General features: G+C 33.7%; 59 protein-coding genes and 1 tRNA gene (2 of these 60 only partly in view). 24 read left to right on the forward strand and 36 right to left on the reverse strand.

Features of this window, described 5'->3' with window-relative positions; all coding sequences use genetic code 11:
- Window positions 1-358, forward strand: the end of a protein-coding gene (locus BT151_RS01845; RefSeq protein ID WP_072400046.1) for a type I restriction-modification system subunit M. Its footprint begins 1,106 nt before the window's first position; only the last 358 of its 1,464 coding nucleotides appear in the window; its start codon lies beyond the left edge, outside the window; the stop codon is at window positions 356-358.
- A gap of 98 nt (window positions 359-456) precedes the next feature.
- On the opposite strand, the gene BT151_RS01850 is transcribed toward BT151_RS01845, so the two are convergent.
- Together BT151_RS01850 and BT151_RS01855 are read right to left on the reverse strand one after the other, a co-directional pair.
- Entirely contained in the window at window positions 457-1,959 is a 1,503-nt protein-coding gene (locus tag BT151_RS01850) for a metallophosphoesterase family protein (RefSeq protein WP_072400048.1), read from the reverse strand.
- A 379-nt stretch (window positions 1,960-2,338) separates the two neighbouring features.
- Entirely contained in the window at window positions 2,339-3,109 is a 771-nt protein-coding gene (locus tag BT151_RS01855; protein ID WP_072400050.1) for an XRE family transcriptional regulator, read from the reverse strand.
- A gap of 52 nt (window positions 3,110-3,161) precedes the next feature.
- Between BT151_RS01855 and dinB the strand changes: the two genes are divergently transcribed.
- Window positions 3,162-4,376, forward strand: a complete 1,215-nt coding sequence (gene dinB, locus BT151_RS01860; protein WP_072400052.1) for a DNA polymerase IV — start codon at window positions 3,162-3,164, stop codon at window positions 4,374-4,376.
- Window positions 4,376-7,330, forward strand: coding sequence for a DNA polymerase III subunit alpha (locus BT151_RS01865; protein ID WP_072400054.1), 2,955 nt, complete (start codon window positions 4,376-4,378; stop codon window positions 7,328-7,330). Before dinB ends, BT151_RS01865 begins: the two co-directional genes overlap by 1 nt.
- 19 nt (window positions 7,331-7,349) lie before the next feature.
- On the opposite strand, the gene BT151_RS01870 is transcribed toward BT151_RS01865, so the two are convergent.
- Complete coding sequence (locus BT151_RS01870) at window positions 7,350-7,532, reverse strand: hypothetical protein (protein ID WP_072400056.1); 183 nt, start codon at window positions 7,530-7,532, stop codon at window positions 7,350-7,352.
- 56 nt (window positions 7,533-7,588) lie between these two features.
- On the opposite strand from BT151_RS01870, the gene BT151_RS01875 reads away from it, so the two are divergent.
- Entirely contained in the window at window positions 7,589-8,326 is a 738-nt protein-coding gene (locus tag BT151_RS01875; protein ID WP_072400058.1) for an SOS response-associated peptidase, read from the forward strand.
- An 87-nt stretch (window positions 8,327-8,413) separates the two neighbouring features.
- Here BT151_RS01875 and BT151_RS01880 read toward each other — a convergent pair whose 3' ends face one another.
- From BT151_RS01880 to BT151_RS01955, 15 genes are all read right to left on the reverse strand, one after another.
- Window positions 8,414-9,994: a type IV secretory system conjugative DNA transfer family protein gene (locus BT151_RS01880; RefSeq protein ID WP_143144238.1), complete on the reverse strand. Its 1,581-nt coding sequence runs from the start codon at window positions 9,992-9,994 to the stop codon at window positions 8,414-8,416.
- A gap of 10 nt (window positions 9,995-10,004) precedes the next feature.
- Window positions 10,005-11,024 (reverse strand): MobB family relaxase, encoded by a 1,020-nt coding sequence (gene mobB / locus BT151_RS01885; protein WP_072400060.1) that lies wholly within the window; start codon window positions 11,022-11,024, stop codon window positions 10,005-10,007.
- Window positions 11,015-11,605, reverse strand: a complete 591-nt coding sequence (locus tag BT151_RS01890) for a BfmA/BtgA family mobilization protein (RefSeq protein WP_072400062.1) — start codon at window positions 11,603-11,605, stop codon at window positions 11,015-11,017. Before BT151_RS01890 ends, mobB begins: the two co-directional genes overlap by 10 nt.
- 679 nt (window positions 11,606-12,284) lie before the next feature.
- Entirely contained in the window at window positions 12,285-12,665 is a 381-nt protein-coding gene (locus tag BT151_RS01900; RefSeq protein WP_072400066.1) for a DUF6876 family protein, read from the reverse strand.
- A 76-nt stretch (window positions 12,666-12,741) separates the two neighbouring features.
- Window positions 12,742-13,095: a single-stranded DNA-binding protein gene (locus tag BT151_RS01905; protein ID WP_072400068.1), complete on the reverse strand. Its 354-nt coding sequence runs from the start codon at window positions 13,093-13,095 to the stop codon at window positions 12,742-12,744.
- Window positions 13,096-13,764: 669 nt separating this feature from the next.
- Window positions 13,765-14,310, reverse strand: coding sequence for a hypothetical protein (locus tag BT151_RS01915; RefSeq protein WP_072400072.1), 546 nt, complete (start codon window positions 14,308-14,310; stop codon window positions 13,765-13,767).
- Between the two features lie 128 nt (window positions 14,311-14,438).
- Complete coding sequence (locus BT151_RS18765; protein ID WP_245794687.1) at window positions 14,439-15,122, reverse strand: hypothetical protein; 684 nt, start codon at window positions 15,120-15,122, stop codon at window positions 14,439-14,441.
- 72 nt (window positions 15,123-15,194) lie between these two features.
- Window positions 15,195-16,235 carry a ParB/RepB/Spo0J family partition protein gene (locus BT151_RS18770; protein WP_245794689.1) on the reverse strand — a complete coding sequence of 347 codons (1,041 nt, stop codon included), beginning with the start codon at window positions 16,233-16,235 and terminating at the stop codon, window positions 15,195-15,197.
- A 610-nt stretch (window positions 16,236-16,845) separates the two neighbouring features.
- Window positions 16,846-18,084 carry a site-specific integrase gene (locus BT151_RS01925; protein ID WP_072400074.1) on the reverse strand — a complete coding sequence of 413 codons (1,239 nt, stop codon included), beginning with the start codon at window positions 18,082-18,084 and terminating at the stop codon, window positions 16,846-16,848.
- A gap of 249 nt (window positions 18,085-18,333) precedes the next feature.
- A tRNA-Asp gene (locus BT151_RS01930) sits at window positions 18,334-18,407 on the reverse strand.
- Between the two features lie 77 nt (window positions 18,408-18,484).
- Entirely contained in the window at window positions 18,485-19,417 is a 933-nt protein-coding gene (locus tag BT151_RS01935) for a DUF58 domain-containing protein (RefSeq protein WP_072400076.1), read from the reverse strand.
- 9 nt (window positions 19,418-19,426) lie between these two features.
- Window positions 19,427-19,969 carry a ClpP family protease gene (locus tag BT151_RS01940; RefSeq protein ID WP_171946598.1) on the reverse strand — a complete coding sequence of 181 codons (543 nt, stop codon included), beginning with the start codon at window positions 19,967-19,969 and terminating at the stop codon, window positions 19,427-19,429.
- 80 nt (window positions 19,970-20,049) lie between these two features.
- The gene (gene trxA / locus BT151_RS01945) at window positions 20,050-20,367 is read right to left on the reverse strand and encodes a thioredoxin (protein WP_072400080.1); all 318 of its coding nucleotides are present in this window, start codon (window positions 20,365-20,367) and stop codon (window positions 20,050-20,052) included.
- A 236-nt stretch (window positions 20,368-20,603) separates the two neighbouring features.
- Window positions 20,604-24,992 carry a DNA polymerase III subunit alpha gene (gene dnaE / locus BT151_RS01950; protein ID WP_072400082.1) on the reverse strand — a complete coding sequence of 1,463 codons (4,389 nt, stop codon included), beginning with the start codon at window positions 24,990-24,992 and terminating at the stop codon, window positions 20,604-20,606.
- A gap of 160 nt (window positions 24,993-25,152) precedes the next feature.
- Window positions 25,153-25,602 carry a ferritin-like domain-containing protein gene (locus BT151_RS01955; RefSeq protein ID WP_072400083.1) on the reverse strand — a complete coding sequence of 150 codons (450 nt, stop codon included), beginning with the start codon at window positions 25,600-25,602 and terminating at the stop codon, window positions 25,153-25,155.
- A gap of 194 nt (window positions 25,603-25,796) precedes the next feature.
- Here BT151_RS01955 and BT151_RS01960 point away from each other — a divergent pair, with 194 nt between their 5' ends.
- From BT151_RS01960 to rimM, 3 genes are all read left to right on the forward strand, one after another.
- Window positions 25,797-26,864: a lactonase family protein gene (locus BT151_RS01960; RefSeq protein WP_072400084.1), complete on the forward strand. Its 1,068-nt coding sequence runs from the start codon at window positions 25,797-25,799 to the stop codon at window positions 26,862-26,864.
- A 109-nt stretch (window positions 26,865-26,973) separates the two neighbouring features.
- On the forward strand, window positions 26,974-27,477 hold the full coding sequence (locus BT151_RS01965) for a 30S ribosomal protein S16 (RefSeq protein ID WP_072400085.1): 504 nt from the start codon (window positions 26,974-26,976) through the stop codon (window positions 27,475-27,477).
- 64 nt (window positions 27,478-27,541) lie between these two features.
- Window positions 27,542-28,066 carry a ribosome maturation factor RimM gene (rimM, locus tag BT151_RS01970; RefSeq protein ID WP_072400086.1) on the forward strand — a complete coding sequence of 175 codons (525 nt, stop codon included), beginning with the start codon at window positions 27,542-27,544 and terminating at the stop codon, window positions 28,064-28,066.
- 38 nt (window positions 28,067-28,104) lie between these two features.
- Here the strand turns inward: rimM and BT151_RS01975 are convergent, their stop codons facing one another.
- Window positions 28,105-28,572 carry a DUF2383 domain-containing protein gene (locus tag BT151_RS01975; RefSeq protein ID WP_072400087.1) on the reverse strand — a complete coding sequence of 156 codons (468 nt, stop codon included), beginning with the start codon at window positions 28,570-28,572 and terminating at the stop codon, window positions 28,105-28,107.
- Between the two features lie 167 nt (window positions 28,573-28,739).
- Window positions 28,740-29,189, reverse strand: coding sequence for a DUF2383 domain-containing protein (locus tag BT151_RS01980; protein WP_072400088.1), 450 nt, complete (start codon window positions 29,187-29,189; stop codon window positions 28,740-28,742).
- Between the two features lie 118 nt (window positions 29,190-29,307).
- Between BT151_RS01980 and BT151_RS01985 the strand changes: the two genes are divergently transcribed.
- From BT151_RS01985 to BT151_RS02015, 7 genes are all read left to right on the forward strand, one after another.
- Window positions 29,308-30,024: a tRNA1(Val) (adenine(37)-N6)-methyltransferase gene (locus BT151_RS01985; protein WP_072400089.1), complete on the forward strand. Its 717-nt coding sequence runs from the start codon at window positions 29,308-29,310 to the stop codon at window positions 30,022-30,024.
- Between the two features lie 108 nt (window positions 30,025-30,132).
- The gene (locus BT151_RS01990; RefSeq protein ID WP_072400090.1) at window positions 30,133-31,311 is read left to right on the forward strand and encodes an acyl-CoA dehydrogenase family protein; all 1,179 of its coding nucleotides are present in this window, start codon (window positions 30,133-30,135) and stop codon (window positions 31,309-31,311) included.
- A 76-nt stretch (window positions 31,312-31,387) separates the two neighbouring features.
- A complete protein-coding gene (locus BT151_RS01995; protein WP_072400091.1) occupies window positions 31,388-32,173 on the forward strand; it encodes a DUF3050 domain-containing protein in 786 nt (261 codons plus the stop codon).
- Between the two features lie 143 nt (window positions 32,174-32,316).
- Window positions 32,317-33,090, forward strand: a complete 774-nt coding sequence (locus tag BT151_RS02000; protein WP_072400092.1) for an SGNH/GDSL hydrolase family protein — start codon at window positions 32,317-32,319, stop codon at window positions 33,088-33,090.
- A 66-nt stretch (window positions 33,091-33,156) separates the two neighbouring features.
- Window positions 33,157-33,525 carry a hypothetical protein gene (locus BT151_RS02005; protein WP_084647841.1) on the forward strand — a complete coding sequence of 123 codons (369 nt, stop codon included), beginning with the start codon at window positions 33,157-33,159 and terminating at the stop codon, window positions 33,523-33,525.
- Between the two features lie 79 nt (window positions 33,526-33,604).
- Window positions 33,605-34,621: a transporter gene (locus BT151_RS02010; protein WP_072400093.1), complete on the forward strand. Its 1,017-nt coding sequence runs from the start codon at window positions 33,605-33,607 to the stop codon at window positions 34,619-34,621.
- A gap of 64 nt (window positions 34,622-34,685) precedes the next feature.
- The gene (locus BT151_RS02015) at window positions 34,686-35,585 is read left to right on the forward strand and encodes a metallophosphoesterase family protein (protein WP_072400094.1); all 900 of its coding nucleotides are present in this window, start codon (window positions 34,686-34,688) and stop codon (window positions 35,583-35,585) included.
- A gap of 5 nt (window positions 35,586-35,590) precedes the next feature.
- On the opposite strand, the gene BT151_RS02020 is transcribed toward BT151_RS02015, so the two are convergent.
- The 9 genes from BT151_RS02020 to trmB all read right to left on the reverse strand — a co-directional run bounded on the left by BT151_RS02020 (window position 35,591) and on the right by trmB (window position 43,293).
- Complete coding sequence (locus BT151_RS02020) at window positions 35,591-36,982, reverse strand: di-heme oxidoreductase family protein (RefSeq protein WP_245794691.1); 1,392 nt, start codon at window positions 36,980-36,982, stop codon at window positions 35,591-35,593.
- Window positions 36,983-37,060: 78 nt separating this feature from the next.
- Window positions 37,061-38,134, reverse strand: coding sequence for an imelysin family protein (locus BT151_RS02025; RefSeq protein WP_072400096.1), 1,074 nt, complete (start codon window positions 38,132-38,134; stop codon window positions 37,061-37,063).
- A gap of 21 nt (window positions 38,135-38,155) precedes the next feature.
- Complete coding sequence (locus BT151_RS02030) at window positions 38,156-39,499, reverse strand: hypothetical protein (protein ID WP_072400097.1); 1,344 nt, start codon at window positions 39,497-39,499, stop codon at window positions 38,156-38,158.
- Between the two features lie 84 nt (window positions 39,500-39,583).
- On the reverse strand, window positions 39,584-39,913 hold the full coding sequence (locus BT151_RS02035; protein ID WP_072400098.1) for a 2Fe-2S iron-sulfur cluster-binding family protein: 330 nt from the start codon (window positions 39,911-39,913) through the stop codon (window positions 39,584-39,586).
- A gap of 209 nt (window positions 39,914-40,122) precedes the next feature.
- Complete coding sequence (locus BT151_RS02040; protein ID WP_072400099.1) at window positions 40,123-40,365, reverse strand: NifU family protein; 243 nt, start codon at window positions 40,363-40,365, stop codon at window positions 40,123-40,125.
- Window positions 40,366-40,368: 3 nt separating this feature from the next.
- Window positions 40,369-41,505, reverse strand: coding sequence for an Mrp/NBP35 family ATP-binding protein (locus BT151_RS02045; protein ID WP_072400100.1), 1,137 nt, complete (start codon window positions 41,503-41,505; stop codon window positions 40,369-40,371).
- A gap of 109 nt (window positions 41,506-41,614) precedes the next feature.
- A complete protein-coding gene (locus BT151_RS02050; protein ID WP_072400101.1) occupies window positions 41,615-41,944 on the reverse strand; it encodes an MGMT family protein in 330 nt (109 codons plus the stop codon).
- Window positions 41,945-41,986: 42 nt separating this feature from the next.
- Window positions 41,987-42,616, reverse strand: coding sequence for a LysE family transporter (locus tag BT151_RS02055; protein WP_072400102.1), 630 nt, complete (start codon window positions 42,614-42,616; stop codon window positions 41,987-41,989).
- Window positions 42,617-42,618: 2 nt separating this feature from the next.
- Entirely contained in the window at window positions 42,619-43,293 is a 675-nt protein-coding gene (trmB, locus tag BT151_RS02060; protein ID WP_072400103.1) for a tRNA (guanosine(46)-N7)-methyltransferase TrmB, read from the reverse strand.
- 186 nt (window positions 43,294-43,479) lie between these two features.
- Between trmB and BT151_RS02065 the strand changes: the two genes are divergently transcribed.
- Window positions 43,480-44,526, forward strand: coding sequence for a glycosyltransferase (locus BT151_RS02065; protein WP_072400104.1), 1,047 nt, complete (start codon window positions 43,480-43,482; stop codon window positions 44,524-44,526).
- Here BT151_RS02065 and BT151_RS02070 read toward each other — a convergent pair.
- Both BT151_RS02070 and BT151_RS02075 read right to left on the reverse strand, forming a co-directional pair.
- A complete protein-coding gene (locus BT151_RS02070; protein ID WP_072400105.1) occupies window positions 44,509-45,552 on the reverse strand; it encodes a sensor histidine kinase in 1,044 nt (347 codons plus the stop codon). The genes BT151_RS02065 and BT151_RS02070 overlap by 18 nt on opposite strands.
- Window positions 45,552-46,232: a response regulator transcription factor gene (locus BT151_RS02075; protein ID WP_072400106.1), complete on the reverse strand. Its 681-nt coding sequence runs from the start codon at window positions 46,230-46,232 to the stop codon at window positions 45,552-45,554. The genes BT151_RS02070 and BT151_RS02075 overlap by 1 nt, the downstream gene beginning before the upstream one ends.
- A gap of 194 nt (window positions 46,233-46,426) precedes the next feature.
- Here BT151_RS02075 and BT151_RS02080 point away from each other — a divergent pair, with 194 nt between their 5' ends.
- From BT151_RS02080 to BT151_RS02095, 4 genes are all read left to right on the forward strand, one after another.
- Window positions 46,427-46,771 carry a T9SS type A sorting domain-containing protein gene (locus tag BT151_RS02080; protein WP_072400107.1) on the forward strand — a complete coding sequence of 115 codons (345 nt, stop codon included), beginning with the start codon at window positions 46,427-46,429 and terminating at the stop codon, window positions 46,769-46,771.
- A 104-nt stretch (window positions 46,772-46,875) separates the two neighbouring features.
- On the forward strand, window positions 46,876-47,799 hold the full coding sequence (locus BT151_RS18385; RefSeq protein ID WP_084647842.1) for a T9SS type A sorting domain-containing protein: 924 nt from the start codon (window positions 46,876-46,878) through the stop codon (window positions 47,797-47,799).
- An 83-nt stretch (window positions 47,800-47,882) separates the two neighbouring features.
- Window positions 47,883-48,863 (forward strand): LuxE/PaaK family acyltransferase, encoded by a 981-nt coding sequence (locus BT151_RS02090; RefSeq protein ID WP_072400108.1) that lies wholly within the window; start codon window positions 47,883-47,885, stop codon window positions 48,861-48,863.
- A 57-nt stretch (window positions 48,864-48,920) separates the two neighbouring features.
- A complete protein-coding gene (locus BT151_RS02095) occupies window positions 48,921-49,223 on the forward strand; it encodes a YHS domain-containing (seleno)protein (protein WP_245794693.1) in 303 nt (100 codons plus the stop codon).
- Window positions 49,224-49,495: 272 nt separating this feature from the next.
- On the opposite strand, the gene tyrS is transcribed toward BT151_RS02095, so the two are convergent.
- The gene (gene tyrS, locus BT151_RS02100) at window positions 49,496-50,791 is read right to left on the reverse strand and encodes a tyrosine--tRNA ligase (RefSeq protein ID WP_072400109.1); all 1,296 of its coding nucleotides are present in this window, start codon (window positions 50,789-50,791) and stop codon (window positions 49,496-49,498) included.
- Window positions 50,792-50,878: 87 nt separating this feature from the next.
- Here tyrS and BT151_RS02105 point away from each other — a divergent pair, with 87 nt between their 5' ends.
- Window positions 50,879-51,880 carry an NAD-dependent epimerase/dehydratase family protein gene (locus BT151_RS02105; RefSeq protein WP_072400110.1) on the forward strand — a complete coding sequence of 334 codons (1,002 nt, stop codon included), beginning with the start codon at window positions 50,879-50,881 and terminating at the stop codon, window positions 51,878-51,880.
- Here the strand turns inward: BT151_RS02105 and BT151_RS02110 are convergent.
- Genes BT151_RS02110 through BT151_RS02120 form a run of 3 tightly spaced genes read right to left on the reverse strand, consistent with a single transcriptional unit; the run spans window position 51,849 to window position 54,480 of the window.
- A complete protein-coding gene (locus tag BT151_RS02110; protein ID WP_072400111.1) occupies window positions 51,849-52,409 on the reverse strand; it encodes a DUF4296 domain-containing protein in 561 nt (186 codons plus the stop codon). The two genes, BT151_RS02105 and BT151_RS02110, sit on opposite strands and share 32 nt — an antisense overlap.
- The gene (locus BT151_RS02115; RefSeq protein WP_072400112.1) at window positions 52,406-53,752 is read right to left on the reverse strand and encodes a dihydroorotase; all 1,347 of its coding nucleotides are present in this window, start codon (window positions 53,750-53,752) and stop codon (window positions 52,406-52,408) included. The genes BT151_RS02110 and BT151_RS02115 overlap by 4 nt, the downstream gene beginning before the upstream one ends.
- Window positions 53,753-53,757: 5 nt before the next feature.
- On the reverse strand, window positions 53,758-54,480 hold the full coding sequence (locus BT151_RS02120; RefSeq protein ID WP_072400113.1) for a polyprenol monophosphomannose synthase: 723 nt from the start codon (window positions 54,478-54,480) through the stop codon (window positions 53,758-53,760).
- Between the two features lie 117 nt (window positions 54,481-54,597).
- On the opposite strand from BT151_RS02120, the gene BT151_RS02125 reads away from it, so the two are divergent.
- From BT151_RS02125 to BT151_RS02140, 4 genes are all read left to right on the forward strand, one after another.
- Complete coding sequence (locus BT151_RS02125) at window positions 54,598-55,245, forward strand: DUF4271 domain-containing protein (protein ID WP_072400114.1); 648 nt, start codon at window positions 54,598-54,600, stop codon at window positions 55,243-55,245.
- An 18-nt stretch (window positions 55,246-55,263) separates the two neighbouring features.
- Window positions 55,264-56,013, forward strand: a complete 750-nt coding sequence (locus BT151_RS02130) for a uroporphyrinogen-III synthase (protein WP_072400115.1) — start codon at window positions 55,264-55,266, stop codon at window positions 56,011-56,013.
- A gap of 240 nt (window positions 56,014-56,253) precedes the next feature.
- Window positions 56,254-56,841: a porin family protein gene (locus BT151_RS02135; RefSeq protein WP_072400116.1), complete on the forward strand. Its 588-nt coding sequence runs from the start codon at window positions 56,254-56,256 to the stop codon at window positions 56,839-56,841.
- A gap of 375 nt (window positions 56,842-57,216) precedes the next feature.
- On the forward strand, window positions 57,217-57,531 hold the full coding sequence (locus BT151_RS02140; protein ID WP_072400117.1) for a hypothetical protein: 315 nt from the start codon (window positions 57,217-57,219) through the stop codon (window positions 57,529-57,531).
- Between the two features lie 58 nt (window positions 57,532-57,589).
- Here BT151_RS02140 and pckA read toward each other — a convergent pair whose 3' ends face one another.
- Window positions 57,590-57,671, reverse strand: partial view of a phosphoenolpyruvate carboxykinase (ATP) gene (gene pckA, locus BT151_RS02145; RefSeq protein WP_072400118.1) — the 3' portion only. It continues 1,535 nt past the right edge of the window; only the last 82 of its 1,617 coding nucleotides appear in the window; its start codon lies off the right edge, out of view — the gene reads right to left on this strand; its stop codon occupies window positions 57,590-57,592.

The raw sequence follows: 57,671 nt of genomic DNA on the forward strand, positions 1-57,671 counted from the left end.
TACTACTAAAGAAATTTGGTATTATGACTATAGAACTAACATCAGCCATACTCCAAAGAAGAATCCTCTAAAGTCTACAGATTTAAAAGAGTTTATGGGCTTATATCATTCTGGTAATCTTACTAAAAGGAAAGAAACCTGGTCAGAAGAAAACCCAGAAGGTCGTTGGCGAAAATATTCACTAAAAGAACTTCTAAATCGTGATAAAACGAGCTTAGATATTTTTTGGCTACGAAATGACAGTATAGTAGATTTAGACAATTTACCTGATCCGAACGATTTGGCTAATGAGATAATTGAGAATATTGATGGGGCCTTGGAAAGTTTTAAAAATATAACATTAAAACTCAAGGATTAGTCATGTCCGGTGTATAAAAAAACAAAACTATTTGACATTTCAATATCTCTTGAAGCCATATAAATCTTTTTTAAATATCATAAAACAAAAGGTCTTATCTAACTCCTCCAAACCACTTTAGGTTCCACATAGGTATTAGCTACTTCATAAAAGGTTTCGGTCAGTGTATTTGCTTTAGAGATTTCCAACATCGAAAACCCATTGAGCACCCGTTTTTCTTGGGCATCGGTCAGTTTATGTTTACCTGGAGTCATGGGTGTATGGGCATAGTAATCCAGTTCCTTTCTCATGGTCTGTTTTTTTGTTATGGGATCTTCCGTAAAAAACCCCGTACCATTACCAAAAGGCATGGAGGCATGTCCTGAGCATCGGAACAAGGGTGTCTTACCTTGGGCGGTATTTGGAATGGTCAACCCGGACACCGATTTTAAGGCCTCAGTATTATAAACGAGCCCATTATGCACATGCCCCCAATACCAAACATCGGGTAAATGGGGTGTTAGTGTTCCGTTTTTATTAGTGGTCCCTAAAGCTTCGGTAACCTGGTTCCAAAGTTTATTGTTCAAATTAAACTTATGGTCTTTAATACCAATACCATTATGATGTGTCATTAACAATATGGATTTGTTTTGTGCAGCTATACCCTTAAGAAATTCAATCTGTTCATTCTTTACTTTGTTTTTGTACAAAGACCCGTTCATATATAAAAAGCTGTCATCAAAATAGGCAGAGTCCAAACCTACCAATATCCAATCTCCAAGGTCAATAGAGAAATACGTTCTTCCGCCTTGTGCAGCAAAATCATCAGATTTTAAAGCGATATCGTACAATCCATTGGCCCCATCATACATTTCATGGTTGCTGTTCATCGTATAGAGTTCCCCAGTTAGCTTTCCTTTAAGAAGCCCTAAGAGGTGCTTGCGCTCTTCTTTGGAAGTCCCTGCATAGTAGACATCGCCCAGATGGATGACATAATCTGGATTTAAACTGGCAATGCCATCGATCACCAATTCAGCAGGACATTTTTCCTGATGGCCATCCTTCCATACCCCGGTTCCCCAATCACCAAGAACGGCTATCGTAATGGTATCCTTTGTTTTTGGCTGCTTTGTTTTAGGATTGCTCGCTTCCTTTTTTGAAGGTTCTGTTGTAAAATGGTGTACTTTTTTAGGGAATAATTTATAAAAGGCATAATACACGAGTACTGCAGACCACATGGGGTCCAGCTGGCAAAACTTAGAGAGCACATATAACGTACCATCCTCGGCGACATAACCATCCAAGATTCCCTCCTCAATATCAGTTGTTGTAATCTTACTTTTGGGCAAACCAAAATCCCTAATCGCTTTTGTTAAATAGCCCTGATCTATAAGGTCATTAATAATATATAGCGATAACATGTTTTCCATATCATGCGTATAACCCAGTGTTGTAAATGTTTTTTGGGTATAATAGGTTTCACAGGATTGCAAATACCGCCAATAATCGTCCACATTATTTTCAGCTAAACCCTGTGTTTGTTCAGTCTTGGCTTCGTCAAATTTGGCATTGATGTCACTAAGGGTGTCAAGCTCCTGTGGACTAAATTGGTATACCTTCATGGTTTTAGTGTTTTTAAGTTACTCAAGGTCAGAAAAATATTCTTACAAAAAAATACGTACATATACGTATTTTATAAAGGTATAATGGTCAGTGCTTGGAAACACACCTTCTAAAGGTATTTTTACCGGTACTCAAAACTTGATGCATCAGTTGCTATAAAGGACATCATAGGTAGCTTCATAATAACTATACAATCGTCCCATGTTTCAACATCAACAATGCTATAGATCATTTCTAAAACTTCTTTTATTCAATAAGTCCAAATGCTTTAAGAAGGGCACAAATCGCTAATATCCCTAGGGCTATTTTGATGATAATAACGGATGTTTTGTTATAGAACCAGTCAAATCTGGGGTCGTTGTGTTTATAGTTATCCATTTATACCAATTTTTCCAAAGCCTTCAATTCAACACCCAACTCATTAAACATATCAATGATACTGCTCAACTTAAGTTCTTCTTCGCTGTATTCCTGTGTATTGATACTACATGTAAATTCCCATATTTCAAGGACCTCATTAATGGGAACACTATAATCATGGTACTTTTTGTTGTCCGACATCAACAATAAGGACCCATTAAAATCAATATTGTTCATGACACGTTTGTATACCATCCCATCATTTAAAGTCACCAAAACATAGGTTCTTCCAGTTTTTATCTCACTTCTATCTTCCACAAAACGACCAACGATAAAGGCACCATCTTTCATGGGCAGCATGGAATCCCCTTTAATGGGAAAGGCACGATGCTTACCAGTGGGCAAAAAAGGCAATTTAATTTTCTGTAATTGCTCAATATATTCAGGGTCATCATAACCTGCCAAATAACCTGCGGATGCTTTAACGGGCACCACTTCAATCAAGTTCTCATTTTCTGAATCGACTGTTATCGGAAACAATACCCGTTGGTTTCCAATTTCAATAAATGAGGAATCCTTGGATTTAGTCAGATCATTTCGCAACAATATATCAATGGGTATCTTAAAAAAATCCGATAGCTTTATCAACACCTCAATGGTGGGGGCCGAACGGTTTTCCTCATAAGAACCGATCCTTGAGCGTGTAATCTTCAACTCCTCTGCCAACACTTCCTGTGAGAGCTTTTTTAGAGTTCTTAAATGTTTTATGTTTTTTGCTATAATTTTCATATTGCTACAAATATAAGCAATAATTACTAAAATATGTAGCTAATTTTGAAGCATGGAAAAACAAATTTTGCATTTGGATTTAGACACCTTCTTTGTATCCTGTGAACGGTTGATAGATAGCCGCTTACAAAAAAGGCCCCTACTCGTTGGTGGCACTGGAGACCGGGGCGTCGTGGCCGCTTGCAGTTATGAAACCCGTCGTTTTGGAGTACATTCAGGGATGCCCATGCGATTGGCAAAACGCTTGTGTCCCGAGGCCGTAGTCATTCGGGGCAATGCATCCATTTACACAAAATTCTCGCACCAAGTAACAGAAATCATCAAAGAAAAAGTGCCTGTTTTTGAAAAAGCAAGCGTGGATGAGTTTTATGCTGATTTAAGTGGCATGGACAAGTTCTTTGGGAGCTATAAATATGCCTCTGAAATGCGGGCTATCATCATAAAGGAAACAGGTTTACCCATTTCATTTGGTCTATCAAGCAATAAAATTGTCTCGAAAGTGGCTACGGGAGAAGCCAAACCCAATAACCAATTGCGCATAGACCCTGGTTTTGAAAAACCTTTTTTGGCCCCCTTATCTATTAGAAAAATACCTTCCGTTGGTGATAAAACCTATCAGATTTTAAGAAACCTGGGGATAGACAAAGTGGGAATGGTACAGCAAATGCCTTTGGAAATGATGACCAGTGTACTAGGTGCAAATGGAAGAACCATTTGGAAACGTGCCAATGGTATCGATAATCCACCGCTCATCCCATTTCACGAGCGCAAATCCATTTCAACGGAGCGCACCTTTTCAAAGGACACCACGGACATTGTAAAATTACGGACAACCATTTTTGCCATGGCTGAAAACCTAGCATTTCAATTGCGAAGAGGGGATAAATTAGCCTCCTGTATCAGTGTAAAAATCAGATACTCAGATTTTAATACGTATTCGAAGCAGCTCAAAATCCCATATACCAGTGCGGACCATGTTTTGATCCCCAGAATTTTGGAGTTGTTCGATACTTTGTACCAGCGTCGTTTATTGATCCGCTTAGTCGGCGTCAAGTTCAGTGACTTAGTTTCCGGTAATTATCAAATTAATCTATTCGATGACACAGCAGCGATGTTAAGCCTCTACAACGCCATGGATACGATACGGAATCGCTATGGGGAGTTAAGCATTCAAAAAGCAGCTTCCATGGGTGCAAGAACTATTGGAAGGTTCCAAAACCCCTTCAATGGTGAGCCCCCTATTTTATTAGCCCATAGAAAACAATAATGTACCTCAATTGCCATACCTATTATTCGTTGCGCTTTGGAACTTTTTCGGAGGTTGAGCTCCTTGAATTGGCTAAAAGCAACCACATAGAAACCGTTGTCTTAACAGATATAAACAATACCTCTGCCTGTTTGAACTTTATCCGCAAATCCAAGGCATATGACATCAAGCCCGTCATCGGTATCGATTTTAGGAATGGGGTATCACAACAATTTGTGGGTATCGCAAAAAACAACCATGGGTTTCAGGAATTAAATGCCTTTTTATCTGAGCATTCCCATAACAAAAAAAGCATTCCCGACAATGCCCCAAATTTCAATGATGTATTTATTATATATCCTTTTGAAAAGGTTTTGCAAAACGAAAAAAAACAGTTCAGGGACCATGAGTTCATTGGGGTTTCCATTGAGGAATTAAGGAAACTTCCTTTCTCCATCTACACCTCCTATACCAATAAATTGGTCATACAGCAACAAGTAACCATTCGCAACAAAAAGGACTTCAATGCGCACCGCCTATTGAGGGCCATTGACAACAATACCCTGCTAAGCAAACTTCAAAAATCAGAAGAATGCAAATTAACGGATATTATGTTGTCTCTTGAAGCCATAAAAACGGCATTTAGTGAATTTCCGCATATCATTACCAATACGGAACAGATCTTAAATACCTGTTCCATTGATTTTAGTTTTGGCAAGGATAGGATATCACAAAATCAAAAGGTGTATTTGGACTCACCAGAAGCAGATTATGAGCTCTTGGAAACCTTATGTCAGGATAATTTGCACAAACGCTATTCCCATCCCACAGAAAAGGTAAAAGCTCGTTTACAAACAGAGCTAAACACTATAAAGAACATGAGTTTTGTGTCTTACTTTCTAATTAACCATGATATTATATCCTATTCAAAACGTATGGGATATGTACATGTTGGGCGTGGCAGCGGTGCCAATAGCATCGTGGCATATATAATCGGCATCACTGATGTTGACCCAATAGAGTTGGATTTATACTTTGAGCGCTTTATCAATCCATTCAGGGCATCCCCGCCTGATTTTGATATTGATTTCTCTTGGAAAGACAGAGAGGATATCACACGGTATATTTTTGATCGGTTCAAGAATGTGGCATTGTTGGCAACCTATAATACTTTCAAATATCGAGGTGTCGTACGGGAATTGGGAAAAGTATTTGGATTGCCAAAAGAAGAAATAGACAAGTTGAGTGATGGTATGTATGACATTGAAAATTTAGATGCGATGTCAAATTTGGTTTTAAAGTATGGACAGCTCATTAAGGGCTTTCCAAACCATTTGAGCGTACACGCTTGCGGTGTATTGATTTTAGATAGGCCCATCCATTTCTACTCAGCTACCGATCTACCACCAAAAGGCTTTCCGACCATTCAATTTGATATGATTATTGCAGAGGATGTAGGGATTTTTAAGTTTGACATTTTAGGCCAACGGGGGCTTGCTAAAATTAAGGAGGCGATTGAAATTGTTAAATACAATAGACCGGAACTGCCCCCCATTGATATTACCCAAGTTGAGACCTTTAAAAAGGACCCAAAGATCAATGCCCTTTTAAAAAGGGGCAAAGCAATTGGCGCTTATTATGTTGAATCCCCTGCCATGCGTGGGCTCATGCAAAAACTTCAGACACAAGATTATTTAGGGCTGGTTGCAGCGAGTTCCATTATTAGACCTGGTGTTTCAAGTTCTGGAATGAAAAAGGAATTTATCATCAGGCAACGGTATCCGGAAAGGCGTCGGGAAGCCAACCCCATCTTATTAAAGATCATGCCTGAGACTTATGGCATTATGGTATACCAGGAGGATGTTTTAAAGGTGGCCCATGAGTTTGCTGGACTGAACTTAGGGGAGGCAGATGTATTGCGCCGAGGGATGAGCGGTAAATTCAGGTCAAGAACTGAGTTTGCTCAAGTAGAACAGAAATTCATTAAAAACTGTCATGAAAAAGGGTATCCAGAAGCTTTAACTTTAGAAGTATGGCACCAAATAAAAAGTTTTGCTGGCTATGCTTTTGCAAAAGGGCATTCCGCATCATACGCCGTGGAGAGTTACCAAAGTTTATATCTTAAATGCTATTTCCCTTTGGAATTTATGGTCGCCGTATTAAATAATGGTGGTGGTTTTTACAGCACTGAGCATTACATCCATGAGGCCAAAATGTGTGGGGGAACGATACATCCGCCATGCATTAATACCAGCCAGTTTGAAAACATCATAAAAGGCAAGGCCATATACCTAGGCTTTGGATATTTAAAAAGCCTGGAATCACTGACCATCAAAAGATTCCTGACAGAAAGAAATTTTAACGGCCCGTATAAGTCATTAGATGATTTTATAGACCGTGTATCGATTAGTGTTGAACAAATCACGATCCTGATACGGATTGATGCGTTTAGATTTACCCATCAATCAAAAACGGCGTTGTTATGGGAATCCATTTTTAAGTTAAACGCCAACAAACAAGTTATATCACAAGCCCGTTTATTCAAAACCAACCATCGTAAATTCAATTTACCATCTTTGACGACTACGTTTGTTGAAGAAGCCTATGACCAAATAGAATTGCTTGGTTTTCCACTCTGTGGCTACTTTGACCTCATGGATGAAGCCTGTCAAAAAAGCATAAAAGCTAGTGAATTAAATAGGCACATCAATCAAAGTGTGTTGCTTTATGGTGCATTGGTAAACACCAGGTTCCATAAAGCCTCAAATGGAAAACTAATCAGGTTTTGTACATTTATAGATAAAGATGGACACTATTTTGATTCGGTACATTTCCCAAAAGTTGTTGATAAGTACCCCATACATGGTTTAGGGGTTTATGCATGCCATGGAAAGGTTACTGAAGAGTTTGGTTTTTGTAGTTTGGATATCCAATGGACAAAAAAAATGTCCTTAAAACCAGATCCCAGAAGTTGATATTGGGATCACCCTAGATTTACTCCAAATAAAAGCCAAAAATATATTCATCGTTAAAAAGAACGGTATCCACTAAAATAAATCCATTGTCTGACCATTCCGCATAAGCCTCCCTGGTTTTAAAACCAAACGCCTGTCTTATACAGACAAAATAAATTCTATGAAATTTTGGTATGTTGTCTTTTAAATCAACTAACTTCATAAATACTTGATTTAAATGTGGATAAAAAGATAAGAATAATTTATTAAATTTACTTTATGTGTTTCCATACCAGTACGACCCATAAAACAAAAAAGCTTGAAGAACATTTTAAGGTAACCCTGAATACGGAAAGTGTCCGTCCGATTTTTGATAAACCCAATTATCATTTGAACGGCTTTGCACACCCGAACATGTTGGTAATCCCCCAAGAGAGAAAAGAGGTCCTCGCACCAGGTGTTTGGGGCCTAGTGCCCTCCAATAAGAGCAGCAAGGACATCAAGGCATATTATAAAGAAGCCATTAAGTACGGTGGTGGATTGAATGCCCAATCCGAGAAGCTCTTTCAACATTATTTGTACCGGGAATCGGCCATGACCAGAAGATGTACCATCCCGGTAACCGGCTTCTTTGAGCCCCATGACCACAACAAAAAAAAGTACCCCTTTTTTATCCAAGCCAAGGAAAAACAGCCGTTGGCACTGGCCGGTATTTACACGGTTATCGATACCTACATCACCTTCACAATCCTCACAAAGGCAGCTTCACCCCTTTTTGAAAAAATACATAATCTCAAAAAACGACAGCCCGTTATTCTGGATGCAGCACTGACACAAAATTGGTTAGACCCTGAGCTCAAACAAGAGGACATTAAGGAACTTATCCATATGGATTATCCCGAGAATAAGTTGGAAGCCCATACGGTCAGCAAGGATCTGTTCAGCCCCAAAGTGGACAGCAATGTTCAAACCATTGTTGAAAAAGTAAGCTACACTGAATTGCAAGGGTTCATTTGAGCAGATCGCCGTTTGTAAGCATCCGCTTGTTCATGGAGACAACTTGGCTTTAATTCCAAAAATTTGCCATGGTTTCACCATACCCTCCTATGTAAACATGGACTTCACCTCATTATAGATCCTGTTAAAGTTTAACTGTAAATCCTTTTCCGTATAGGCCCTTGGTGGTTTCGGAAGCCCCTTTGGAATCTCGGGGCGCTCGAACCTGACCTTTCTGTCCTTGCCATCCGCAAACACGACAAATTCCCCTTGCTTCAGCTTAAAAAAGATTTCTGCCCGTCGCTTGGGAACCTCTCTTTCCCCTTTGGTAATTCGGGCCTCCCAGGTCAGCCCCGTCGCTTTACTGATACTTTTGGTCGGATCCTTAACAATTTCGAAGAAACGTTCATAGTATTTGGCGGTATCCGGATCGTTCACCTTCCCAAAGAACTGATAGGACAGATTGCTGAGTATGGCCCTACTGGCCTTTTCCCCGTACAGCATATCGTTCTGGATTTTATCCTGCATCACGTACACCGTGGCGATATCATAGCTTCGAAGGGTAGCTGGGATGCGGTGCATGTGCAGGAGCCTGATGGTAGGTGCCTCCTCCAACAGTATGAATGAGGGCAACCTTTTTCGTTCACTCATCTGTTTGGTGATGGTATGCAAAATGGTGGCAATGATCGGTGATAACGAGGCATCCTTTTTGGGGTTGTTGACCACACAGATAACGGCCGGGTTTTCCGGATTGTTGATATCCAGTGGAACATCATCTGAAGACAGCACCATGAATATCTTTTTGGTGCTGATCTTTTTAAAGGCATTGGACAAGGTGCTTTTCACACCGGCCGTTTGCCGTTCGGACCCCACACCACTGATAAAGGCATCCGCCATGGCCCTGGAGGTCAAATCCGCTTTTAGGAATTTAAGGAGCCCTTTGGTCCCGAGCTGCTGATAAAGTGCTATGAGGTGCGGTATGGTGCAATAGTCCTTATAATCCGTCTTTAGACGCCAGATCAATCCACTGATAAGCCCTTCCACGGCATCTTTAAAAAAGCGCGAGGTACTGTTGTCATCAGATTCCTTGGTCTCCATGAGGTTTTCCAAAAGCACTCTTGAAACTTCATAGACGCTCTCTTCGTCAGGTAAATATTTTGGGGCAATGGGATTGACCCTGTCATATATCGGGTCAAAAGAAACCAGATAGAAATTGTTCCCACTGTTTAGGTATAGGGGATATGCCATTTCAGTGATCTCGAAATTCTTATAGTCATGAATAACACCGCAGAACTTATGTTCTTTAAAATGTTTCATCAAGCTGTAGATAATACTTTCTGTTTTGCCACTTCCGGCAGCCGCAATGACCGAGATGCCCCTTCTAATATTTTCCAGGACCAGATTGGACCCACGGGTTTTCAAAATCACTTTGTATTCCTTTCGGATGCTCTGGCCTTCATGGTACCCACCATAGGCAGAACAGGCCAGGTTTATACATTGCCATGGCAACACCATCTGTAGCAATGTTTTCAAAAACACTTGAAATTCCATCTTCAACGCGACCATGACGGATACCAAAACGAGGCACATAACGACCATAAAATCCCCGTTACGAACATATTTGTTGACCGTACAGGACACAAGGCCCCCCAGGATCAAGGACGGAATGAGAACTTGTAAGTGTATCATGGTACTTTGTTTAAACGCCTATGGAGCCTGAGCTTATGGCGGATTCCACGCCCCTTTTGAGTTTCATGAGGGCTTTATAGGCCAATTGCACCTTATTGGTGGGCATGGTTGGCAGCTTGACACCAGCCTTAAACAACAATTTAAATGCCGCTTGTTTTTCCGATGTGGGCAGCCCTGCCAACATGGCCAGAAAACGTTTAGGGTCCTTATCCAATACATTTCTTGCCTGGTAGGTTTCGACAAAGTTCCGTTTATATCCAAAGGTGGTATCGAAGGTCTTCTCTGCTGCCCTAAAAAAGGCATCCCTATTAAAGCCCTGTTTTATTGTCTTCCCATTTAAAATGGTCTCTGCCCCCTTATGCTGGGATAAAGGGGAAAGTTTTGATGTATTGCTGGCATCTTTATGGCTAACGATGATATGGACATGGTTTTGCATCCCTTCCTTATTCATGCCCCGTACGATGCGTTTCCCGTTTATTTTATGCGGCGCCTCCCTTTCCAACCGTTCTATCTCCTTTTCAAGGTGTTTTATAGGCCCTTTGGATGCCCCATTCTCAATGGCCCGTAGGTCCTTTTTAAGTTTCAATATTTTGGTGGCATACGGTTGGTTCTCCCGTATTTCCTTATCGGTACCTTTAAAGGTTCTTTCCTTTTCAATGATGGCATAGTATTTTATAGCATCCACCTCTATCCTTTTGTTTCTATGGAACGACGCGGCATAATCCGCCATAAGGGCCCTAACGTATTGCCGAAGTTTATCGGGATCATTCTTGATGGCCTTCAATTCACCTTGGGATGGACTGACCACCATGGAATAGAACTTGGAGTCTTTCTTATTGAGCTTGGCCGTATTGGCATCTATTTGGGCTATGACTTCTTCGGTACTGATGTGATCATGGTACTGGTCAAAAAAGGACTCCTGGAGATCAGGATGCTTGGCCTCGTTTTCCTTATCGAGATAGTTTACAAAATCCCGCACACTACCGTTAAAATTGTCACCTTGTTGTTGTTTACTGATGGCTATATACATTTCACATTTTTGATATTTCGTTTATATTTTGCTATTTCCTCGGGCAACAGCTCCAGCTTTAGATAGGTCTTACCAAAAGGGCTCTTGACTTCTTTCACATTATAGAGCACATGGTTAAAATCCGCTATGAGCCCATCCATTTTTTCCTCCAGACGGTCATATCTTATTTTGGGTACGGTCGTTTCTTCGGCCCATGGCTCCCCTCTCTCTAGGCCCTCAAACTTGGTCTCAGTGAATTCAAGTTCGTCATCCAGGAACCCATTATCATTTTCCACTTCAAACTGTTGCTCGAACAGGGATTGAAGCATGGCTACGGTTGGTAGGGTCTGGCTTTTCTCTATGTCCCTAATGATGGCAATGGCTTGGCCAATCCTTTTTTTGATCCTCATTTCAATGGCACCCAGGCTCCCATCGATGGAATCCAATGGGGACATTTGGTGCACTTCAAAAAAGTCGAGCATCGTTGTCAAGGTTACCGTATGGGAACTGGAAACTTCCTTGGAAAACTCCCGAAAGCGATGTGCCACATCCTTTTTAATGCTAATGGCTGAAAATCGATATTTTTGGTAGGCATCTTCCATTTTTACTGTAAATAATCACCTGTTTATGGGGTATTCAAAGGGTTTTACTGTAAACCACCTGCTTCCTTGTTTTCAACCAACTCTCAAGAACCCTATAAACAGGGACCTTGCGAAGCAAATTAAAAATGAAGCGCTGCGTGAGCACGCTACCCTCTTGCTTCTCCATTTCGTCACGCTCTGGCGTGACAAAATTCCAAACCATCCGATCCCTTCACATAGCTCTTGGGTCGTTACCTTTTAAGGTGTTCCCACTATTTTAAAGGTATCCAATTTGGGGCAACCCTAAAAACGCCATTTGTTTCCAAATACCACCATTTTGAAGTAAAGCCCACGATTATACCAAAAACCGACCTATGGGACGTCAGATGGTACATCCCAGGACTTGTTTATGCATGTACTGGGGTAACATAAAAAAGGCTTCCGAGAAATTCAAAAGCCTTTTGTCCATCACAGGATTTTACTTCATCCATCTAGATATTGAATACGTACTGATAGCTGTACAGGTGCCTAATTGCCTCTTCTTCCAAAAGGGCATTATAGTCCAAGTGGTTTTCAATGGCATAGGCTTTGAGGTCGTTCCCACAGTGTTGCTCCACGTCCTTTTTGGAGGTTTCCAACAGGCGCTCTTGGGTTTCTGCATCGAGGTTTGTGTAATTGTGATATACCATGACCAAAAAAATTAATACTCACTTGGGAGCATGAGGGTACCATTCACAAAGAACAACCGCAATTCATCCAAGGGAAAATCGGTGACGTTATACCTATGGGTCTCAAAGATATTGCCATTTCCATCGCCATAGCTAATGATGGCTTCGCATTGCTTTTCAAATTGTTGTTTTTTGGAAAGCCGCTTGAAATCGATGGTTATGAAATGGCTTCTATTGGATAGGCTCTTTGCAATGACCGAGGCATCCGTAATCAGCCAAAAACATTCCGCTTCATGGGCAAGGTATTTCAGTCCATCGGTAAACCGGGTACCAATCAAGGGCATTTTATAGAACATCTCCGTGCCACAAAAATATTGCAGTTCAACTTTTATTTTGTTAACTTTATTCTTCATTTTTATTTACATTAAGTTTAAAAGTGAAAAGAGGGTGTTGAGTTAAAAGGGAACACCCTCTATTTTTCTTAAATCATTAGGAAGCGTTATCCTCACCTTTAGTTCCCAATAGCAAGATGTCATCCACGACCACTTCGGTAACGTATCTTTTTTCTCCTGCTGCGGTTTCATAGGCGCGTGAAGTCAATTTGCCCTCAAGTGCCACTTCCTTTCCCTTGCCCACGAATCTTTCCACGATTTCGGCAATCTTTCCCCATGCCACAATATTGTGCCATTGGGTATTCTGAACTTTTTCTCCCTTGGAATCCTTATAAGATTCATTGGTGGCGATTGAAAATTTAGCGACTTTCTTGCCACTTTCAAGGTTTGTGATTTCTGGCACGTTTCCCACGTTGCCAATCAACTGTACTTTGTTTCTTAGAGTACTCATAATTAAAAAATTTAAGGATTAATATTGACCTGTCCGAACTCTTCAGAAAGGCTTTGTTATTGATTTACTTATTATATCCAGAGCGTTTTCCTGCTTTTGTTTTTTTAGCTTTTGTTGCGCTTCCTTTTTGTTGATTTTGTAAGATTCCATAAGTTCCATTTTAGATTTACTTCCCATAGAGCCGACGCTGTTACCTTTTTTTGTTGCTTGGTGGCTTTCAATATTCAGGGTTGTATGAACATATAAAAAGTGCGAGCGAGTTTACCCTGAGCGTGGACGAAGGGAGCCTGGTTATGCTGTCTTCAATCCTGAATGTTGTTATTTTGCTGTCAAAAAAAGGGATGGCGGTGTTGGCCCGGGATGTGGACCTAAATGCCTTGGGAAATACAGAATCATTGGAAGCGGAACAAAATGTCAATAGATAACCATTATTTGGCGGACTTGATCCGCACTTTTTACTTGGAATGCAGCCCTTAGACTGCGCTCAGGACAGGTTTACATTTTCAGAAAAGCGGAAAGGGTTAACGACATGGAAAGTCAAAAGTGATGATTAGGTCCAAGACATTTGTTAATGAAGCTCTTTTCCCGTCATGTAGCCCTTCGCGAAATGATGGGGAATGTGCTGAATGGCCTATTGAGATACGCTTCCCATTATTTGAAATAATATTATTAAAACAGCTTTTCTTGAATATCCAAAATACCGTCTTCTTTTGAAATCCTATCCTTTTTCAGAATATCCTTCAAAGCTTTTCTTCGCTTTTCATAAATCCATAGTCTCAGGTTTTTTAAAAGCCCTTTTTCATAGCCTGAAAGTTCTTTTGGTGCTATTTCGGCCATGGCCTTTAACTGTTCCTCCTTTTTGAATTGTTTGGCATATTGTAAACCTAACCAGGTGTAAATATTCACCCATTCAGTTGGCATGGGCGCTTCATAAGTTCTTGGCATGATGTAGGCCAAGGTCTCAGTCAGTGATGCCATTTTCTCTTTTGACATCGAACAAATGATTCGTGATAGTTTTATTCTACCGAGGATGTCCCTTGGTATGGTATCTTGCCATGCCGATTTAAAGACGATGATTGGGCTTGCCAAACAATCCATAAAATCGAACACAAAATCACTCTTGTCCGTTTTGGTTGGTTGTACTACTTTTTCTTTGGCCGCTATTGGTTCGCATTCAAAACCAAAATCGAACTGAACTACTTTTAAATTTTCCATAATTTGGTATTTTAGGTTAAACACTATGTAATCATACTTGCTAAAACGTGGTATGGTCAACTCCCTTCAATTACCTCAATAAAAAAAAGAGCCGACACGAATGTCGACCCTTCTCCAAACAACAAAAGCTAATCGTTCAATTCCTGAACTTGTTTTTCAAGAACTGTGATGCGCGCTTTCAAACGTACTTCACGCTTGTTTCTCTCTGCTGCATATTCCTTTTCAATATTGGCGATCTTGGTTTTATAGTACCCTTGCATCGCCCTGTAGAATGACATGTTTGTTAAGTTATTGACGTGATTGCTTTCCCCAAAATGCACTTGCTTGGTCAGGATATACCGAATCAACCTATAAAGGATGCCCTTTTTGAAATGCTTTTTAAAATGCTCGGCAGTTTCCAAATCGGTCATCTTGGATGTGTTGCCCAATAATTTTGAAAAGTGCTTTTGTCGACCGACATAGTCCACATTGTTTTCAAATAAGGTTAATGAGAATGCGACCATTTCATCTGTTGAAAGTGCCTTTTCCATATCGATATATGTCGTCTCACGAATCATCTGAACCACTTCTTCAAATTGCTTGTTGGTCTCGATATGTTTCTTACGGATTTCCCTTTCTTTGATTTTAACGATTTGTTCTTCAGGTGTACAATCGGCCATTTTCCTTTTGGACATCGGCTCTGAATAGGTGGAATTTTCAGTTTCAGAATGGTCAACTATTTTCACAAAAATTGCTTTGTTCACATACGTTTTTGGATGGAACATGATGCCCGCAACAAATCCATTTTCTTTTGCGGAACGGTACGTTTCCAACGCTTCCCTGTAATTCCCAATGGCCTCATCAAGTTCAGCTTTCAGCTCATCTTCGGAATAATCGTAATGTTGTTATTCGACCTTAATGGCTTCCATGGTAGGTGCCATTGGTTCTTCAATGAGTTCAACATCATCCAGAAGATAGACTTTCAAGCCATTCTTTTCCAATTGTGAAATTATAAGCTGATTATTATCATCCTCTGCCCAATACTTTCGAATTTCGGGAATCAAAAGCACATGCTCTTTTTTCGATTTCTCAATCAAGTTCAAAAACGACCTATTCTTCTTTGTTTCATAACAGGCCGATTTTGTGCACACCATTTTACCATCGCCAAACAAATTCCCTTGATTGGCTGCATTGAACGGACATGTTATACAATCACCAACTTTAGTGGTTAATTTTTCATCGGTTACATCAAAAGGTGCTTTCTCCAGATCATAGGTCTGGTTCTTGATCATCTGATTGATCTGATGTGCATTGAAATGGTCCCCCATGGTTTCCAACATCATGTGCTGTTCCCCTGGATCGAAAAGCGCAACACCTGTCCCTAATGAAATGGTCATTTCACCACTGCGAACAAATGCCTTAAAACCTTCAATGAGGCCTGCTAATTTCAGTCGTTGCCTTACAAAGTTTTCTGGTCTTCCCAATCGCTTTGAAATCTCTAATGGCGAATATTTTTCGCTTAGGTAGGCCATTGCTTCGGCTTCTTCGGTAGGCTCAACATCCTGTCGTTGCAGATTTTCGATGATTTGAATTTCCAATACATCATTATTATCGTATTCACTAATGATGCATGGTATTGTTTCCGTTTCCACCAACTTACAGGCACGATACCTTCGCTCGCCCATGACGATGATATAATCCTTTCCGGATTTACGGACTGTAATGGGTTGCAGGACACCGTGCTCAGTGATGCTTTGGGACAGTTGTTTAAGAGCTTCCTCATTAAAGGATTTTCTCGGTTGCATTGGATCTGGAATAATCCTTTCCATACTGAGCTCTTGGACTTGGAGCCCAATGGTAGGTCGTACCAATTTTTTCTTGACCTCATCTTTAACGGTGGCTGTTGCCTTTCCCCTTTTTCTTGCGGTACTTGCTGTTGTTGTCATAATAATTAAATTTTAGATTAAACAATATTTGAGCAGGAACCAAACGGAAGCTAAAATCTTGGCTCAAAAGGAAACGGAATAAATAAGCAAGGGAATTAGCGAAGGCTTTATGCCGTAGTCTTTTGATGGAAGTATTTTACGAGTTTATCTTTGTACCAATATTGATATAGATAACCCTCTTTTAAACAGAAGCCATTTCAGTATTTTCATAATACTTAAGCTTTAAGTTAAATAAGGGTCCTGTCGCATCTAATAAGGTTTAATTGTAACGAATTATATATTTCTTCAAAAAAAGAATGCTCAAAGGTTACTGTTTCCCAAAGTCGATTAATATCCACGAGGTGTATTACAACTTAATCCTAAAATGAAAGGATAATTTATATTACTTTTTATAGATGTACAGAACCCTAAATCATTAAATTACCATTTTCTAATAATTTCTTTTTCTATAGAAACATTGGCTTTATGAATAAACTCGTTTTTAGTTGCGTTATAAGTATAATCTTTTTGCCAGTTTTTAAGAACATCTTAATTCGTCAACAAAAGACCAGTAGGTGTTTTTTGAATAAGCCAAAATAAAACTTGATGAATTAAAGGGTTAAATAACATATTATTGGACTTGTTTATTTAGAGAAAAACGATCTTTTAGCTTTTGCATGTCTTCACCTATCTTTTTTTCAATCACTCTAGCGTAAATTTGAGTTGTGACAATTTTGGTATGACCGAGCAATTTAGATACCGTCTCTATTGGAACTCCATTGCTCAAAGTTACGGTTGTTGCAAAAGTATGTCGGGCCATGTGGAAGGTAAGGTTCTTTTTAATGCCACTCATATCAGCTATTTCTTTTAGGTAGCTATTCAACTTTTGGTTGGACAAATAAGGCATCAATCTACCCGAATATAGTGTTCTTGGATGATTTTCATATTTCTTTATCAATGACTCGACTACAGGTAACAGAGGTATTTTTACAGGGATCTTTGTTTTTAGTCTTTCTGACATTATCCAATCACTTCCATCAATCCCCATTAAAATATTATCTTTTTTAAGCTTCATTATATCAACATAGGATAGTCCTGTGTAGCAACCAAAAACGAACAAATCCTTAACTGTCATAAGTCTATCTATAGGACAGGATAGACTCTCTATTCTTTGAAGTTCCATTTCAGTAAGGAATTCCCGCTCCCTTTTCTCTATTTTCGGTTTGAACATAACAAATGGGTCCCGATCGATCCATTCCATATTGTAAGCGAGCGTAATCATTTTTCTGAGTCTCTGAATATGCTTCATTGCTACATTGTTGCTGATGGTTCCTTGCGATGACCTGGACTGGTAGGATCTTAGAAAACTTTCAAGACCAATGATGAATTCATAATCCAAATTTTGAAGGTGTATATTTAGGGTTTTATACTTTTCCTTTAAGTATGTTAAAATATGCTTTTGTGTTGTTTTGTAGTGCCCAACTGTATTGGCCTTCAGTTTATGCGCCATATTTTTATTGTGGTACTCAAAAATATCAATAAGGGTGTAATCAATTTTATCCTCACCCAAATACCTGGACTTGATGAGCTCAGAAGAGAGAATTCTCTTTTCTGTCTTTAAATCACGATAACATTGTACTATTTGTGATTTCACTTCCTCGAGATATAAATTCATTTCTCTGGCAATGGCATTATGGCCTCTCACCTTTTGGGCCTTGGCATCCCAAGAATTTATGTCCACTTTATGTTTAAGGCTTATGTTGGCATTCTTGCCATTCACCGTGATTCTGGCATAAATATTTGTCTGGTTGTTTTTTGCTCGTTTTTTATAAATCCAAAAAAGCACTGAAAATGTGAAAGAAGTACGCATAGTTGTCGTCTTTTTGTTTGTTAAACATTCATTGAGACGAAAGTCAAATCAACTATAGCAAGGTTTTTAAATATTCAAAGTTCAACTTTTAATGATGTTGACGATATGTTGACGATTAAAAATTGAATGTTGACGATTTGTGAACTTTTAAAGTTAAATATTCTATCTTTAAATATAACCCTAAAAACGATAAAACCCCCCTAATTATATAATTAGCGAGGTTTTGATTTAATATATTACTCTTAAAAGCGGTCTGGACGGGACTCGAACCCGCGACCTTCGCCGTGACAGGGCGACATTCTAACCAACTGAACTACCAGACCGTTGCTTTATTGCGGTTGCAAATATACACGCCTTTTTTAATATCTCAAATGTTTTTTATGTTTTTTTATGTTTTTTTTTACTGAGCAAATTTCTGTCGCTCTACCATATAGGTAGTCAGTATATTATTAAAGTCTTTATTAATATCTGCCTCAACATATTTTATTTTGTATTGTGCACATTTTAAGCGTAATGATGTAAAATAATCATCAACTGCTTTATAATAATTTTCCTTTATTGAGTCTGCGTATAAATTAATATACTCCCCAGTTTCAATATCAATAAAACGTTTTGGTTTATTATCGAAATGGAATTCCAGTTCTTTTTCCTTATCAAACACATGAAATAATACAACTTCATGCTTATTATATTTTAAATGACGTAAAGCTTCAAAAAGTTTTATTTCATCTTCGCTTGTTTGAAACATATCAGTAAATAAAAAAATCATTGAACGCCTATGGATTTTCTCTGCTATTTCATGCAAGTATTTATAGGTTTCGGTTTGTTTATTTACTGGCTTTGAAATTAAGGCTTCAGTTAAATGATTTAGCAACATTTGATGATGACGCTCACTACCTTTCTCAGGCGCATAATAATCGTAAGCATCACTATAAATACTTAAACCTACCGCATCACGTTGTTTTTTTAAAATGTTCATTAATGCTGCTGAAGCTAAAACGGAAAATCCAATTTTATTTAACTTATCAATTGAAAAGGTTTCCATTTTAGGAAAATGCATCGAGCTACTATTATCTATAATAATATGACATCTTAAATTAGTTTCGTCATCATATCTTTTAGTATAAAGCTTATCTGTTTTAGCAAATAACTTCCAATCTATATGTCGTGTACTTTCTCCTTGATTATAAATTTTATGTTCTGCAAACTCTGCAGAAAACCCATGAAACGGACTTTTATGAATGCCTGCGATAAAACCTTCAACCACTTGTTTAGCAAGCAATTCTAAGTTTTTAAATCCTTCAGATTTATTAAGTTCGTTTTGTAAATTCATAATGGGTTATTAAATAACTCCATCAACAATACCATAAGTAACAGACTCTTCAGCTCCCATCCAATGGTCACGATTAAAATCTTTCATTACTTTATCAAAATCTTGTCCACAGTTATCCGCTAGAATTTTAGCACTTAATTCTTTCGTTTTTAAAATTTCTTGTGCTGTAATTTCAATATCACTAGCCTGCCCTCTTGCTCCACCACTAGGTTGATGTATCATAACACGTGCATGTGGTTGGATAAAACGTTTCCCTTTAGTTCCTACAGATAGTAATATAGAACCCATAGACGCAGCCAATCCTGTGCAAATTGTAGATACATCGCTGTTTAAAGATTTAATACAATCGTACATAGCAAAACCAGATGTTACATAACCACCTGGACTATTAATATATAATTGAATATCTTTTGTTTCTAAAGCATCTAAATACAACAACCTATCTATTACATGCTTAGCAGATTTATCATCTACCTGTCCCCATAAAAACACTTTACGTTCTTCTATTAATTTGCTATCTATAGCATCTTGTACTTTTATTGTTTTACTCATAATTAGTTTAATTTTTCATCTAAAATAAAAAAAGGTTTACCATTATAGTAAACCTTTTTAACTTTCTTTTTTAATATGTTTTACAAAAGAGAATCTATTGCCTCTGTATAAGCATTTTTTGGAGCTACACCAACTTGTCTTCCTACTACTTCTCCGTTTTGAAAAACTAAAACTGTAGGTATATTACGAACACCGTATTTAGCAGCAAATTCTTGATTGGCATCAACATCAACTTTACCAACAACAGCTTTTCCTTCGTATTCGCTACTTATTTCTTCAATAATAGGCCCTACCATTCTACATGGTCCACACCAAGCAGCCCAAAAATCAACTAGTACAGGTTTATCACTTTTTAAAACCGTCTCTTCAAACATCGCATCTGTTATCTCTAATGCCATAATATTTATATTTTAATATGTTTTTTAATAATTCTAATTATGCAAAATTAGTCATTTTTTTTCCTAAAGCTTACAAGCTAGCAATTTGTTTTGTTTATAGCTACATTGTTTGCAGTTATTTAAACTTTTTATCGAATTAAAAATAATTATATTTCTTTTGCTTTTAATTAAATAGCAAAAAGAATGCCATTGCTTTCTTTTGCATAACTTTCAACTTTCCAAAAAGATAATTTCTATTAATTTAGCTTATAATGTAAATTTCTCGCTTCAAGTTCACTTATAAGTTCTTGACAAACTTTAACCTTTTGTTTTCTACTTGGCATTGAAAGTTTTATCTTTTCTTTTGTATCATAAACTAAAAAATTAAGCATTTGATTACCTGGATGCCTATGAAATAATTCCTTTAATGCTATTATTTTCTGCTCATTTAAATCATTTATATCAACTTGAATAGAAAGCTTTTTAGCATAATTTTCCATAACATCATGCAACAATTGGAAATTATTAAATTGTAACCTCGGGTCACTCTTCTTACCCGTATCTTTATTAACCCAACCTTCACGCACAAATGTTTTAACAAAAACAAAATTGTTTTTCATTAAAAAGTGCCTAAACTTTAAATACTCTTCTCCAAAAATTCTGAATTCAAAACTATCTGTGTAGTCTTCAATTGTAAATAAAGCCCATCCTTTACCTTGTTTACTAACCCGATGTTGCACATCGGTAACCACGCCTCCAAAAACTATTTCTCTATTTAAATAGGGCTCTAAATTATTGAACATTGCTATGGCACCATTACAAAATGTTTTTATTTCAGTTTTAAAATCATCTAACGGATGACCAGAGATATAAACACCTACAACTTCACGCTCTTTACTTAGCTTCTCCATAGTCCCCCACTCTTCGCATGGTGGCACTTGAGGTTCTGCTATTTGTACATCACTAGCATCACCAAACAAACTAACTTGTGCGGAATTTTCGTTTTCCTGATGTTTTGCCCCGTACTTAATTGCTTTTTCTAAAAAAGTAATTCCATCACCATCGTCATGAAAATATTGCGCTCTATGTGTTGACGCTAACCCATCAAAACCACCAGCTAAAGCTAAATTTTCGAATGCTTTTTTATTTGCTGCTCTTAAATCTATACGTTTTGCGAAATCGAATATAGATTTATAATGACCTTCTTTTTTTCTATTTTCAACAATGGTCATAACTGCTCCATGTCCTACCCCTTTTATGGCTCCCATTCCAAAACGAACAGCATAATCTTTATTTACAGAGAATTTATAAAATGATTCGTTAACATCAGGCCCAAGAACATCCAACTTCATGCGTTTACATTCTTCCATAAAAAACGTCACTTGTTTAATGTCGTTCATATTATTTGAAAGCACAGCAGCCATGTATTCTGCAGGATAATGTGCCTTTAAATAAGCTGTTTGATAAGCAATCCAAGCATAACAGGTTGAATGCGACTTATTAAAAGCATAACTTGCAAAAGCTTCCCAGTCTTTCCAAACCTTTTCTAGAATTTTTGCATCATGACCATTTGCACTTGCCTGCTCAATAAATTTAGGTTTCATTTTATCAAGTACAGCAATTTGCTTTTTTCCCATGGCTTTACGCAATACATCGGCTTCACCTTTAGTAAATCCTGCCAATTTTTGGGATAGCAACATTACCTGCTCTTGATATACTGTAATACCGTATGTTTCTTTTAAGTACTCTTCCATGGCTGGTAAATCGTACTCAATATCTTCATCACCATGTTTTCTACGAACAAAACTTGGAATATATTCCATTGGTCCTGGACGATAAAGTGCATTCATCGCAATTAAATCTTCAAAAACAGTAGGTTTTAAATCTTTAAGATGCTTTTGCATTCCAGGAGATTCATATTGGAATACCCCAACTGTTTCACCTCTTTGGAATAACTCATAAGTCTTTTCATCATCTAGAGGGAAATTATCTGGATCTAGCAAAATATCATGTTTTGCTTTTACAATTTTAACCGTATCCTTAATTAGAGTTAAAGTTTTTAATCCTAAAAAATCCATTTTTAGAAGTCCCGCATCTTCAACTACAGAGTTGTCAAATTGGGTTACATATAAGTCTGAATCTTTTGCTGTTGCTACAGGAACGAATTTGGTAATATCATCTGGTGTGATAATTACACCACAAGCATGAATACCAGTATTACGAACAGAACCTTCTAATGTTCTTGCAAGGTTTACTGTTTCTGCTTGTAAATCGCTACCATCAGCTATATTTAAAAGTTCGTTAACTTTCTCTAAATCTTCAGCTCTAAACTTTTTACTTAATTCTTTTTCATCTAGTCCAAAAATCTTTCCAAGCTTAGACATTGTTGGAATTAATTTTGCAATTCTGTCGGCATCAAAAAGTGGCAAATCTAAAACACGTGCTGTATCACGAATAGATGACTTTGCTGCCATCGTACCGTAAGTAATAATTTGTGCTACTTGATTACTTCCGTATTTATTGATTACATAATCCATAACCCGACTTCTGCCTTCGTCATCAAAATCGATATCAATATCGGGCATACTAATACGATCTGGATTTAAGAAACGCTCAAAAAGCAAGTCGTATTTAAGCGGATCGATATTCGTAATCCACAAACAATAAGCAACAACAGAACCTGCTGCCGAACCACGTCCTGGACCAACAGACACGTCCATATTTCTGGCTTCTCGAATAAAATCTTCAACAATTAAAAAATATCCTGGATAACCTGTGTTTTCTATAACGCTTAGCTCAAAATCTAATCGTTCTACAACTTCTTCTGAAAGTTCTTCTCCATACCTTTTTTTTGCGCCTACAAAAGTTAAATGTTTTAAAAAAGCATTCTCACCACGTTTGCCTCCATCGGCTACATCTTCATCTTTTTTAAATTCATCTGGAATATCAAAAGCAGGTAATAAAACTTCCCTTGCTAACTGGTAACCTTCAACTTTATCTACAACTTCTTTTATGTTTGTAATTGCCTCTGGAACATCTTTAAACAAGGCTTTCATTTCATCTGAAGACTTAAAATAATAGTCTTGATTTGGTAAACCGTAACGATATCCTCGTCCGCGACCAATTGGTGTCGCTTGCTTTTCTCCGTCTTTTACACACAGTAAAATATCGTGTGCATTAGCGTCCTGTTGCTTGCAATAATAAGTATTGTTGGTTGCAATTAATTTAACATCGTGCTTTTTAGAAAATTCAATCAGTATAGGGTTAACACGATTTTCATCTTCTTGATTATGTCGCATTAACTCAATATACAAATCATCACCAAATTGTTCTTTCCACCAAAGCAAAGCCTCTTCAGCTTGATTTTCTCCTACATTTAAAACCTTACTTGGCACTTCGCCATACAGGTTTCCTGTAAGGACAATAAGGTCTTCTTTATACTGTTCAACTAATTTTTTATCGATTCTAGGGAGATAGTAAAACCCATCAACAAACGCATGAGATGATAATTTTGCAAGATTATGATATCCGTTTTTATTTTTTGCTAAAAACACTATTTGATAGCCATTATCCTTTCTAGTTTTATCTTGATGATTTTCGCAAACAAAAAACTCACAACCAATAATTGGTTTTACTTCTTTTTCCGTAACCGTTTCTCCGCTTTCTTCGGCTGCTTTAATTTTAGCTTTAACCCCGCTATTATGTCTGTTCGCTGCATTTACAAAGTGAAATGCTCCCATCATGTTTGCATGATCTGTTAAGGCAACGGCAGACATATTGTTTTCTGCAGCAGAAGCAACTATATCAACAACACTCATGGTTGATTGTAATACAGAAAACTGTGAGTGATTGTGCAAGTGAACAAAATCTACATCTTCTAAATCGGATACATTTTGCTTAATTTCTTCAGAAGAAATTTTACTGCCTTCAGCTTTTTTAAGACGCTCACGAATTTTAGCACTTTCCTTTTTAAGGTTTATATGCTTTAATCCTATAAGCTGAATTTCGTTAGGGTTTGCCTCTTTAAAATTTTGGAAATATTCCAGCTCAACATCAAGCTGCTCTTTGGTATACTCTCCTAAACGAACCAATTCCAAAAAACATCTTGTAGTCGCTTCAACATCGGCTGTTGCGTTATGTGCTTCGGAAAAAGGCTTATTAAATAAATGTTGATGTAACTCTGTTAATGTTGGCAACTTAAACTTACCGTAACGTCCGCCAGGAATTTGGCATAAACTAGCTGTATGCTCTGTACATGTATCTAAAACAGGTAGTTCTTGTAATGAGTTTGCAACTCCTCCTCTCACAAATTCGGCACCCATAATATTAAGATCGAACTTAACATTTTGCCCAACAACAAATTTGGTTTTGCTTAATGCTTCATTAAACTTTTCTAATACTTCTGCTAAAGAAACACCTTGCTCTTCGGCTAATTCTGTTGAAATACCATGGATTTTCTCGGCATCATAAGGAATATTAAATCCTTCTGGTTTTACTAAATAATCTTGATGATCGATACAATTACCCATAACATCGTGTAATTGCCATGCAATTTGTATGCACCTAGGCCAGTTATCTGTATCTGTTATTGGTGCGTCCCAACGTTTTGGTAATCCGGTGGTTTCTGTATCGAAAATTAAATACATTAAGTAAGTTTATTTGTTTATAATTTGGTTCGTTTAGAGCAAAAAACGAAGTGTATAAAAATACATAGAATTTATACTTTTTTAAAGGATAGTTATAAAGAGTTTTAAACAAAAAAACGCAACCCAATGGGTTGCGCATAACTAACTAAATAATTAATGTTTATGACACTAATTCCTCATGTACTTTTTCGGTATTAATTGCTGCTTGAATCGCATTTTTTTGATTGAATAACAGCGAATCAATACTTGGTGGTAAAGTTCTATCTTTCAAAACTTCATTATATTCATCAAGGCTTGCTTTTTCGCCTTTAATAGCCTCTTCTAAAATAGCCTCTTCGTCATTCGATGAGAATAAAGATTTTAAGCTCATCCAATTTCTGTGCATTGTTCCTTTAAAACTACCAGATTCTTTTGGGTCTTCACCGTAGCGTAAAATTTCTGTTCTAATTTGTTTAGCAAACTCACTACGCTCTGTAGCTCTTCTTCTAAAAAATATTTTTAAATCTGTGCTATCAACATGATCTGCAGCATTTAAATACCCTTTTTCAGCATCATAATTCTTGACTAATAATTCATTTAATTTGTTTGAAATTTCTTCCGTGTACTTCATAATATCATTTTCATTTTTAAATTTCAATAATTTATTTTAAGATGCTTATTGTTTCACATCATCATATACAATATAAGTGATAAGACTACCTTTGTCAAGGTATTTAACAAGGTTTGTGATTGTTTTAAGAGGGCTTTAACACAATTATTTATCTCTTAAAATTTATATTACTTTTGAAAAACAATATTTTTATTATGAAATTAAAAATTTTACTATTAGTGACAATTGTTTTTTTTAGCTGCAAACAACAAACCAAAAGTATACCTCTTTACATAGGCACTTATACATCTGGTGACAGTGAAGGTATTTACAAACTACTATTTAATACTGAAACTGGCGAACTTAAAGATTTAAGTTTGGCTGCAACTATTGATAACCCATCGTTTATAACATATTCTCCAAACAAAAAAAACATTTATGCAGTTGGTGAAGGTGATGATGGAACTGTGTCATCATTTAAAGTTGAAGAAGCAGGAACATTGCAATTAATAAATAAAGTGAAAAGTCATGGAGGCGCGCCATGCCATATTTCTACAAATAAAGAAGGAAATAAATTGGCTACCTCAAATTATGTAGGTGGCAATATGGCTTTATACGATATTAAAGAAGATGGAAGCCTTAATGAAGCTTCACAGGTTTTTGATCATAATTCTCTTGAGCAAAAGTCTCACGTACATTCTGCTCAATTTTACAAAAACAATCTTTTTGTAGCAGATTTAGGAAGAAACGCCATGTATTTATATAAAAAAGAAAGCAATAACAATTACAAACTGAAGGACTCTTCTATTGTAAAATTTACCAAAAATGCTGGCCCAAGACATTTTGCATTAACTAACAACGGTGACTTTATTTATATAATAAATGAATATGCTAGTACCATTACTACCGCAAAAAAAGTTGGAGATAGTTACGAACTAATAAATCACACATCAACGCTTTCTAAGGATTATTCTGGAGAAAATTCATGTGCAGATATTCACTTATCTAAAAACGAACGTTTTATATATGGTTCCAATAGAGGAGAAAACTCCATAGCCGTTTTTAAAAGAAATACAGAAACAGGAACCATAGAAAAAATACAAAATGTACCTGTTCATGGTGATTGGCCTCGTAATTTCACATTAGACCCTACAGGGAAATTTTTATTAGTTGCAAATAAAAAAAGTAGCAATATATCGGTTTTTAGTGTTGATGCTTCCTCTGGAGAATTATCGTTTTTAAATGATATTGCTTTACCAAACCCTGTTTGTCTTTTATTTTAAACTAAACGCATCATTTTCAACACAAATAAAGTCTTGATAATTAAAAAAATATAGTATCTTTGCGCCCTCATTAATAACCGAGGTCGAGAACCTCAATTAATTAATTATTATGCCAGTAAAAATTAGATTACAAAGACACGGTAAAAAAGGGAAACCTTACTATTGGATCGTTGCAGCTGATGCACGTTCAAAAAGAGATGGTAAATACTTAGAAAAATTAGGTGCTTACAATCCAAACACAAACCCAGCAACAGTTGAATTAAATGTTGATGGTGCTGTAACTTGGTTACAGAATGGTGCACAACCAACAGATACGGCTAAAGCTATTTTATCTTACAAAGGTGCTTTATTAAAAAATCACCTTGCAGGTGGTGTTAGAAAAGGTGCTTTAACAGAAGAACAAGCTGAAGCTAAATTTAACGCTTGGTTAGAAGAAAAAGCGACTAAAGTACAAGCTAAAACTGATGGTTTATCTAAAGCTGATGCTGAAGCTAAATCGAAAGCACTAGAAGCTGAAAAAGCTGCTAATGAGGCTCGTATTGCTGCTGCTGTTCCTGTTGTAGAAGAAGAAGCTCCTGCTACAGAAGCTGAAGCTACTAACGAAGAAGAATAAAAAACATTAATTTTTTATACTTTTAAACTCCGATAACTTTTATCGGAGTTTTTTATTTATTACAATGAAAAAAGAAGATTGCTTTTATTTAGGTAAAATTGTTAGAAAATACAGCTTTAAAGGCGAGTTGCTAATTAAATTAGATACCGATCAACCGGATTTATACGAAAATCTAGATGCTATGTTTATTAATGTACGTAATACATTAATCCCATTTTTTATTGAAAGTTCTCAACTTCATAAATCAGATTTATTGCGTGTTCAGTTTGAAGATGTAATCAATGAAGCCGATGCGGATTCATTAATAAAAAGTGAAGTGTACTTACCTTTAGAGTTTTTGCCAAAACTAGAAGGAAATAAGTTTTACTTTCATGAAGTAATTGGTTTTACCATGAATGATAAAAACTATGGGGAAGTAGGAAAAATTGTGGCTGTTAATGATTCTACAGCACAAGCATTATTCGAAGTAGAAAATAATGGTAAGGAAATTTTAATTCCTATGAATGATCAGTTTATAGTAAAGGTCGATAGAAAAAACAAAACTATTCTAGTCGATACACCAGAAGGTCTTATTGATCTATACCTTTAGGTTTAAAAATTAATTTGTAAATAAAGTTTTAAAATCACTTAAAAAGACACAATATTTTTAGCAAATAAATCTTTATGTACTTCAATAGAGTACAGTGATTTTACAATAGTATTTTTTTGACCTTCCAACAATTTCTCTATTTCTTCTGGGAAATCAAATTTATTAAGAGCTTTTTGGTATTTCTCAATATCTATTACTTGCATTCTCCCAATTTCTGTAAACAGAAATTGCTCATCTTTAGTTGATATAATCTCACTTAAATTTAAACTCAGTAAGTTATTAGAATCAAATACTCCTTGCGGATAAGTTGGTATTCCTCCTTTTTCTCTTATAAGGAAATCTATACTTTTTATAAATTGATTTCTTTCGTAACTAGATACTCTAAAGAAGTTTTTTAATACAATATTATCAACTTCATCAAGTGCATTTAAGAATATCTTTTCTGTTTTGTGATTAACAATTAATAATTTGTTCAGAGAGGAAATAATTTTTTTAGCCTTTTTCATGGTTAAGTTGGTCTTGTTTGATTTGAATGATTTAAAAAAATTTGATCGCTATCTCTTCAAAAAAAGAGATTAAACAATATAAAATTTTATCTAAATCTTATATGGACTTTGCTAAATTAATAAAAAAAATCCATGAAATGCAAAAAACACCTCTTTAAATGCGTTTTTTAAGCTACAAATGCAGATTCTCTTTTTAAAACACGCATTGTAGCTTGAATACTATCTCTCTGTTTTATTAAAATCCTACATAATTGTAAAGGTAAATTAGGCTCCATTAATAATTGATTGTATTTATCGATACTTACTTTTTTAAGACTGAAAACCTCATCTAATAAATCATTTTGATTTTCTAAAAAAATTAAATTTCTAAAATTCATTTTTACTTTATAAAAATCTTTACTTAATTCTCCTAACTGTTCAGGGTTACCATCAAGAATTTTAATTTCATTTTTCAATTCTATACTAAACTCATATCTTTCTAGGCCTCTTTCTCTAAAAAATGTTTTTAATGTGTTATCAGTAACATTTTTCAGGGCCTCCAAGTATATTTTCTCTACCTCATAATTCATAATTAATAAATCATTAAGTTTTTCTATAATTTTTTCTGAATACTTCATATTGATGTAATTTAGTGCTCTATTAATTTATATACGAGTATATAACACGTTGAAGAACTAATAATTATAATTTTTAACAGACTTTAGCATACTTTATAATATTTTAACACTAAAACACATGTCGAAGAGCCCATTTGCCTTTAAGGAATTTACTATTAATCAAGACCAATGCGCCATGAAAATTGGCACAGATGGAGTTTTACTTGGCGCTTGGTCTTCCTTGGAAAGGAATCCATTTTCTATTTTAGATATTGGTGCAGGAACAGGTGTTTTGTCTCTCATGTTGGCACAACGAAGTCATGCAGAACTTATTGACGCTATCGAAATTGACGATGCCGCTTACGAACAATGTGTAGACAATTTTGAACAATCTCATTGGGGAGACAGACTCTTTTGTTATCATGCTTCCTTAGAAGAATTTGTTGATGAAATTGATGACAAATACGACCTTATAATTTGCAATCCTCCTTTCTACTCTGAAGATTATAAAACTAAAAATTCAGCAAGAGACATGGCGCGTTTTCAAGACGCAATGCCCTTTGAAGAATTAGTTTTTGGTGTATCAAAATTACTTTCTAAAAATGGCATATTTTCTGTTATTATCCCATATAAAGAAGAAAATCTTTTTATATCTCTAGCCTCTAAATTTAATATTTTTCCTAATAAAATACTTCATCTAAAAGGTAACTCTACTTCTAAAATAAAACGAAGTTTAATAGAATTTTCCTTTAGTGAAAATACCGTCAAAATTAGTGAGCTAATTATAGAAACAGAAAGACATAAATACACCCAGGATTATATAAATCTAACTAAAGATTTTTATTTAAAAATGTAATTTAATCAATAAAGATTAATTAAATTTGATGAATAAAAATGATGAATTCTCAAAAAAAATAAAGATTCATTATTGATTTTATTTTAAACACCTATAAATTTTATCTTTATGCGACCAGATTTATTTGAAGCTCCAGATTATTACAACCTTGATGAGTTACTTACAGATGAACATAAATTAGTTCGTAATACTGCTCGCGAATGGGTAAAACGTGAAGTTTCTCCTATAATAGAAGAATATGCTCAAAAAGCCGAATTTCCAACTCAAATAATAAATGGTTTAGCAGAAATAGGTGCCTTTGGACCTTACATCCCTATGAAATATGGGGGAGCTGGTTTAGATCAGATTTCTTATGGTTTAATTATGCAAGAAATTGAGCGTGGAGATTCAGGAGTACGCAGTACAGCTTCAGTTCAATCATCACTAGTTATGTATCCTATTTGGAAATACGGAAACGAAGCTCAACGTCAAAAATTCTTGCCAAAATTAGCTAGCGGAGAATGGATGGGTTGCTTCGGCTTAACAGAACCAGATCACGGTAGTAATCCAGCAGGAATGGTTACCAATTTTAAAGATAAAGGTGACCATTATTTACTAAACGGTGCTAAAATGTGGATTAGTAATGCGCCTTTTGCACAAGTGGCTGTTGTTTGGGCTAAAGATGAAAGCGGACGCATACATGGTTTAATTGTAGAACGCGGTATGGAAGGCTTTTCTACTCCCGAAACACATAATAAATGGTCACTTCGAGCAAGTTCTACAGGCGAACTTATATTTGACAATGTAAAAGTACCCAAAGAAAATTTATTGCCTAATAAATCTGGCTTAGGCGCACCACTTGGTTGTTTAGATTCTGCTCGTTACGGTATTGCTTGGGGAGCCATTGGAGCTGCCATGGATTGTTATGATACTGCTTTACGTTATAGTAAAGAACGAACACAATTTGGAAAACCTATTGGACAATTTCAACTTCAACAAAAAAAACTAGCTGAAATGATTACCGAAATTACCAAAGCACAACTCTTAGCTTGGAGATTAGGCGTTATGAGAGAAAATGGAACAGCAACTACAGCTCAAATATCTATGGCAAAACGTAACAATGTAGATATGGCTATAAATATAGCTAGAGAAGCTAGACAAATGCTAGGTGGCATGGGTATTACTGGAGAATACAGTATTATGCGACACTCCATGAATTTAGAAAGTGTGATTACTTATGAAGGCACACACGATATACATCTACTAATTACAGGTTTAGACGTAACAGGACTAAATGCGTTTAAATGATTTAACAATAAATAAAATTTATAAAATGCTTCTTAAACTTTAGGGAGCATTTTTTACTTTTATAAAAAATTTCAAAATGACAATTGAAAAAATTAATAAGGCAATTCTTCCTTATCAAAAAGAATTGCTAAATCACTCCTTATATAATAAAATTAAAACTGTTGAAGATCTACAAGTCTTTTTACAAAATCATGTTTTTGCTGTTTGGGATTTTATGTCTTTACTAAAAGCCCTTCAAAATAAATTAACTTGTACTACAACACCTTGGATGCCTATAGGAAATCCAGAAACACGATACTTAATTAACGAAATTGTTTTAGCAGAAGAAACAGATATAGATATCAATGGCAATAGACAAAGCCATTACGAGTTGTATATTGATGCAATGAAAGATGCAAAAGCCAATACAAGCTCTATAGCATCATTGTTAGAAAGTATCTCCGAAACAAAAAACGTATTTGTAGCTATTAAAAACTGTGAGTTAGATAATGCTGTAAAAGACTTTTTAAATTTCACATTTCAACTAATTGATCTTGGTGAATCACATCAAATTGCTGCCGCTTTCACCTTTGGAAGAGAAGATTTAATCCCTAGTATGTTTACAGAAATTCTTAAGAATTTTCAAAATAATCTTAAATCTATAGACCTATCTAAACTTATCTATTATTTTGAAAGGCATATAGAATTAGATGCAGACGAACATGGACCAATGGCTATGAAAATGATTACTGAACTCTGTGGTAGTGATGCTAAAAAGTGGCAAGAAGTTGAAGAAGTTTCAATTATAGCTCTACAAAAACGTATTGCTTTATGGAACGCTATTGAGCTCTTAATTGAAGAAAAAAACTTGATATTAAACTAACGTCACTTTTACTATATAAAATTTAAAACACCATTTCTTGAAGTTTTAGAAATATAACCACTCATGAAAAAACACCCATATTTGTTGAGTATGACAGAAAAACCTAAAAGTCAATAAATTCGTATATTTAGTTAAAAGCTAAAATGAAAAAGATTATTTTCTTTATAATATGTTCTGTTGTGCTTAATTTTAATTGCAGTAGTGAAAGGATTCTTATTGAAGAACAAGAAATTATAGAAGAAATTGCCGCTCCTGATGAGGAAATAAATCCAGACGAAGAGGATGATGATGCTATTGTTACTGAAAACCAAAATACTTTCAAGATTTTAGGATTAGGAGACAGTTATACTATTGGGCAAAGCGTTTGTGATACCTGCAAATTCCCAGTACAATTAAAAGATAGTTTAATAAATAATTTTAATTCTGATAATGAATTTGAATTAAAAGTTATTGCTACTACTGGTTGGACTACCACTAATTTAATTGGAGCTATTGATAGAGAAAATATTAATAATGATTACAATTTAGTAACGCTTTTAATTGGTGTTAATAATCAATATCAAAAGAAACCTTTTTCAATATATGAAAGTGAATTTCCTCAACTAGTAAACACAGCAATTTCAAAAGGAAAAGGAGACAAAAAAAATGTTATTGTTGTGTCTATTCCAGACTACGCATATACACCATTTGGTAATGGCAACACAAATATTTCAACTGAAATTGATAGATACAATAGTTTTGCTGAAGATTATTGTACCAAAAACAATATTACATATATAAGCATAACCGATATAACTAGAATGGGACTAAATAATCCAGAGTTAGTTGCTTCAGACGGATTACATCCTTCAAAATTGGCATACACTAAATTTGTTGAACGAATCCTTCCCGTTGCTATTGAAAAACTAAAAGATTAAATCAAATTAGTGTATTAGTTATGGCTTATTTAAACAACTGATTATATCTTTGTCAAAACTTGACTTTTGCATAAACTATTAGCAACTTTTTTTGCTTCATTGTATTTGGTTGCCATGTTAAGACCTATTCAGCCTTATATTGAATATGTTCTTAATCAGGATTACATTGCTAAATTTTTATGTATTAATAAAGACAAGCCAGAACTTCAATGTAATGGAAAGTGTCATTTGGTTAAAGAAATCCAAAAACAACAAAAAAACGAACCTAAATCATTAAGAATTTCATTAGAAAACTACCCTATAGGATTCGTTAATATATTCAAAATACAACCTTATCAGGTTTTTACAACTTCAAAAAAAACTAGTTTTCCTTATTCTAACTTATATCATTTCAACTATAAATTAAGGCTTTTTCATCCACCAGACTTAGTATAATTCACTTCATTTTTTTATTTCTTCGGAAGAACTTCCGTTAAGAAACATAAACTATTACATAATATTAAAAAATTAAACAATGAAAAATCTACTCGTTGCAACGCTATGCGTAGTAACCTCAATAACTTTTTCTCAAGAAAAAGAAACAAATTTATGGACTTCTAATAGACCCGATGGGCATGCACCAATCTCAATAATGGGAGACCATATTCATCATAAAGGAGAGCTCATGTTCTCATACCGTTATATGACTATGGATATGAGGCATCTTAGACAAGACACCTATGATGCTACAAATGCAGATGCTCATGCTAATTATATGGTATCACCACAAAACATGACTATGAATATGCACATGTTAAGCATTATGTATGCTCTATCAAACAAATTAACGTTAATGGCAATGTCTAATTATTTAAAAAATGATATGGACTTACAAATGCGAAATGGAAATGAATTCTCAACAAACACTAGTGGTTTAGGTGATATTTCTGTAAGTGCGCTTTATAGCATTTTTAATAAAAATAGAAAAGAGCTGCACGCTCATTTGGGTATTTATATACCAACTGGTAGTATTGAAAAAAAAGGAATGCTACCAATGTCTATGGGTAATGAAGTACAATTACCCTACACAATGCAAACAGGAACGGGTTCTTTTGGGGCAAAATTGGGACTAACTTATTTAGGACAATGTAAGAAATTTTCTTGGGGACATCAATTAACGGGAATAATAAACATTAATGATAATGAACAAGATTATAAATTCGGAAATCGTTATAATTTTAATAATTGGTTTGCCGCAAAAGCTGGTAATAATCTAAGTATATCAGTGAGATTAGAAGCAGTAGTTATGGTTGAAATTGATGGCTCCAGTTCATTATTAAATCCCATGATGGTTTCAACAGCAGATACTAAAAACTCTGGAGGCACTTATCTCAATTCTGGCTTTGGTTTGAATTATCTTGCCACTAATGGAAACTTGGATGGATTACGTTTTGCAACAGAAATTAGCACACCTTTTTTCCAAAATTTAAATGGAATTCAATTAAAACAGAATTACAATTTAACTTTTGGAATGCAATATGCGTTTCATTAATATTTTTTATTTCAAATCTTAAAAAGCGTTTCTGTTTGAAACGCTTTTTGTTTACATTTACTTTATGTTTTCATCCAAAAAAAGATTAGATAACGCCTATAATAATGCTAAAATCATTGATTTTGATGATGATAGTAAATTTATACTCTTTAGTGATTGCCATAGAGGCGATAATAGTTTTGCAGATGATTTTGCCAATAACCGAAACATTTATTTTCATGCCTTAAAGCATTATTATGCAGAAGGTTTTGAATATTGTGAAATTGGGGATGGCGATGAACTTTGGGAAAACCTATCTTTTGAATCCATACTAGATGCCCATAAAAATGTATATATGCTTATGAAACTATTTCATAAAGCCAATAAATTACATATGATTTGGGGAAATCACGATATGGTTTATAGAAATTCTGATTATGTAAAAAAGAATCTATCTACTTTTTTTGATCCAAAAACAGGCGAAGATGTTGAACTATTTAAAGATATTATTTACAACGAAGGCATTATTTTAAAACATACAAAAAGCAATCAAGAAGTGTTTTTAACACACGGTCATCAAGCTGATTGGTGGAATTTTCTATTCTGGAAATGGAGTCGCTTTATGGTACGTGTACTTTGGAAACCCTTAAATGTTATGGGAATTGCAGATCCTACAAGTCCTGCAAAAAACTATAAAGAACTCATTAAAGTTGAACGTAGAACAAAAAAGTGGATTATAGAAAACAATAACTTAATGACTATTGTTGGACATACCCATAGACCGCGTTTTCCTGAACCTGGTGATATTGCTTTTTTTAACGATGGTAGTTGTGTACACCCAAGAAGTATTACAGGAATAGAAATTGAAAAGGGTGAAATCTCATTAATTAAATGGCAAATCGCCACAAGAGAAGATGGCACACTTCAAATTGTAAAAGTATTACTTGAAGGCCCTAAAAAACTTATTGATTATAAAACAAATTAAAATTCTTATAAAGAATTTAAAAAACTCAACAAGTCTGTTCTATCTTTTGTAGATAGATTTTTAAAGTCATTTTTAGCTTTTGAAGCTTCTCCTCCATGCCATAAAATAGCTTCTGTAATATTTTTAGCTCTACCGTCATGTAAAAAATCGGTATGACCGTTAACAACTTGTGTTAAGCCAATTCCCCAAAGCGGTCTTGTTTTCCACTCATTCCCATCAGCTAAAAAATCTGATCTATTATCTGACAAACCTTCACCCATATCATGTAAAAGCATATCAGTATAAGCAAATATAGTTTGATTTGAAATCTCAGAAATTAAACTTGAACCCGTTTCCATACTTGGAATATGACATTTAGCACAATCTATACTTTCAAAAAGTAAAGCACCACGTTTTACAGATTCATCATCTAGATTTCTTGGAGCAGGAACACCTATAGTTTTGCAATAAAACGCTACTTGATTTAAAATATCTTCTGTAATTTCCGGGTCATCACCTAAGCCGTCATCTCCGTTGGTTTGTCCGTAACCTGTTTCATTAGCCATTATGTAGGTTGTAATACCCATATCGCCAGAATAAGCTCCAGCACATTGCTCTAATATAGTTGATGTATTCGCTTTCCAGCCAAAACGCCCAATTTCAATAGCATCGGAAATAGGATTGTAAACATAATTAGCTTTACCAGATATTCCATCACCGTCGGCATCGTTAATATCTTGATTTAACAAAATATCAAATTCTGTAATGGCTTCTAACAATCCTAAACCAAAAACTGGCGGTGCTAGTCTTGGTGATAATAAAATTGAGCTAGGAACAGATACATATGTATCAATAAGTGAATACTCTGGTTTTTGCAAAGTGATTTTTGTACCATCAGCTAATGTTTCAATAATTGGAGTATAATTAACTTGAAATTTCGCTTCAGGTTCATAACCAAAAATAGCTTGATTTTGAATTTGCAATCCGAAATTTGGTACAGGAACTGGTCCTCCATCATCTGCAACTCCAGGAATACTAGCTCGAAGAAAAAAACCACTTAAAGCATTTATTGAACTTGGAAAACCTGATCTACCATCTTTAGGATGGCAAGACACACATGAGGTATTATTAAAAATAGGACCTATACCTCCATTTACTTCTGCTGGTGCAGTAACAAAAGCTGCTTCAAACTGAAAATCACCATCTAAATGCATATCTAAATTTGTACTAGATAAATTTGGTGCTGGCGTACTAAACGAATTACTCGATGTTAAAAAAACTGTGGTTTCTCCACCTGCGTTTAATCGATTTTCTAATGATGGCAAACTTATATATTCATCTTTATCATCTTTTGAACAAGAAGTTATAAAAATGAATAAAAGGGAATAAAAACCTAAATTGTAAATGAAATTTTTCACGCTATTTTTATAAAACAAGAAGAACATTCGATGAATGTCCTTCTTATAATTTTTTTGCAAATATAAGAAATGTAGTTCTTATAAATTACTGATATGAGGTACTAAACTAGATTCTAAAACTACTAATAAAGCAGCTACTTTATTTTGAGCGTTTTCAACAGCTGTTCTATTGTTTTCGATGGCTTCTGTAAATGTTCCTGGAATGGCTTCAATGGCAGTAATTGCATCTGAAATTGCTACTTTAATTTCAGCATCTAAAGATGTATTTGATGTTACAACAACATCAGTAATACCACTACCGTTAGTTCCGTTATAATCTCCTAAATATATGTTTTGAATACTTCTAATATTGTTAGCAAAATCAAATTTAGAATTATTACTAAAACGAGATTCTTCTGCTTCTGGTTTTGCACTTCCTTCATTACCATTAAGTGGTTCTTCAATTTTACCATTAGCAACCTCATCTGCAATAATAGCTAAACCTTCTACAATTTCTGCTAAAGCACCTTTTTGAGACGTATAAATTGAACCCGATTTACCTGCGTTAATAAAGTTTGAAGCAAAATTACCTTCTGAAGCTAACCAACCAAAGTATAAATCTTGAGTTTGCGCTCTTAAGTTTTGTGTTGCAGCAGTTAAATATTCTATTTCTCTTGCTGTTAAATCTGCAGCAGCTTTATTGCCGTCTAATCCCCAAACAAAATACTCAATAGTATGAAAACCTCTAGCTTCGTTGTTACTTTCTAATAATGTTGATGTGATGTTGTTACCACTATTTAAAATATTGTTAATAGCATTAACGTCTACTGGCCAAGAATCAATTGCTGGATCAATACCATCAGTATCGACTGGTCCGTATAAAAACCCTTCTGATTTTTCCCAAGGTGCTCTTGTATTTTGCCAAGCATCTTTTACTGCTTGCAAAGCTGTTTCATCACCTATAGTTAAATTAACAACTGCCGCTTCTAAAGTCCCAGCATTTGTATACAAACTATTATAAGTTTCAGTAATTACAGTTGTTGATACACTTGATAAAACTTGAGTGTAAAGCGTAGCATTTGGATCTACTTCTGTTGTAGTTCCTTCATTATCGCTACAACTTGTTAGACTTATAAATGTAATTAAGCTTAAAAATAATATGCTTTTTTTCATGATATTTTGATTTATTTATATTTAAAATTTGAATCCTATTCCTGTAGAAAATGTTCTATCGTGTTGTTTCTTTCCTGTAAATTGCAAGGTGCTTTGATTGTAATTTTCTGAACCTAAACGTCTGTCTGAATATTGAGCCTTTACGACTATTTGTGGATGTACAAACCAGTTAAAACCTCCTGTTATTGTGCTTCTTTCCCAGCGTGGATTATCTATTATATCTCCTTCTACATCTTGCATTGTATCATAATAATCGTAACGCATGAAAGGGTATAACATTTGTTTAGTATCTGCCTTTATAAGTGGTAATATATTATAGCCTAACTCTGCCGAAAAACCTAAAGCATTTTTACCAACTGGCGTTCTTTTTACACCTAAATTATTTGATAAATTAGCATTACGAACAGATACAATATTTGAATTTTCTAGATTTCCATAAAGTCCTATAACATTAAAACGTAAATTATTTTCGTTGTAAGTTAAATGTCCCTCTACCATAGTCACATAAGCACTTTCACTCATGTCATCTTTTTGCCTGTTAGCTGCAGCATCATTTATGTATGCCGCTAAACCAAAATACGTGTCTTTATGTGTACCAAATTTATAATCTAATCGAGCAGCAAAGGCAAAAGATTCTGCATTTGCCATTTCAAAACGTTCTTGATAACCATCTTTTATCCACCCTTTTGAAGAAAATCCAGAAGCATCTAAACCGCTTACTATATATGCTTTATAGTTGAATCGTTTTGCAAAGGTTCCGTAAAACTCGACACCTGTTTCATACCATCCTAAAGGTAGAATAGCATTCTCCATTTCTTGACGAGTAGTTGTAAAATATTGTATTGGTGAATCTAAATTTTGGTGCAAACCAAAATACATTTTCATTTTACCTGCACGAATATTAAAATAAGGCTTAATTTGGAAATTAATATGAACTTGTTCTAATTTAACACCACCACCTGTTTCAACTTCTTGTTCAAACTCACCAAATTCTTCTTGGGTATCTAAACCTACTGCAGATGCTGTACCACCATGTTCGTATTCAATCTCAGTTTTTAAACTTATTTTATCTGTGAATTTATATTCCAAATATAAGTTTAAACGTTCTGCATCAAATTTGTCTTTTAAAGCTGGGTCTGTATCATAATTATTATTGTAATAATTAATAACGCCATAGCCTTTTAAACTAAAATCATTCCACTTTGAAGTTGATTGGTTTTGAACTGATGTTTGAGTTTTAAACTCTTCTCTAAGTTCTTTTTTAATTTCTTCTTTTAGATTTTTTAAAGCAACAGAATCGGTTTCTACTTGCGAAAAAGTATTGAAAGAAATTAGTAGTATTAAAATAAAGGTTAGTTGTTTCATCTAAATATAATTTCGGTGCAAAATTATATTTATTTAGACTAATTACAAATAAAAATAGAAATATTTTTAAAATAATTTAATGAACTAGCTCTCAGGTGCTAATTCTACTTCCAGACCTTCCATATCTGGTGTCATTTGTATCTGGCAACCTAAACGGCTATTATCCTTAACATCAAAAGCTTCAGAGAGCATTGCTTCTTCATCATCACTCATTTCTGGTAATTCAGTAGTGCTTAAAACATAACATTGACAGGATGCACACATGGCCATCCCTCCGCAAATACCAATAGAACCTTCGGGAGCAAGCTCATAAGATCTTACAACTTCCATTAGGTTCATTGCCATATCTGTTGGAGCAACTACCTCGTGAATTACACCATCTCTGTCTGTTATTTTTATATTAATATCGCTCATTGCTTAAGTTTTGTTTTTTACTAAAGGCATGTCATTATTCGTGCCACAAATTTAAGTCTTGTATACTTATTATAATCTAATTTATATGGCAATTTGCTTGATTTGATAAAAAAATAAGGAATCTTTAAAATTCTACAATTTTAAGATTCCCCTTTTCATTGGAAAGATATTTTAATTAACACTTCAACAGTTATTATTAGAATTTAAAACTAAATTTCTATGTTAACAACTTGTTCTATTTGAGGTGCGTACTTTTTTATAGTCATTTCAACGCCAGATTTTAATGTCATTTGATTAACACTACAACCAACACATGCTCCTTGTAATTGAACTTTAACTAATTTATCATCCTCAATAGATAACAATGAAATATCTCCACCATCACTTTGTAAAAACGGACGAATTTCATCTAAAGCTTTCTCAATATTTATTTTTAATTCTTCTGTTGTCATATCTTATTTTTTAACTGCCGAACACCCAGCCATAGTTGTAATTTTTATAGCTTCGGTTGGTGGTAAATCATCATTTCGTCTTACAACCTCTTGCACTACATTTTTTGTTATTTCTTCAAACGCTTGTTCTAAAGATGTAGCGGTTTGTAAAGCTGCTGGACGACCAATATCACCTGCTTCTCTTATACTTTGCACCAAAGGTAATTGACCTAAAAATGGCACTTGTAAATCTTCAGCTAAATGTTTAGCGCCTTCTTTTCCGAATATGTAATATTTATTATCTGGTAATTCGGCTGGAGTAAAGTACGCCATATTTTCAATAATTCCTAAAACAGGCACACTAATACTTTCTTGTTGAAACATAGCTACTCCTTTTTTAGCATCTGCCAAAGCCACATTTTGTGGTGTACTCACTACAACTGCACCTGTAATAGGTAAAGATTGCATGATACTTAAATGAATATCGCCTGTTCCTGGAGGTAAATCTATTAACATAAAATCCAACTCGCCCCAATGCGCATCAAAAATCATTTGGTTAAGTGCTTTTGCTGCCATAGGTCCGCGCCACACAACTGCTTGATTTGGTTGCGTAAAAAAACCAATAGACAACACTTTAACACCGTAATTTTCAACTGGCTTCATTTTAGACTTTCCGCCAATATTCACTGCCAAAGGTTTTTCCGCTTCTACATCGAACATAATTGGTATTGATGGCCCGTAAATATCGGCATCTAAAACACCAACTTTAAACCCCATTTTAGCTAATGTTACTGCTAAATTTGCAGTAACTGTAGATTTTCCAACACCACCTTTTCCTGATGCTACTGCAACAATATTTTGAATACCCGGAATTGGATTTCCTTTAATTACATTCGCTTTAGGCTTAGCGGGAGCATCTACTTTTACATTCACTGTAATCTTAGCTTTTTCGTAAACTTGTTCGTGAATGGTTTTTAAAATATCAACTTCAGTACGCTTTTTTGCCTGTAAGCTTGGGTTTTTTATAGTAATATCTACAATCACCTCATCACCAAAAGTTACTACATTTTTCACAGCACCACTTTCTACCATGTTTTGTCCTTCACCAGGCACAGTAATAGTTTCTAATGCTTTAAATATATCTTGCTTGTTAAGCTTCATTCTTATTTAGATTTATTCTAAGTGCAAATATACAGTGAATTGTTTAGAAACTAAAGTCCTTTTTATTGAAATGACTTATGTGCAGATTTGGTTTAGTTATCAAGAAAAATTACAATTCTTTTGAAGGATCCCAAAAGACACTTTCTAAGTTCTGAATTTGGTTTTCTATTACTTCTATTCCTTCACTTTCAAGAAGTTGTTGCATTAAATTTGTTCCATCAAAATGATGCTTACCTGTTAACAAACCTTTTCTGTTTACCACTCTGTGCGCAGGAACATCTTTACCTCCAGAACCATTCATAGCATAACCAACCATACGCGCACTTCTTGCAGCTCCTAAATATTTAGCAATAGCGCCGTAGCTTGTTACTTTTCCATAAGGCACTTGCTTTGCTACTTTGTAAACTTTATCAAAAAAATTTAAGGTTTCCGGTTTCATTTGTTTGTTCTTATAACATTTAACTTATCAAATGGTGCCTTCTTATAATTCTCTAATAATGTTTATTAAAGTAATAATAGCAATTACACCTGTAATCCCACCAATAATATGGTTCATATTCTTTTGAGTAGTAAAAGATTTGCCTCGTATTTTTTCAAAAAAGAAAATATAGACATAAAGCATTACAAAAGTTCCCATTGCAGCTCCAGAAATGTAGGATATAATACTAATTTGACTAAAATCCAACCAACCTATAGACGCCAAAGTTATAGTCATATAGGCTTGATATGGTATAGGAAATACATTGATTGCAGACAAAAACATACCTTGAAAAAAACGGCTATGTTTACTTTTAATTTTAGGCTGTATTTGTTGCTTTGGTTGTGTTTTTGCTATAAGCAAAAAGTAAATTGTAATTAGAACAAAAATCACAAAAGCCATACGTTGAAGAATATCTATAACTTCTGGGTGCATACTTAAATACCTTGCAAAAATAGCTGCTAAATAAGTTTGTGCTAAAACAATAACACAAACTCCTATAGAAAACATAACGCCTCTAACATGACCTTCTTTTAAACTTATTTTTGCAGCTGTCATATTTAACAACCCAGGTGGGATTATGCCAATAAAAGCTACTATTAAGCCTATAAAAAAGATAAAAGTTATATTCACTACTACTTTATTTTAAACCTAATATACGTAATTGGTTTGTTTTGCTCTAAATATTGCGATTCGTAAAAAGTTTGAATACTAGTTACTTCTTCTGGGCTGCCTTCTTGTTTGTAAACATTATGATTTGCATAAATAACTTCATGTCCTGCACCATGCAACAAACCAAGCGTGTAACCATGCATAAATTCGCTATCTGTTTTAAGGTTAACAACACCTTCTGGTTTTAAAATTTGCTTATAACGTTTTAAAAACTCAGCATTCGTCATGCGATGTTTTGTACGTTTATATTTTATTTGAGGATCGGGAAAAGTTATCCAGATTTCGTCTACTTCATTTTCAGCAAATGCATGATCAATTAATTCAATCTGTGTTCGAAGAAATGCAACATTAGCAATATTTTCTTCAATAGCTGTTTTAGCTCCCCGCCAAAAACGCGCACCTTTAATATCTATTCCTATAAAATTTTTATTTGGATATTTTTGAGCTAATGCTACTGAATATTCCCCTTTACCACAGCCTAATTCTAAAACTAATGGATTGTTATTTTTAAAAACCTTTATCCTCCAATTCCCTTTTAAGTCAAAATCTGATTTAACTAACTCATCTCTTGTTGGTTGAAATACATTTGTAAAGGTTTCGTTTTCTCTAAATCTTCTTAGTTTATTTTTGCTTCCCACAGATTATTGCAAATTTTTAATTATTTGGTAAAATTAAGGAAATATACGAGAGTGTAGATATGCTTATCTTTGAAATTACGTGAAATTTGCGTGAGGGATTGACGCGGCATCCTTTTTTGCCTAAACAAAAAAGATATAGCAAAAAGCCCGACCCTGTTTAAGCAGGGACACGCCATAATTATTTTAATGAAAAAACGAATTTTAGTAGCCCCATTAAATTGGGGTTTAGGGCATGCAACAAGAAGTATTCCTATTATAAATGCTTTAATTGCAAATAATTTTGAACCTGTTATTGCGAGTGATGGTGTTGCCTTAACACTGCTTCAAAAGGAATTCCCTAATCTTTTAACAATTGAATTACCATCTTACAACGTAACCTATGCCAAAAAGGGCAAACACTTTAAATTAAAACTACTTAAAGATTCGCCTAAACTTTTAAAGGCAATAAATGCAGAAAAAAAAGCCACGGATTATATTTTAGAGCACAATGATATTGCTGGTATTATTTCGGATAACAGATTAGGTGTTCGCAGCAAAAAAGTGCCTTCGGTTTTTATCACGCATCAGTTAAATGTTTTAAGCGGAAATACAACTTGGTTGAGCACAAAAATGCATCAGAAAATTATAAAAAAATTTGATGAATGTTGGGTACCTGACACTGATAGTGATATTAATTTAAGCGGAAAGCTAGGCCATACAAAAACTCATGAAACTCCAACAAAATATATTGGTCCATTAAGTAGATTTACTAAGCATAATTCTGAAATTAAAAATGATTTGATGGTTTTGTTATCTGGCCCGGAACCACAACGTACTTTGCTTGAAGAGAAACTATTAAATGAATTATATCCTTACCAAGGAAAAATTATTTTCGTTAAAGGCATTATGGAAAAAGAACAAACCATAAAGACTTTAGTAAATATGACTATTTACAATTTTATGACTTCAGACTTATTAGAGAAAACCATAAATGAAAGTGCTTTAATAATTTCGAGATCTGGCTATACTACTGTAATGGACTTAGCTAAACTTAATAAAAAAGCTTTTTTCATACCAACTCCAGGACAATTTGAACAAGAATATTTAGCTAAAAGACTTACAGAAATGTATTTGGTACCGAGTTGCAAGCAAGATGATTTTAAGTTAAATAATTTAGATGAAGTTAATAATTACAAAGGCTTGAACGCGTTTGATTACAAGGTTGATTTTAAAGATTTATTTAGCCTTTTCTAAAGTGAATGAGAATTCACTCCCTACACCATATTCACTTTCTACATATATTTTCTCATTATGAGCTTCAATAATATGCTTAACTATAGATAAACCTAAACCGGAGCCTCCTTCTTTTCTTGAGCCACTTTTATCTACACGGTAAAAACGCTCAAATAACCTTGGCAAGTGTGCTTTAGATATACCTTCACCATTATCGGTTACACGAACAATAACTTTATTTTTTATAAGATTTTCAATACTAACTTCTGTAGTTCCTTTTTCTCTTCCGTATTTTACTGAATTCACTATTAAATTAGCCAAAACTTGTTGTATACGTTCCCTGTCTGCTTTAACCATAATAGGATTAACATAATCCATATCAAAAGTAAGTGTTATGTTCTTTTTGGTAGCTTTCATTTCCAGCATATCAAAAACGTTTTCTACCAATTCAACTATATTGAATTCTTCCATTTTAAGACTTAAATCCCCAACTTCTAGTTTGGTTATCATGTCTAAATCCTGTATGATATAACCGAGTCTTTCAATACCTTTACTGGCTCTTTCTAAATATTTTTTTCTAATATTTTTGTCTTCCATGGCCCCATCTAAAAGCGTTAAGACATAACCTTGAACTGTAAATAAAGGGGTTTTTAATTCGTGAGAAACATTACCTAAAAACTCTTTTCGGTATTCCTCTCTTACTTTAAGAGTTTCTATTTCTATTTTTTTATCGCGAGCAAATTTATCTATCTCTTGGGTAAGTGTTCGCATGTCTGTCGTAATTGGACCTTTTGATAAGCTTGCAGATTCTAACAATGTTAAATCGTCATAAATCTTTTTAACACGCCTATATATAAAACGCTCAACTCTAAACTGAATTGTAAAAAAAGAAAAAATGTAAATACTAGCCGAAAAACCTAGTACATAATACCATTTAAACTCATATAAATAATATAAAAAAACACTCATCAAGAGCGTTGTATATAGAGTTATATATAGCGATGTTTTTATCGCAAATCGATATGATTTTTTAAATTTTGCTTGCATTAGTCTACAAACTTGTAGCCAACTCCTTTTACAGTTTTAAAGCTTTTATCACCTAATTTTTCACGTAGCTTACGAATATGAACATCAATAGTTCTACCTCCTACAACTACTTCATTACCCCAAACTGTATCAAGAATTTCGTCTCTTTTAAAAACTTTACCTGGTTTAGAGGCTAGTAAAGATAATAATTCAAATTCTTTTCTTGGCAAAATAATGTCTTTTCCTTTTGATGTAATTTTATATTCGTCTCTATTAATAACTAAACTACCAACTTTAACGGTGTCTGCAACATCTTCTTCTTTAAAACGTCTTAACAGCGCTTTTACTTTACTTACTAATACTTTTGGTTTTATTGGTTTAGTAATATAATCATCTGCTCCAGCATCAAACCCTGCAACCTGTGAATAATCTTCACCTCTTGCTGTTAAAAAAGCAACTATGGTGTTTTTTAAATCTGGATTTTTTCTAATTATTTCGCAGGCTTCTATACCATCCATTTCTGGCATCATCACATCTAAAATAATTAAATGCGGAATTTCCTTTTTGGCTTTTTTAACACCTTCACTTCCGTTCTCGGCAGTAATAACTTGATAACCTTCGTTTGATAAATTATAACCAACTATTTCTAAAATATCTGGTTCATCATCAACTAATAATATTTTAATGTCTTTTTTTTTCATTATTTGAGTACCTAGTTTATTGAAGTAAAGATAAAACTAATAACATAATTCTATTAAAATTACAAAATTAATAACATTAAGGTAACAAACAACTTACAACAATTTAAACTTTCGACGTATAACTCAAACCTTTAACAGTTTTTTGGCATCACTTTTGCAATAATTTATTACATTTATATTATTGAATAGAACCTATGAAAAAAAACTACTTTTTCTTTCTTTTAATAGCATTAGCATTTTTTACAACGCAACAAAGTGTTGCTCAAAGTGATGTTAAAACAACTACTCCTATTCATCAAAATATAGAGGGATTATCTATATATCCAAACCCTGTTAGTAGCGGAAAAACGTATATTTATATTACATCAAAATATAATTTCAATAAAAAAATTGAATTTTACAATGTTTTGGGTAAACAAATATTTTCCACAAACCTAACAGGAAAAGAATTAAATATCTCTAACTTAAGTAAAGGTGTTTATATTTTAAAGATTACCGAAAATAATACTAGTGAAACTAGGAAATTAGTAATAAAGTAAACCCAATATTATCATACAGTTAAAAAGCAGCCCAAATGGCTGCTTTTTTAGTTTTAATTTAAAATTATCTTTAAATTTAAAACTTAAATAATTAATCTCTTATTATGAAAAACCTTTACTTTTTATTTATTGCAATTTTAATATCACCTGCTTCTTTTGCGCAAGCTACCTTACCCATTTCTGAAACATTTTCTTACACAGATGGAAGTCTTATTGGAAATGGAGGATGGCTAAACCATAGTGGAACGTCAGGAGATTTATTAGTCTCATCTGGTCAAGCTGTTGTTGAACATGGTACACCAAGTGAAGACGCAAACTTACCATTTACAACAGTAACTGGTAGCATTTATTATGCATTTGATTTCTCTGTAGACGATTTAGGAGCAGCATATAGTGGATCAGACAATGAATATTTTGCACATTTTATGGTTGGAACAGGTAGCTTTAGTGCTCGCCTAGATATTGTGCCCCCTACTTTATCTGGAGACTTCTCAGTTGGTATTGCTACAATTAGTAGTACAGCAGAAGCTATTTGGGCTACAGACCTTATTTACGGAACAACTTATCGTGTAACTGTGGGATACAATCAAAATACAAATCAAGCACAATTATGGATAGATGCTTCGGTTGAAAGTGACACTTCAATACTTGGAGCAGACGAAGCTGATCCTGGTAACTCTATAACAGCATTTGCACTTCGTCAATCTGATTCCTCTGAAAACGAAACTATTCGTATTGACAATTTAGTTATTGCACAATCTTTTGATTCAGTATTAGGAGTAAAAGAAAAAAATCAAATTGAAGGCTTCGCTATGTATCCTAACCCAACAGCATTAGGTTATGTGAAAATATCTAGTAAAAGTAATGCTGATATGGAAGTAGCCGTTTTTGATGTTTTAGGGAAACAAATCATAAAAAATACCGTTAAAGATAACATGTTAGATGTTTCTAATTTAAAGTCTGGTATATATATTATGAAAGTATCTCAAGACAATGCGACTAGTACTAAGAAATTAGTGATTGAATAATATTTAATCTTACCTATAAATTTTAAAGCGTTACCATTTGGTAGCGCTTTTTTATTTTATCTACTTTTGCCAGTATATAAATTATGATAGATACCAATTCCATTTTTAGCACAAAAAATCAAGCTGATTTTGAAAATTTAGCTCTCCAAGTTTTTAGATTTCAATTTGAAAACAACAGTGTTTACAGATCTTTTTGTGATTTATTATGCAAACATCCAAGCGACGTAAAAACAATAAAAGACATTCCTTTTTTACCTATTCAGTTTTTTAAAACCCATAATATTTTAAGTTCAAAAGAAACTATTAAAACAACTTTCACAAGTTCTGGTACCACAGGAAGCGCGACTAGCAAGCACCACATCACAGATTTAAATATCTATAAACAAAGCTTCAAAAAAGGATTTGAACAGTTTTATGGAACTATTGAAGATTATGTTATTTTAGGCTTACTACCATCTTATTTAGAGCGTGAAGGCTCATCCCTTATATATATGGTAGATAATATGATTAAAATTTCTAATCATACAGAAAGCGGATTTTATTTGAATAATATTTCAGAATTAATAGAGACTTTAATCAAATTAGATTCCGAAGGAAAAAAAGTGTTACTCATTGGAGTTTCTTTTGCTTTGTTAGATTTAGTTGAAACTCACAAATTCAAACTAAAAAACACCATAATCATGGAAACTGGCGGCATGAAGGGAAGAAGAAAAGAATTGATTAGAAATGAACTCCATAAAAAACTAAAAGAAGGTTTTGGAGTAAATTCTATACATAGCGAATATGGTATGACAGAACTTTTAAGTCAAGCCTATTCAAAAGGACATGGTGTTTTTAATTGCCCGCCATGGATGAAGATTTTAACTCGAGATACTGAAGATGCACTTACCATTCAAAACACAGGGAAAGCTGGAGGTATAAATGTTATTGATCTAGCAAACATAAACTCTTGCTCTTTTATAGCCACACAAGATTTAGGACGTGTTAATAATGATGGCTCTTTTGAAGTTATTGGGCGTTTTGATAATTCTGATATTCGTGGTTGCAATTTAATGGTACTCTAATTCAACTTGTTTTGTAAGTTGTTATTCTCATACCGACTTATCCAAAAAGCAAATTCTATGAGAACTTACATCATCTTATTTATTATAAATATTTCTTCAATTACTGCACAGACCATAGATTATAATTTAAAAAAAGGCTTTGCAGCAGAAGGCTACGATATTGTCGCTTATTTTAAAAATGAAGCTATTGAAGGAAACAAAGCTTTTAAAACTGAATTTGATGGCATTAATTACAAATTTTCTTCAGAGAAAAACTTAAACATATTTAATGAAGATCCAAAAAAATACATTCCTCAATATGGTGGTTATTGTGCTTATGCTGTTGCTACAAAAGGAGAAAAAGTAAGCATAAACCCTTAAACATTCCAAGTAAAAGACGGCAAACTTTATTTATTTTATAATGCTTGGGGCACAAATACACTAGAATTATGGGAGAAAGAAAATGCATCCAAACTACAAATGGAAGCTGATAAAATATGGGAAACTATAAAATTTAAAAAATAATTTGCTTTTTGTGTAAGATATAAAAAGTAACTACGACAAAATAGCAGCTAAGAAAAAGAAAAATTAATTTTTAGTTGGTTGGTTAGTTTAAAAGTAAAGCCTGATTTCAAAATCAGGCTTTACTATTTTTATACTACTTGAAGTACAAAGTAATTCTTTTTACCACGTTGAAGCAGTACGAATTTATTATTTATTAAGTCTTTAGAAGTAATTAAATAATCCTCTTTTACCTTTTCTTTGTTTACAGAAATTGAGTTTTCTTTTAAAGCACGTCTTGCTTCTCCGTTCGATTTTAAAAACCCTCCTTTTTCGGCTAAAGCTGCAATAATATCTAATCCATTTTCAATCTCAGATTGTGCTATTTGAGTTTGTGGAACACCATCAAAAACATCTAAAAAAGTTTGCTCGTTTAGTTGTTTTAAATCGTCACTTGTAGACCTTCCAAAAAGAATATCACTAGCTTTTATAGCATTTTCTAAATCATCTTTAGAATGCACCATAGTTGTAATTTCCTCGGCTAAACGCCTCTGTAAAACACGCAAATGCGGTGCTTCATTATGCTCTTTAATTAAAGTTTTAATATCATCTTCATTTAAAAAAGTAAAAATTTTAATATACTTTTCTGCATCTTCATCGCTACTATTTAACCAATATTGGTAAAATTTATAGGGCGAGGTTCTATTAGCATCCAACCAAACATTACCACCTTCAGATTTGCCAAATTTAGAACCATCAGATTTTGTAATTAACGGACAGGTTATTGCGTATCCTTTTCCACTATCAATACGTCTAATTAATTCGGTTCCTGTTGTAATATTTCCCCATTGGTCACTTCCTCCCATTTGAATGCTACAATCTTTTTCTTTATACAAATGAAGAAAATCGTAACCTTGTACTAGTTGATAAGTGAACTCCGTAAAACTCATACCTTCGGATGAATCTGAGGAAATCCTATTCTTTACAGAATCCTTTGCCATCATATAATTTACGGTGATATGTTTACCAACATCACGAATAAATTCTAGAAATGAAAAGTCTTTCATCCAATCATAGTTATTCACTAAAATGGCAGCATTATCGGCATTACTTTCAAAATCTAAAAAATGAGCTAACTGATTTTTTATAGATTCTTGGTTATGTCTCAGTGTTTTTTCATCTAACAAATTACGCTCATTAGATTTTCCAGACGGATCCCCAATCATACCTGTTGCACCACCCACTAACGCTACTGGTCTGTGTCCACAACGTTGGTAATGCGCCAATAACATAATAGGTACTAAATTTCCTATATGCAAAGAATCTGCAGTTGGATCGAAACCTACATAAGCACTACGCATGCTTTCCATTAGGTGTTCTTCTGCTCCTGGCATAACTGTATGTATCATGCCTCTCCAAGTTAATTCTTCAACAAAATTCTTTATCATTATTCTTCTATTTTACAAAACTATGGCAAATATAAAAATACATGTATAATTACTAATGTATTATGAATAATTCTTTACATTAGTTGTATGATTTTAGTAACTGGAGGAACGGGTTTAGTTGGGGCACATTTACTTTATAAGCTTGTTAGTAGCAATAAAGAAGTAAGAGCCATTTACAGAAACGAACATAAACTTAGTAATGTAAAAAGTGTGTTCTCTTGTTATATAGATAATTATGAACCTCTTTTTAATTCAATTGAATGGGTTGAAGCTGATATTTTAGATATTCCTTCTTTATCTGATGCTTTTATTGATATTACTCACGTTTATCACTGCGCCGCTTTTGTATCTTTTGAGCCTGACAAATACCAACTTTTAAGAAAAACAAATATTGAAGGCACTGCAAACATTGTAAATTTATGTATTTCTAATTCTGTTGAGAAACTTTGTTATGTAAGTTCTGTCGCTACTTTAGGAAGTGAAACAAACAACAAACCTATTACTGAAAAAACTAACTGGAATACAGAAGCAGATAACAGTGTTTATGCTATAACTAAATACGGTGCAGAAATGGAAGTTTGGCGCGGCACTCAAGAAGGCTTAAATGCTGTAATTGTTAATCCTGGAGTTATTCTAGGAGCTGGTATTTGGCGTTACGGAACAGGAAGTTTATTTAAAAAAGCAAATAAAGGTTTCAAACATTACACATCTGGATCTGTTGGTTTGATAGATGTTGAAGATGTAATAACGATAATGATTAAACTTATGGAAAGCAACATTAATAATGAACGCTTTGTGCTTGTTGCTGAGAACTTAACTTATAAAGATTTTTTACAAGCCTTATCGAATTCTGTAAATGCTGAACCTCCAAAAAAATTAGCTAGCACTTTTATATTAAGTATGGGCTGGAAACTAGATTGGTTAGTCCATAAATTAACTGGTAAAAGAAGACAATTAACAAAACACTTAGCGCAATCATTAGCTTCTGAAACTTTTTACGCTAGTAATAAAATTAAAGATGCATTAAACTATAAATTTAAACCAATTGATAAAACTATTATTTCCGTGGGACATCAATATCTGAAATAGGCTCAACTAAAATGCCTTCATTTTGGAATTTCTTTTTTAAGATAGTCCTCCTTAATGAATCACTATTTATTAAAGTTTTTAGAGAATCTTTCACTTTAATTACAGCTAGAGTATCTTTTTCTTTTGATAATGTTTTAAGCGAATCTTCTTCGCGTTTTGTTTTCTCCTTCCACTCTTGCGCCTCTAAAGCTTTGAACTTAACAGTTAATGCTTCTAAACTATCTTCAACCTTAGTATAAATTTCTTTATAATCTTTTATATGAAATGCATAATAGTTATTACTTAAAGCAAATTGTAAACTATCGATATTATATTTTTTATAAACATAGGTTTTAAAATCAATACCATTTTCTGACATTATTTTTTTATTAACAGAACTTGCCGAAGCTATAAGCTTAGCATCCATTAAAATATCTACCATTTTTTCCTTAGAAATTAAATTCTTTGGCTTGTCTGGTCCCTTTACTTTACTACAAGATATTGTAACTAAAATAACACTTAGGCAAAGTATAAATCGTTTTAAAATCATCTATTAAAAGTTAATCGTTCGGCAGATTTTACTGAATTAAATTTAGAATTTTGATATACCAAATTCCCATTTAAAAAAGTATGTGTAATTCTAGATTTAAATGTTGTTCCTTCAAAAGGCGACCACTTACATTTATATAAAATATTTTCTTTAGTTACCGTCCAAGGGTTATTCAAATCTACTAAAACTAAATCGGCAAAATAACCTTCTTTTACATAACCCCGTCTTTCTACTTGAAATAAGATAGCCGGATTATGGCACATTTTTTCTACTATTTTTTCTAACGATATTTTACCTCTATGATGCATTTCTAACATAGCGGGTAATGCATGTTGTACTAATGGACCACCTGAAGGCGCACTAGTATAAACGTTTTTTTTCTCTTCAATAGTATGTGGCGCGTGGTCTGTCGCAATAACATCAATTCTGTCATCTAACAACGCCTTCCATAATTGATCTCTATCTTTTTTTGTTTTTACTGCAGGATTCCATTTTATTAACGTCCCTTTTTTATCATAATCTTCATCAGAAAACCATAAATGATGGATACAAACTTCGGCTGTTATTTTTTTATCTTTTAAAGGAATTTTATTTGTGAATAAATTGGTTTCTTTCCCTGTAGACAAATGAAAAACATGTAACCTTGCACCTGTTTTTTTTGCTAATTCTATAGCTTTTGATGATGATAAGTAACAAGCTTCCTCGCTTCTAATAATTGGATGGCATTTAATTGGAATATCATCTCCATATTTTTCAAAGTGTTCATTAAAGTTCTTTTTAATAGTACCTTCATCTTCACAATGCACAGAAATAAGCATGTTAGTACTTTTAAAAATTTTCTCTAAAACTTCAGGGTTATCTACCAACATATTTCCTGTTGAAGATCCTAAAAATAATTTCAACCCTGCTACTTGATTAACGTCTAATTTTAAAATTTCTTCTAAATTATCGTTAGTTCCACCAAACATAAAAGAATAGTTAGCAAATGATGTTTTTGCAGCAATCTCAAACTTTTCTTCCAACTTCTCAATAGTCGTTGTTTGTGGATTGGTATTAGGCATTTCAATAAACGAGGTAATACCTCCAGCTATCGCCGCTTTACTTTCTGTTTCAATATTTGCTTTATGTGTTAAACCTGGCTCTCTAAAATGCACTTGATCATCTATAGCTCCAGGAAACACATATTTGCCTTCAGCATCAAAAACATTTATATCTGCAGATTTTGCACTTATTGAATCTTTTATTTCTTTAATATATTTTCCTTCAATTAATATATCGCCACTAAAAATAGTTCCTTCATTAACTATTTTAGCATTTTTTATAAGTGTCATTTTTTCATTCATACTTTCTATTTTTTAAATAGACTTTTAACCTTCATTGAAATAACTCCGAAAATAGCTTCAGATATAATTTTGGAACTTAATTTCGATTCTCCTCGCATTCTATCTGTAAAAATAACAGGCACTTCAACAATTTTAAACTTCTTTAAATAAGCTTTAAATTTCATTTCAATTTGAAATGCATATCCTATAAATTTTATTGCATTTAAATCTATCGACTCTAAAACTTGTCGTTTATAACATACATAACCAGCAGTCGTATCATGAATTTTCATTCCTGTAATTAAACGTACATATTTTGAAGCTCCATAAGACATTAGTACACGACTCATTGGCCAGTTAACAACATTTACACCCGTTACATATCTAGACCCTATTGCCATATCTGCTCCATCAATATGACATGCATTATACAGCTTTTGTATATCATTTGGGTTATGTGAAAAATCGGCATCCATTTCAAAAATATAATTATATTTTTTTTCTAAACACCATTTAAACCCATGAATGTATGCCGTACCTAAACCAGATTTTTCTTGTCTTGTTTCTAAAAACAATCTATTAGGAAAATCATTTTGAAGTTCTTTTACTTTTAAACCTGTTAAATCTGGTGAATTATCATCTACAATAAGAATATGGATATCGATTGATTGAAATAAAACTGCCTTAACAATTGCTTCTATATTTTCTATTTCATTATATGTTGGAATAATTACAACAGTATCCTTCATATCTCTTTTTCTTGAAACTTAATTAGTTTTGGCAAATGTACATTAATAAGCGTTTATTTTTTTTAAATATTCCTTAATAATACACTTCAATATTAAAAATTATGATAATTTTATGGCATGCTTCGTAACATAGTTTCAAACGAATTATATACAGTTTTACTAGTCATTGGAATAGTAATTGTGGCCATTGCTAAATTAATGGCTCCTAAGCGTTTTTCCGATTTTATACTTGTTTTAGGAAATAATAAATACTTAAAAATTTATGCTAGAGAACAAAAATTCTTTGACAAATTTGATGGTTTATTATTTAGCAACTTAATTTTATCTCTATCTGTTTTCTGCTATATAATCTACCAATATATTACTGAGACAAGAACAGTCTCTATTAATTTACTGTTTAAATTAGCTTTTGGTATAGCTGCTTTTATATTAATAAAAGTACTTATTGAGCGGTTAATTGCTAGTGTATTTGAAATAGACAAATTAATTGACACATATCTTTTTCAAAAAATTACTTATAAGAATTATTTAGGTGTTTTTTTATTACCAATAAATGCATTGCTTATTTTTAGTTTTCAACCTACATTAACCACATTTTATGTAATAATCATATTATTGTTAATTGTAAATTTAACAGGCTTAATTAGTTCATTTAAAACACATCAAAGTTTAATAAAACCCAACTTGTTTTATTTTATTTTGTATCTTTGCGCACTTGAAATAGCACCCTATGTTATTTTACACAAGGTATTTTTTACTAAATAACACAAACCAAATGCGCTTATGAAAGTGAAAACCATTTTAGTATCTCAACCAGAACCTAAAATAGAGAATTCTCCTTACTTCGATTTACAAGAAAAACAACGTGTAAAAATAGATTTTAGACCATTTATTCATGTTGAAGGAGTTTCTGCTAAAGATATAAGACAACAAAAAGTTGATTTAAATAATTACACCGCTATTATTTTAACTAGTAGAAATGCTGTAGATCACTTTTTTAGAGTTGCTGATGAAATGAGATTTAAAGTTCCAGATAGCTTAAAATATTTTTGCCAATCTGAAGCTGTAGCCTATTATCTTCAAAAATATGTGGTATATAGAAAACGTAAAATTTATGTTGGGAAACGTTCTTTTTCTGAACTTTCTCCATTAATTAAAAAATATAAAGACGAAAAATTCTTACTTCCTAATACAGATAAAGTGAAAGATGAGGTTCCAGAAACTTTAAATGCTTTAGGTGTAAACTGGAAACAAGCTACTTTTTTCAAAACTGTGGTAAGTGATTTATCAGATTTAGCCAATGTTTCATACGATGTTTTAGTATTTTTTAGTCCTTCTGGTATTGAGTCTTTATTTCAAAATTTTCCAGATTTTAAACAAAACGAAACACGTATAGCTGTTTTTGGAAATACAACTATTAAAGCTGTTGAGGAAAAAGGTTTACGTGTAGATATTGCTGCACCAACACCAGAAACACCATCAATGACCATGGCTTTAGAAAAATATATTGAAAAAGTGAATAAAGGGAAATAACTACTTGTCTTTAACAAAATTAAAAAAAGGATATAATTTAAAAATTATATCCTTTTTTTTTTGAGGCTAAGAATTTTAACATACCTTTTTATTCATTCTATAGAAAAAGAGATTTTTCTTAAGTATTTTTTGAGTTCATTATTTAATCAAAAGAATCAAAGAGAACATTTTAATCTAATTAGTTTTATGGTATAAGTAGCAAAATATGCTACATAACTTTAAATTAATAAAATTAAAATTATGAAAAATTTATTTAGTGCTTTTATATGCTTAATAACGATTAGTACAGTTTCTGCGCAATCTTGGTCAGATAATTTTCAAATTGGAGCTAAGGGAGGTATTAATTTTGCAACAGTTACAGGAGATGACTTTGACAGTCCAGATGCAAGAACTAGCTTCTACGCAGGTTTACTAGCAGAAATACCTGTTTCGGAAAGATTTTCGATACAACCAGAGGTGTTTTATTCTGGACAAGGATTCGATATTACTGATGAACCGGATGAATTCGATGCAGAATACCAAGTAGACTATATTAACGTCCCATTGATACTAAAGTTTTATATACTTGATGGCTTTAATATCCATGCGGGACCTCAATTTGGTTTTAAAATTAATGAAGAACTAGATTTTGACCCAAACAACGATGGTGGAGACACAGATACCGATCAAATAAAAGATTTTGATTTAGGTCTTAGTGCTGGGCTTGGTTATAAAATTGGAGAAAATTTCTTCGTCGAAGCCAGATATACTTATGGTTTTTCTGAAGTTATTGAAGATACCGATGTTCATAATTCTGTTTTCTCTGCTGGAATTGGTTTTATGTTTTAATTGAAACTTATAATACAAAAAAGGAAAATAGGTTCCTAAAAAACCTCTGCTTAACGTGATAAAATTAAATTTATAAAGACTTTATACATAATAAAAGTCGAATTGAATTATAGGTGAACAACTCTATTAAAGTTATTGAAGAAAAGTATGTGTATAGATTTATATAACAACACTTCAAATAACATAAATGACTATGGCTTTAGAAAAACATACTGAAAAGTGAATAAGGGAAATAATTAATTTTCTAAAGCAAACAAAAGGATGATTTTAAAATCATCCTTTTTATTAAATAGAATAACAAGGTAGATAAAATTAAGTCTATGAACCTTATAAAATCGTATATTTAAGAAATAACATATTAAATAACTTATAATTATGAAAAAAAATATTCTTTGCCTAATGCTAATAACATTATCGTTTGTTATGTTTCCAAATACTATAATGGCTAGTGAAATTACTCCAACACATCTAACTGCTAAATCTAACGAAATTCCCGAGGAAATTAAAGTAATGATTGATCGCTTAAATGAAATTAAAGACATGGATAGATCGTCTTTAAATCGTTTAGAAAAAAAAGAATTAAGAAAAGAAGTTAGAGCGATAAAGAAAAGTGTTAGAGCTTCTGGAAATGGTCTTTACATATCAAGTGGAGCAATAATAATTATTTTACTTTTGATTATTATTCTTTAATCCTTACAAAAAAATAAAAAAGCCCAATTAAATTTAATTGGGCTTTTTGTTTTATTATTTAAAACGCATAACGCTGTGGACCGCCGCGTCTAATTTCTTCAGTACAATGTTCTTCAAACTTTTTAAAATTCTCTCTAAAA

Origin of the sequence: Flaviramulus basaltis (genome assembly GCF_900114265.1) — a bacterium.
In the GTDB taxonomy this organism is placed as follows: Bacteria; Bacteroidota; Bacteroidia; order Flavobacteriales; family Flavobacteriaceae; genus Flaviramulus; species Flaviramulus basaltis.

Coding starts and splice junctions, on each gene's coding strand:
- BT151_RS01975 (WP_072400087.1), bottom strand. CDS start 28,572: ATGAAAAAGGCTAAAAAAATTATTTCCTCTCTGAACAAATTATTAATT.
- BT151_RS02125 (WP_072400114.1), top strand. CDS start 54,598: ATGCTTCGTAACATAGTTTCAAACGAATTATATACAGTTTTACTAGTC.
- BT151_RS02030 (WP_072400097.1), bottom strand. CDS start 39,499: ATGAAACAACTAACCTTTATTTTAATACTACTAATTTCTTTCAATACT.
- BT151_RS01880 (WP_143144238.1), bottom strand. CDS start 9,994: ATGATACACTTACAAGTTCTCATTCCGTCCTTGATCCTGGGGGGCCTT.
- BT151_RS02025 (WP_072400096.1), bottom strand. CDS start 38,134: ATGAAAAAAAGCATATTATTTTTAAGCTTAATTACATTTATAAGTCTA.
- dinB (WP_072400052.1), top strand. CDS start 3,162: ATGGAAAAACAAATTTTGCATTTGGATTTAGACACCTTCTTTGTATCC.
- dnaE (WP_072400082.1), bottom strand. CDS start 24,992: ATGTATTTAATTTTCGATACAGAAACCACCGGATTACCAAAACGTTGG.
- BT151_RS01900 (WP_072400066.1), bottom strand. CDS start 12,665: ATGAAGAATAAAGTTAACAAAATAAAAGTTGAACTGCAATATTTTTGT.
- BT151_RS01955 (WP_072400083.1), bottom strand. CDS start 25,602: ATGAAGTACACGGAAGAAATTTCAAACAAATTAAATGAATTATTAGTC.
- BT151_RS18770 (WP_245794689.1), bottom strand. CDS start 16,235: ATGACAACAACAGCAAGTACCGCAAGAAAAAGGGGAAAGGCAACAGCC.
- BT151_RS02120 (WP_072400113.1), bottom strand. CDS start 54,480: ATGAAGGATACTGTTGTAATTATTCCAACATATAATGAAATAGAAAAT.
- BT151_RS02140 (WP_072400117.1), top strand. CDS start 57,217: ATGAAAAAAAATATTCTTTGCCTAATGCTAATAACATTATCGTTTGTT.
- BT151_RS02000 (WP_072400092.1), top strand. CDS start 32,317: ATGAAAAAGATTATTTTCTTTATAATATGTTCTGTTGTGCTTAATTTT.
- BT151_RS02040 (WP_072400099.1), bottom strand. CDS start 40,365: ATGACAACAGAAGAATTAAAAATAAATATTGAGAAAGCTTTAGATGAA.
- BT151_RS02035 (WP_072400098.1), bottom strand. CDS start 39,913: ATGAGCGATATTAATATAAAAATAACAGACAGAGATGGTGTAATTCAC.
- BT151_RS01940 (WP_171946598.1), bottom strand. CDS start 19,969: ATGAGTAAAACAATAAAAGTACAAGATGCTATAGATAGCAAATTAATA.
- BT151_RS01980 (WP_072400088.1), bottom strand. CDS start 29,189: ATGAAGTATTCAGAAAAAATTATAGAAAAACTTAATGATTTATTAATT.
- BT151_RS01925 (WP_072400074.1), bottom strand. CDS start 18,084: ATGCGTACTTCTTTCACATTTTCAGTGCTTTTTTGGATTTATAAAAAA.
- BT151_RS02070 (WP_072400105.1), bottom strand. CDS start 45,552: ATGCAAGCAAAATTTAAAAAATCATATCGATTTGCGATAAAAACATCG.
- BT151_RS02075 (WP_072400106.1), bottom strand. CDS start 46,232: ATGAAAAAAAAAGACATTAAAATATTATTAGTTGATGATGAACCAGAT.
- BT151_RS01870 (WP_072400056.1), bottom strand. CDS start 7,532: ATGAAGTTAGTTGATTTAAAAGACAACATACCAAAATTTCATAGAATT.
- BT151_RS01995 (WP_072400091.1), top strand. CDS start 31,388: ATGACAATTGAAAAAATTAATAAGGCAATTCTTCCTTATCAAAAAGAA.
- tyrS (WP_072400109.1), bottom strand. CDS start 50,791: ATGATAAAGAATTTTGTTGAAGAATTAACTTGGAGAGGCATGATACAT.
- BT151_RS01905 (WP_072400068.1), bottom strand. CDS start 13,095: ATGAGTACTCTAAGAAACAAAGTACAGTTGATTGGCAACGTGGGAAAC.
- BT151_RS01865 (WP_072400054.1), top strand. CDS start 4,376: ATGTACCTCAATTGCCATACCTATTATTCGTTGCGCTTTGGAACTTTT.
- BT151_RS02045 (WP_072400100.1), bottom strand. CDS start 41,505: ATGAAGCTTAACAAGCAAGATATATTTAAAGCATTAGAAACTATTACT.
- BT151_RS02010 (WP_072400093.1), top strand. CDS start 33,605: ATGAAAAATCTACTCGTTGCAACGCTATGCGTAGTAACCTCAATAACT.
- BT151_RS01855 (WP_072400050.1), bottom strand. CDS start 3,109: ATGAAAATTATAGCAAAAAACATAAAACATTTAAGAACTCTAAAAAAG.
- BT151_RS02095 (WP_245794693.1), top strand. CDS start 48,921: ATGAGAACTTACATCATCTTATTTATTATAAATATTTCTTCAATTACT.
- BT151_RS01960 (WP_072400084.1), top strand. CDS start 25,797: ATGAAATTAAAAATTTTACTATTAGTGACAATTGTTTTTTTTAGCTGC.
- BT151_RS01985 (WP_072400089.1), top strand. CDS start 29,308: ATGTCGAAGAGCCCATTTGCCTTTAAGGAATTTACTATTAATCAAGAC.
- BT151_RS01850 (WP_072400048.1), bottom strand. CDS start 1,959: ATGAAGGTATACCAATTTAGTCCACAGGAGCTTGACACCCTTAGTGAC.
- BT151_RS01965 (WP_072400085.1), top strand. CDS start 26,974: ATGCCAGTAAAAATTAGATTACAAAGACACGGTAAAAAAGGGAAACCT.
- BT151_RS01915 (WP_072400072.1), bottom strand. CDS start 14,310: ATGGAAAATTTAAAAGTAGTTCAGTTCGATTTTGGTTTTGAATGCGAA.
- rimM (WP_072400086.1), top strand. CDS start 27,542: ATGAAAAAAGAAGATTGCTTTTATTTAGGTAAAATTGTTAGAAAATAC.
- BT151_RS02115 (WP_072400112.1), bottom strand. CDS start 53,752: ATGAATGAAAAAATGACACTTATAAAAAATGCTAAAATAGTTAATGAA.
- BT151_RS18385 (WP_084647842.1), top strand. CDS start 46,876: ATGAAAAACCTTTACTTTTTATTTATTGCAATTTTAATATCACCTGCT.
- BT151_RS02080 (WP_072400107.1), top strand. CDS start 46,427: ATGAAAAAAAACTACTTTTTCTTTCTTTTAATAGCATTAGCATTTTTT.
- BT151_RS02015 (WP_072400094.1), top strand. CDS start 34,686: ATGTTTTCATCCAAAAAAAGATTAGATAACGCCTATAATAATGCTAAA.
- BT151_RS01990 (WP_072400090.1), top strand. CDS start 30,133: ATGCGACCAGATTTATTTGAAGCTCCAGATTATTACAACCTTGATGAG.
- trxA (WP_072400080.1), bottom strand. CDS start 20,367: ATGGCATTAGAGATAACAGATGCGATGTTTGAAGAGACGGTTTTAAAA.
- BT151_RS02110 (WP_072400111.1), bottom strand. CDS start 52,409: ATGATTTTAAAACGATTTATACTTTGCCTAAGTGTTATTTTAGTTACA.
- mobB (WP_072400060.1), bottom strand. CDS start 11,024: ATGTATATAGCCATCAGTAAACAACAACAAGGTGACAATTTTAACGGT.
- BT151_RS01935 (WP_072400076.1), bottom strand. CDS start 19,417: ATGAATTTACAAAACGAACTTAATAAATCTGAAGGATTTAAAAACTTA.
- BT151_RS02065 (WP_072400104.1), top strand. CDS start 43,480: ATGAAAAAACGAATTTTAGTAGCCCCATTAAATTGGGGTTTAGGGCAT.
- BT151_RS02090 (WP_072400108.1), top strand. CDS start 47,883: ATGATAGATACCAATTCCATTTTTAGCACAAAAAATCAAGCTGATTTT.
- BT151_RS02050 (WP_072400101.1), bottom strand. CDS start 41,944: ATGAAACCGGAAACCTTAAATTTTTTTGATAAAGTTTACAAAGTAGCA.
- BT151_RS02135 (WP_072400116.1), top strand. CDS start 56,254: ATGAAAAATTTATTTAGTGCTTTTATATGCTTAATAACGATTAGTACA.
- BT151_RS01890 (WP_072400062.1), bottom strand. CDS start 11,605: ATGGAAGATGCCTACCAAAAATATCGATTTTCAGCCATTAGCATTAAA.
- BT151_RS02130 (WP_072400115.1), top strand. CDS start 55,264: ATGAAAGTGAAAACCATTTTAGTATCTCAACCAGAACCTAAAATAGAG.
- BT151_RS02105 (WP_072400110.1), top strand. CDS start 50,879: ATGATTTTAGTAACTGGAGGAACGGGTTTAGTTGGGGCACATTTACTT.
- BT151_RS01875 (WP_072400058.1), top strand. CDS start 7,589: ATGTGTTTCCATACCAGTACGACCCATAAAACAAAAAAGCTTGAAGAA.